55 protein-coding genes and 2 CRISPR repeat arrays (1 of these 57 running past the window's edge) are annotated in these 56,189 nt (G+C 69.5%); of the genes, 24 read left to right on the top strand and 31 right to left on the bottom strand.

The features are described from left to right. Positions 1-462, bottom strand: the 5' end (the start) of a protein-coding gene (locus ACIBH1_RS00275; protein WP_397311356.1) for a hypothetical protein. The gene continues 1,464 nt to the left of window position 1, outside the view; 462 of the gene's 1,926 nt are visible here — the first part of the coding sequence; its start codon is at positions 460-462; the stop codon falls past the left edge of the window. Between the two features lie 127 nt (positions 463-589). Here ACIBH1_RS00275 and ACIBH1_RS00270 point away from each other — a divergent pair, with 127 nt between their 5' ends. Genes ACIBH1_RS00270 through ACIBH1_RS00260 form a run of 3 tightly spaced genes read left to right on the top strand, consistent with a single transcriptional unit; the run spans position 590 to position 2,978 of the window. Next, positions 590-1,297 carry a hypothetical protein gene (locus ACIBH1_RS00270; RefSeq protein ID WP_397311355.1) on the top strand — a complete coding sequence of 236 codons (708 nt, stop codon included), beginning with the start codon at positions 590-592 and terminating at the stop codon, positions 1,295-1,297. After that, positions 1,294-1,953 carry a hypothetical protein gene (locus tag ACIBH1_RS00265; RefSeq protein ID WP_397311354.1) on the top strand — a complete coding sequence of 220 codons (660 nt, stop codon included), beginning with the start codon at positions 1,294-1,296 and terminating at the stop codon, positions 1,951-1,953. Before ACIBH1_RS00270 ends, ACIBH1_RS00265 begins: the two co-directional genes overlap by 4 nt. Then, positions 1,950-2,978 (top strand): hypothetical protein, encoded by a 1,029-nt coding sequence (locus ACIBH1_RS00260; RefSeq protein WP_397311353.1) that lies wholly within the window; start codon positions 1,950-1,952, stop codon positions 2,976-2,978. Before ACIBH1_RS00265 ends, ACIBH1_RS00260 begins: the two co-directional genes overlap by 4 nt. Here ACIBH1_RS00260 and ACIBH1_RS00255 read toward each other — a convergent pair. After that, the gene (locus ACIBH1_RS00255) at positions 2,968-4,263 is read right to left on the bottom strand and encodes a hypothetical protein (RefSeq protein ID WP_397311352.1); all 1,296 of its coding nucleotides are present in this window, start codon (positions 4,261-4,263) and stop codon (positions 2,968-2,970) included. The two genes, ACIBH1_RS00260 and ACIBH1_RS00255, sit on opposite strands and share 11 nt — an antisense overlap. An 82-nt stretch (positions 4,264-4,345) precedes the next feature. On the opposite strand from ACIBH1_RS00255, the gene ACIBH1_RS00250 reads away from it, so the two are divergent. Then, positions 4,346-4,717 (top strand): tetratricopeptide repeat protein, encoded by a 372-nt coding sequence (locus ACIBH1_RS00250; RefSeq protein ID WP_397311350.1) that lies wholly within the window; start codon positions 4,346-4,348, stop codon positions 4,715-4,717. On the opposite strand, the gene ACIBH1_RS00245 is transcribed toward ACIBH1_RS00250, so the two are convergent. Further along, on the bottom strand, positions 4,663-5,814 hold the full coding sequence (locus ACIBH1_RS00245) for a benzoate/H(+) symporter BenE family transporter (protein WP_397311349.1): 1,152 nt from the start codon (positions 5,812-5,814) through the stop codon (positions 4,663-4,665). The genes ACIBH1_RS00250 and ACIBH1_RS00245 overlap by 55 nt on opposite strands. 43 nt (positions 5,815-5,857) lie before the next feature. Between ACIBH1_RS00245 and ACIBH1_RS00240 the strand changes: the two genes are divergently transcribed. Then, on the top strand, positions 5,858-6,412 hold the full coding sequence (locus tag ACIBH1_RS00240) for a helix-turn-helix domain-containing protein (protein ID WP_397311348.1): 555 nt from the start codon (positions 5,858-5,860) through the stop codon (positions 6,410-6,412). Here the strand turns inward: ACIBH1_RS00240 and ACIBH1_RS00235 are convergent. The 11 genes from ACIBH1_RS00235 to ACIBH1_RS00185 form a co-directional block, all read right to left on the bottom strand. Beyond that, complete coding sequence (locus ACIBH1_RS00235; protein WP_397311347.1) at positions 6,395-7,366, bottom strand: aldo/keto reductase; 972 nt, start codon at positions 7,364-7,366, stop codon at positions 6,395-6,397. The genes ACIBH1_RS00240 and ACIBH1_RS00235 overlap by 18 nt on opposite strands. A 34-nt stretch (positions 7,367-7,400) precedes the next feature. After that, on the bottom strand, positions 7,401-9,800 hold the full coding sequence (locus ACIBH1_RS00230; RefSeq protein ID WP_397311346.1) for a polysaccharide lyase family 8 super-sandwich domain-containing protein: 2,400 nt from the start codon (positions 9,798-9,800) through the stop codon (positions 7,401-7,403). A 152-nt stretch (positions 9,801-9,952) separates the two neighbouring features. Then, the gene (locus tag ACIBH1_RS00225; RefSeq protein ID WP_397311345.1) at positions 9,953-10,261 is read right to left on the bottom strand and encodes a DUF1416 domain-containing protein; all 309 of its coding nucleotides are present in this window, start codon (positions 10,259-10,261) and stop codon (positions 9,953-9,955) included. Then, the gene (locus tag ACIBH1_RS00220) at positions 10,261-11,100 is read right to left on the bottom strand and encodes a sulfurtransferase (RefSeq protein WP_397311344.1); all 840 of its coding nucleotides are present in this window, start codon (positions 11,098-11,100) and stop codon (positions 10,261-10,263) included. Before ACIBH1_RS00220 ends, ACIBH1_RS00225 begins: the two co-directional genes overlap by 1 nt. Then, complete coding sequence (locus tag ACIBH1_RS00215; RefSeq protein ID WP_397311343.1) at positions 11,097-11,498, bottom strand: DUF4395 domain-containing protein; 402 nt, start codon at positions 11,496-11,498, stop codon at positions 11,097-11,099. The genes ACIBH1_RS00220 and ACIBH1_RS00215 overlap by 4 nt, the downstream gene beginning before the upstream one ends. 58 nt (positions 11,499-11,556) lie before the next feature. Then, positions 11,557-11,640, bottom strand: a complete 84-nt coding sequence (locus ACIBH1_RS00210) for a putative leader peptide (RefSeq protein WP_376771785.1) — start codon at positions 11,638-11,640, stop codon at positions 11,557-11,559. 33 nt (positions 11,641-11,673) lie between these two features. Continuing rightward, the gene (locus ACIBH1_RS00205; RefSeq protein WP_397311341.1) at positions 11,674-12,111 is read right to left on the bottom strand and encodes a thioredoxin family protein; all 438 of its coding nucleotides are present in this window, start codon (positions 12,109-12,111) and stop codon (positions 11,674-11,676) included. Positions 12,112-12,152: 41 nt separating this feature from the next. Then, positions 12,153-12,944 carry a zf-HC2 domain-containing protein gene (locus ACIBH1_RS00200; protein ID WP_397312169.1) on the bottom strand — a complete coding sequence of 264 codons (792 nt, stop codon included), beginning with the start codon at positions 12,942-12,944 and terminating at the stop codon, positions 12,153-12,155. Continuing rightward, positions 12,944-13,456 carry a sigma-70 family RNA polymerase sigma factor gene (locus tag ACIBH1_RS00195; protein ID WP_397311340.1) on the bottom strand — a complete coding sequence of 171 codons (513 nt, stop codon included), beginning with the start codon at positions 13,454-13,456 and terminating at the stop codon, positions 12,944-12,946. Before ACIBH1_RS00195 ends, ACIBH1_RS00200 begins: the two co-directional genes overlap by 1 nt. Positions 13,457-13,565: 109 nt before the next feature. Beyond that, positions 13,566-14,252: a DUF2993 domain-containing protein gene (locus ACIBH1_RS00190; RefSeq protein ID WP_397311339.1), complete on the bottom strand. Its 687-nt coding sequence runs from the start codon at positions 14,250-14,252 to the stop codon at positions 13,566-13,568. A gap of 22 nt (positions 14,253-14,274) precedes the next feature. Next, a complete protein-coding gene (locus tag ACIBH1_RS00185) occupies positions 14,275-14,526 on the bottom strand; it encodes a MoaD/ThiS family protein (RefSeq protein WP_397311338.1) in 252 nt (83 codons plus the stop codon). Positions 14,527-14,672: 146 nt separating this feature from the next. Here ACIBH1_RS00185 and ACIBH1_RS00180 point away from each other — a divergent pair, with 146 nt between their 5' ends. Further along, positions 14,673-15,383: a winged-helix domain-containing protein gene (locus ACIBH1_RS00180; RefSeq protein ID WP_397311337.1), complete on the top strand. Its 711-nt coding sequence runs from the start codon at positions 14,673-14,675 to the stop codon at positions 15,381-15,383. Here the strand turns inward: ACIBH1_RS00180 and ACIBH1_RS00175 are convergent. Continuing rightward, positions 15,323-17,404: an MMPL family transporter gene (locus ACIBH1_RS00175; protein WP_397311336.1), complete on the bottom strand. Its 2,082-nt coding sequence runs from the start codon at positions 17,402-17,404 to the stop codon at positions 15,323-15,325. The two genes, ACIBH1_RS00180 and ACIBH1_RS00175, sit on opposite strands and share 61 nt — an antisense overlap. A gap of 91 nt (positions 17,405-17,495) precedes the next feature. On the opposite strand from ACIBH1_RS00175, the gene ACIBH1_RS00170 reads away from it, so the two are divergent. Further along, the gene (locus ACIBH1_RS00170; protein ID WP_397311335.1) at positions 17,496-19,064 is read left to right on the top strand and encodes an SDR family oxidoreductase; all 1,569 of its coding nucleotides are present in this window, start codon (positions 17,496-17,498) and stop codon (positions 19,062-19,064) included. Here ACIBH1_RS00170 and ACIBH1_RS00165 read toward each other — a convergent pair. Beyond that, complete coding sequence (locus ACIBH1_RS00165; RefSeq protein ID WP_312895020.1) at positions 19,041-19,493, bottom strand: Lrp/AsnC family transcriptional regulator; 453 nt, start codon at positions 19,491-19,493, stop codon at positions 19,041-19,043. The genes ACIBH1_RS00170 and ACIBH1_RS00165 overlap by 24 nt on opposite strands. A gap of 108 nt (positions 19,494-19,601) precedes the next feature. Between ACIBH1_RS00165 and ACIBH1_RS00160 the strand changes: the two genes are divergently transcribed. The 3 genes from ACIBH1_RS00160 to ACIBH1_RS00150 all read left to right on the top strand — a co-directional run bounded on the left by ACIBH1_RS00160 (position 19,602) and on the right by ACIBH1_RS00150 (position 24,596). Beyond that, on the top strand, positions 19,602-22,937 hold the full coding sequence (locus ACIBH1_RS00160; RefSeq protein WP_397311334.1) for an indolepyruvate ferredoxin oxidoreductase family protein: 3,336 nt from the start codon (positions 19,602-19,604) through the stop codon (positions 22,935-22,937). Beyond that, positions 22,927-24,051, top strand: coding sequence for an acyl-CoA dehydrogenase family protein (locus ACIBH1_RS00155; RefSeq protein WP_397311333.1), 1,125 nt, complete (start codon positions 22,927-22,929; stop codon positions 24,049-24,051). The genes ACIBH1_RS00160 and ACIBH1_RS00155 overlap by 11 nt, the downstream gene beginning before the upstream one ends. Positions 24,052-24,131: 80 nt before the next feature. Further along, positions 24,132-24,596: a hypothetical protein gene (locus tag ACIBH1_RS00150; protein ID WP_397311332.1), complete on the top strand. Its 465-nt coding sequence runs from the start codon at positions 24,132-24,134 to the stop codon at positions 24,594-24,596. A gap of 267 nt (positions 24,597-24,863) precedes the next feature. Then, positions 24,864-27,394: direct repeats of the CRISPR family, unit length 28 nt; unit sequence GGTTCACCCCCACGGGCGTGGGGAGCAC. 193 nt (positions 27,395-27,587) lie between these two features. Here ACIBH1_RS00150 and cas2e read toward each other — a convergent pair. From cas2e to ACIBH1_RS00105, 9 genes are all read right to left on the bottom strand, one after another. Next, positions 27,588-27,899 carry a type I-E CRISPR-associated endoribonuclease Cas2e gene (gene cas2e / locus ACIBH1_RS00145; RefSeq protein ID WP_397312168.1) on the bottom strand — a complete coding sequence of 104 codons (312 nt, stop codon included), beginning with the start codon at positions 27,897-27,899 and terminating at the stop codon, positions 27,588-27,590. Positions 27,900-27,911: 12 nt separating this feature from the next. After that, positions 27,912-28,835 (bottom strand): type I-E CRISPR-associated endonuclease Cas1e, encoded by a 924-nt coding sequence (gene cas1e / locus ACIBH1_RS00140; RefSeq protein WP_397312167.1) that lies wholly within the window; start codon positions 28,833-28,835, stop codon positions 27,912-27,914. 41 nt (positions 28,836-28,876) lie between these two features. After that, entirely contained in the window at positions 28,877-29,485 is a 609-nt protein-coding gene (cas6e, locus tag ACIBH1_RS00135) for a type I-E CRISPR-associated protein Cas6/Cse3/CasE (RefSeq protein ID WP_397311331.1), read from the bottom strand. Further along, positions 29,482-30,207, bottom strand: coding sequence for a type I-E CRISPR-associated protein Cas5/CasD (cas5e, locus tag ACIBH1_RS00130; protein WP_397311330.1), 726 nt, complete (start codon positions 30,205-30,207; stop codon positions 29,482-29,484). The genes cas6e and cas5e overlap by 4 nt, the downstream gene beginning before the upstream one ends. After that, on the bottom strand, positions 30,204-31,322 hold the full coding sequence (cas7e, locus tag ACIBH1_RS00125; RefSeq protein WP_397311329.1) for a type I-E CRISPR-associated protein Cas7/Cse4/CasC: 1,119 nt from the start codon (positions 31,320-31,322) through the stop codon (positions 30,204-30,206). The genes cas5e and cas7e overlap by 4 nt, the downstream gene beginning before the upstream one ends. Then, positions 31,319-31,861, bottom strand: coding sequence for a type I-E CRISPR-associated protein Cse2/CasB (gene casB / locus ACIBH1_RS00120; RefSeq protein WP_397311328.1), 543 nt, complete (start codon positions 31,859-31,861; stop codon positions 31,319-31,321). The genes cas7e and casB overlap by 4 nt, the downstream gene beginning before the upstream one ends. Then, the gene (casA, locus tag ACIBH1_RS00115) at positions 31,861-33,339 is read right to left on the bottom strand and encodes a type I-E CRISPR-associated protein Cse1/CasA (protein ID WP_397311327.1); all 1,479 of its coding nucleotides are present in this window, start codon (positions 33,337-33,339) and stop codon (positions 31,861-31,863) included. The genes casB and casA overlap by 1 nt, the downstream gene beginning before the upstream one ends. A gap of 267 nt (positions 33,340-33,606) precedes the next feature. After that, positions 33,607-36,288 carry a CRISPR-associated helicase Cas3' gene (cas3, locus tag ACIBH1_RS00110; RefSeq protein WP_397311326.1) on the bottom strand — a complete coding sequence of 894 codons (2,682 nt, stop codon included), beginning with the start codon at positions 36,286-36,288 and terminating at the stop codon, positions 33,607-33,609. A gap of 183 nt (positions 36,289-36,471) precedes the next feature. Next, a CRISPR array of direct repeats spans positions 36,472-37,842; the repeat unit is 29 nt; unit sequence GTCCTCCCCACGCCTGTGGGGGTGATCCG. 491 nt (positions 37,843-38,333) lie between these two features. After that, the gene (locus ACIBH1_RS00105) at positions 38,334-39,146 is read right to left on the bottom strand and encodes an NAD(P)H-binding protein (RefSeq protein WP_397311325.1); all 813 of its coding nucleotides are present in this window, start codon (positions 39,144-39,146) and stop codon (positions 38,334-38,336) included. 83 nt (positions 39,147-39,229) lie between these two features. Between ACIBH1_RS00105 and ACIBH1_RS00100 the strand changes: the two genes are divergently transcribed. Together ACIBH1_RS00100 and ACIBH1_RS00095 are read left to right on the top strand one after the other, a co-directional pair. Further along, a complete protein-coding gene (locus tag ACIBH1_RS00100) occupies positions 39,230-39,793 on the top strand; it encodes a TetR/AcrR family transcriptional regulator (RefSeq protein ID WP_397311324.1) in 564 nt (187 codons plus the stop codon). Between the two features lie 191 nt (positions 39,794-39,984). Further along, the gene (locus ACIBH1_RS00095) at positions 39,985-40,446 is read left to right on the top strand and encodes a potassium channel family protein (RefSeq protein ID WP_397311323.1); all 462 of its coding nucleotides are present in this window, start codon (positions 39,985-39,987) and stop codon (positions 40,444-40,446) included. Here the strand turns inward: ACIBH1_RS00095 and ACIBH1_RS00090 are convergent. Continuing rightward, entirely contained in the window at positions 40,443-41,363 is a 921-nt protein-coding gene (locus ACIBH1_RS00090; protein WP_397311322.1) for a DNA polymerase domain-containing protein, read from the bottom strand. The two genes, ACIBH1_RS00095 and ACIBH1_RS00090, sit on opposite strands and share 4 nt — an antisense overlap. Before the next feature lie 153 nt (positions 41,364-41,516). On the opposite strand from ACIBH1_RS00090, the gene ACIBH1_RS00085 reads away from it, so the two are divergent. Then, entirely contained in the window at positions 41,517-42,326 is an 810-nt protein-coding gene (locus tag ACIBH1_RS00085) for a nitroreductase/quinone reductase family protein (RefSeq protein ID WP_397311321.1), read from the top strand. A 29-nt stretch (positions 42,327-42,355) separates the two neighbouring features. On the opposite strand, the gene ACIBH1_RS00080 is transcribed toward ACIBH1_RS00085, so the two are convergent. The 3 genes from ACIBH1_RS00080 to ACIBH1_RS00070 are packed head-to-tail and all read right to left on the bottom strand — an operon-like array spanning position 42,356 to position 44,336. Next, positions 42,356-42,979, bottom strand: coding sequence for a LysE family translocator (locus tag ACIBH1_RS00080; RefSeq protein WP_181615699.1), 624 nt, complete (start codon positions 42,977-42,979; stop codon positions 42,356-42,358). 34 nt (positions 42,980-43,013) lie between these two features. Beyond that, entirely contained in the window at positions 43,014-43,772 is a 759-nt protein-coding gene (locus tag ACIBH1_RS00075; RefSeq protein ID WP_397311320.1) for a class I SAM-dependent methyltransferase, read from the bottom strand. A gap of 3 nt (positions 43,773-43,775) precedes the next feature. Continuing rightward, complete coding sequence (locus ACIBH1_RS00070) at positions 43,776-44,336, bottom strand: hypothetical protein (protein ID WP_397311319.1); 561 nt, start codon at positions 44,334-44,336, stop codon at positions 43,776-43,778. A 38-nt stretch (positions 44,337-44,374) separates the two neighbouring features. On the opposite strand from ACIBH1_RS00070, the gene ACIBH1_RS00065 reads away from it, so the two are divergent. The 11 genes from ACIBH1_RS00065 (at position 44,375) to ACIBH1_RS00015 (ending at position 55,476) form a co-directional block, all read left to right on the top strand. Further along, positions 44,375-45,040: an alpha/beta fold hydrolase gene (locus tag ACIBH1_RS00065; RefSeq protein ID WP_397311318.1), complete on the top strand. Its 666-nt coding sequence runs from the start codon at positions 44,375-44,377 to the stop codon at positions 45,038-45,040. 48 nt (positions 45,041-45,088) lie between these two features. Then, positions 45,089-45,979: a LysR family transcriptional regulator gene (locus ACIBH1_RS00060; protein WP_397311317.1), complete on the top strand. Its 891-nt coding sequence runs from the start codon at positions 45,089-45,091 to the stop codon at positions 45,977-45,979. 14 nt (positions 45,980-45,993) lie between these two features. Beyond that, complete coding sequence (locus ACIBH1_RS00055; RefSeq protein ID WP_397311316.1) at positions 45,994-46,431, top strand: SRPBCC family protein; 438 nt, start codon at positions 45,994-45,996, stop codon at positions 46,429-46,431. A gap of 28 nt (positions 46,432-46,459) precedes the next feature. Continuing rightward, complete coding sequence (locus ACIBH1_RS00050; RefSeq protein ID WP_397311315.1) at positions 46,460-47,254, top strand: SDR family NAD(P)-dependent oxidoreductase; 795 nt, start codon at positions 46,460-46,462, stop codon at positions 47,252-47,254. A 45-nt stretch (positions 47,255-47,299) separates the two neighbouring features. Then, on the top strand, positions 47,300-48,124 hold the full coding sequence (locus tag ACIBH1_RS00045) for a metalloregulator ArsR/SmtB family transcription factor (protein WP_397311314.1): 825 nt from the start codon (positions 47,300-47,302) through the stop codon (positions 48,122-48,124). Beyond that, a complete protein-coding gene (locus tag ACIBH1_RS00040) occupies positions 48,121-48,711 on the top strand; it encodes a dihydrofolate reductase family protein (protein ID WP_397311313.1) in 591 nt (196 codons plus the stop codon). The genes ACIBH1_RS00045 and ACIBH1_RS00040 overlap by 4 nt, the downstream gene beginning before the upstream one ends. Positions 48,712-48,815: 104 nt before the next feature. Next, entirely contained in the window at positions 48,816-52,784 is a 3,969-nt protein-coding gene (locus tag ACIBH1_RS00035; RefSeq protein WP_397311312.1) for a hypothetical protein, read from the top strand. A 47-nt stretch (positions 52,785-52,831) separates the two neighbouring features. Next, positions 52,832-53,269, top strand: coding sequence for an SRPBCC domain-containing protein (locus ACIBH1_RS00030; protein WP_397311311.1), 438 nt, complete (start codon positions 52,832-52,834; stop codon positions 53,267-53,269). Next, positions 53,256-53,585 carry an ArsR/SmtB family transcription factor gene (locus ACIBH1_RS00025; protein ID WP_397311310.1) on the top strand — a complete coding sequence of 110 codons (330 nt, stop codon included), beginning with the start codon at positions 53,256-53,258 and terminating at the stop codon, positions 53,583-53,585. Before ACIBH1_RS00030 ends, ACIBH1_RS00025 begins: the two co-directional genes overlap by 14 nt. Before the next feature lie 4 nt (positions 53,586-53,589). Further along, positions 53,590-54,345 carry a DUF899 domain-containing protein gene (locus tag ACIBH1_RS00020; RefSeq protein WP_397311309.1) on the top strand — a complete coding sequence of 252 codons (756 nt, stop codon included), beginning with the start codon at positions 53,590-53,592 and terminating at the stop codon, positions 54,343-54,345. 42 nt (positions 54,346-54,387) lie between these two features. Next, on the top strand, positions 54,388-55,476 hold the full coding sequence (locus ACIBH1_RS00015; RefSeq protein ID WP_397311308.1) for a serine hydrolase domain-containing protein: 1,089 nt from the start codon (positions 54,388-54,390) through the stop codon (positions 55,474-55,476). On the opposite strand, the gene ACIBH1_RS00010 is transcribed toward ACIBH1_RS00015, so the two are convergent. Beyond that, entirely contained in the window at positions 55,431-55,811 is a 381-nt protein-coding gene (locus ACIBH1_RS00010) for a VOC family protein (protein WP_397311307.1), read from the bottom strand. The two genes, ACIBH1_RS00015 and ACIBH1_RS00010, sit on opposite strands and share 46 nt — an antisense overlap. A 171-nt stretch (positions 55,812-55,982) precedes the next feature. Further along, positions 55,983-56,189 (bottom strand): transposase (locus ACIBH1_RS00005; RefSeq protein ID WP_397311306.1); only part of this gene is annotated, 207 nt, incomplete at its 5' end.

The raw sequence follows: 56,189 nt of genomic DNA, 5'->3' as shown, positions 1-56,189 counted from the left end.
GTATCGGGCGGCGTGCTCCTCCTGCAGCTGGAACAGCTCTTTGTCACGTTCCTGCTGCACCTTGTCGCGCTTGACCTGCTGTTCGAGCACCCGATGGCGCACGGCGCGGTCGCCCTGCAGCAGGGCGTAGGAGCAGATGCCCGCCACGCCGCCGGTGGCGATCAGGCCGATGATCACGAACGACCAGCCGATGTAGCCCATGATCCCCGCGACCAGGAGCAGCACGCCCAGGGCGGCCATGAACCCGCGGAAGATCTTGACCGGGCGGTTGAGCAGGTCTTCCTGGAGGCGTTCGCGGCGGAGTAACTCGGGATCGGGCTCGGTGGGCGCCGGTGTCTCCTCGGCGACCGGCGAGGGGCGCTTCGGCGGCGGGCCCGGATCAGGGTGCAGCAGGACGTATTGCCAGCCCAGGTAGATGCGGTCCGCCTGCAGCTGCGCGTGCTCGGGATGCACGTCCGCCACGTGTACCCTCCGGCCGGCCCTATGTCGTTAGTAGGCCAACAGCCTAAGAGCTGAACCATGGATCGCGCAGCTTTTCCTCAAGCGTCTGGGATGAATGGGGCACATGCGACCATTAGCATGCTTACCCATGACGGAACCCTCCTCCGGCAGCAAGCCCAAACGCCCGGTCGTCGTACCCGCGATCGCGCTGGTGATGGCGACGGCCCTGGGGATCACCGCCCTGATGGACGGTTTCGACGAGGCGCCCAAGGAGGAGCCGAAGATCCTGGCCGAGGGCGGCAAGATCGACCAGACGCTCTACGAGACCGAGTTCCTCGGCGCGAAGGTCACCTTCCAGAAGGCGCCCAACGAGTTCGCCAAGGACCACAGGTACCTGGACATCATGCTCAAGGTCACCAACAAGGGCACCGCGACCACCTGGACCGGCATGCCCTGGGCCGGGTCGGACAAGTCGGGCAGCGGCTACGGCGAATCCCTCATCGTCAAGGAGCCCGTGCTGACCACCTCGCCCACCCTGGAGGTGGCAAGCGAGCAGCGCTCGACGCTCCTGCACCCGGGCGTGCCCACCCAGGTGCTGCTCCGCTACGAGCTCGACCTCAAGGCCAAGGCGCCGGAGCAGGTCGTGATCAGCGTGGCGGGCTTCGAGGAGACGGAAGACGAGTACGACGGCACCACGCGATGGGAGGCGGCGGGCGAGAAGGTCACCAAGCCCGACCCGCTCACCATGGAGGGCCTCACGGCGCCCATGACCGGCGACGATCGCCCGCGGGCCTACAACATGATCAAGGCGATCGCCAAGGTGACTCTCACGGTGAAACCGCAGGAGGCCTCATGACAGCCACCGCCCAGCAACAGCAGCAGGAGGCGGCGGCGCCGGGCGGTCGCCGGTCCGCGCGCTCGCGCAGGAGCAGGAAGGGCCCGGTGATCCTCAACGCCCTGGCCGGGCTGGTCCTGGCCTCGGGGGCGATCTGGATCCAGTCGATGGCCGTTAGCCCCGACGACATGGACCTGCCCCTCACCTACGTGGGCGACAAGGGCGAGGAGGTCGACGCGGGCCGCTTCTCGGTCAAGGTCGAGGGCGTCGACTCGGCGCGGACGATCAGGCTGACCAGGGACGAGCTCGTCCGCACCGACCTGCTCTTCCTGGTGGTCAACCTGTCGGCCACCTCCAAGAGAGAGCCGCTGAGGTTCCAGGAGCCCTACCTGCTGACGCCCGACGGGCTGCGCTTCAAGGCCACCGACAAGGTCGGCAACATCCTGACCCTCAGCAACAAGTACGTGCAGCCGGGCATGCGCTCGGGCGGCAGCTGGGTCTTCGAGGTGCCGGCCTCGGCGCTGCAGGGCTCGAGCATCATCGTCCAGGCCCCGACCAGCGCCCTGTACGCCGAACCGCTGATCCCCGAGGTCGAGATCGACCTGGGCATCGACGAGGCCCTGGCCAAGCAGCTCGGTTCGGCGCCGAAGGACCTCTACTCCCTGGAAGCCAAGTGAACGATCCCGGGCAGAACTGGTTCACCCCGACCGGAGAGCCGCAGCCCCAGCAGCCGCAACAGCCGCAGCCGCAGCCGCCTCCCCAGCAGCAGCCCCAGCGACCGCAACAACAGCCACCGCAGCAGCAGCGGCCTCCCCAGCGGCCGCAGCAGCGTCCGCAGTATCCGCAGCAGCCCCCGCAGCCGCCGCAGAGGCTTCCGCAGTACCCTCAGCGGCCGTCGGTGCGTCCCGACCACCAGGTGTGGCCGCCGTCCGGCTACGAGCCCGTGGGGAGCAGCACGCAGCCCCTGCCCGCGCTTCCCAGCGCAGGCCCGCTCTTCCAGCCGCCGCACGCCGGTCAGCCTGGCCAGCCCGGTCAGCCTGCACAGCATGGTCAGCCCGGCCAACCTGGTCAGCCGCCCCAGCCCCCCGGTCAGCCGCCCACCGCGCCGGCCGAGCCCGCCGAGCCCACCCCGCCCAGGCGCTCGCGCCCGGTGCTGCTGGGCGTCGGCGCCGTGGCGGCGCTCGTGCTGGCCGTGGGCCTGCCGACGGGGGACCGCTACCTGTTCTACAAGAGCGGCCAGCCCAGCGACATCGTGCACTCGCTCAAGGCGGGCGCCAGCATGGACTTCGAGCACGTCAAGTGGTCGGCGACCTTCGGCACGGCCGAGGCGCCGTCGAACCGCACGCCCGATCCGACCCGGCTGTGGATGAAGGCCGTGGTCACCCGCACCGCTCTCGACAAGGACGGCACGGTGCTGACCGCCGTGCCCGAGCTGGCCTTCAAGGACGCCGAGGGCCGCGAGTGGGTGATCCAGATGACCAAGGACAACAGCCCGACCGACGCGCACGAGGTCGGCGCGCCATACACGATCGAGTTCATGGGCGTCGTGCCGCCGCAGCTGGCCAAGAACGTCCAGCTGCACGTGCGGCCCAACACGACCTACAAGTCGGACACGGACGTCAAGGAGCTGTTCCGTCCGGCGACGTCCGCCGAGGAAGTGGAGAAGGCCAAGCACAAGGACGTGCTGGTGTTCAGCCAGTGACCTCTTCGCCGCGCAGTCGTGCCCTGGTCGCCGCGATGTCGTAGGCGGCGGCCAGGACACAGGCGCTCAGGCTGGCCAGCAGCAGGCCCTTGACGAAGCTGACCGGGTACCACTTCACCAGCCACAGGTAGGGCGTCTCCGAGCCCATCAGGGTCATCACGCCGCGCTCGGCGTAGTCGGCGCCCACCCGCAGGCCGACGTAGAGCACGCAGACCATGCCGAACAGCGCGAGCCCTCCGCGGCTGGTCACGCGGAGCGCGTTGAGCACCGGCACCCAGCGGTCCTGGAAGCCGCCGATCACCCGGTTGGCGGACTTCTGGGTCAGCTGGTGGCTGCCTTCGAGGCGCTCCAGACCGGTGTCGATGCGGCTGCCGCGGAAGGCGCGCCTGGCGTCGTCGACCGAGCCGCCGAAGGTCAGGATCGCCAGCGCCAGCCAGGCGAACGGTAGGAACAGCGCGTCGATGACGTAGGGCCAGATGTCGGCGATGAACGAGGTCAGGGCGTCCCAGCCGGGGACGGTCTCCTTGGCCTGCTCCATGGCGCCCTTGGCGTTGCTCACGACCACGCGGTGGTCGGTCCAGCCGCCGCGCAGCTTGGCCAGCGTCAGCACGGCGTTCAGGCCGCAGAACATGAAGGCGAACTCGGCGAAGGCCGCCGCGACGCCGGCGTACTTGTTGCCGCCCTTCTCCACCATCTTGCCGAACAGCAGGCGCAGGCCGAAGGTGACGACCGAGGCGATGAGCGAGACGCGCCAGTCGAGGTCCATGAGACCCCGGCCCATGGTCGCCTGTTCGGCTTCGTTGCCGTTGGCGACGTTGGTCAGGATCTGGTTGTAGAAGTTGTCGTCGATGTTGTGCAGGCGGTCCATGCTGTCGAAGGCGACCACGTCGGTGACGTGGAGGCTCCAGGCCAGGTAGATCACCGCGTAGGTCGGCGCCACCCGGTTGAGCACCGACCAGAACTTCTCGTTTTCGCCCCTGGCCTTCATCTCCCACATCGCGCCGCGAAGGGCGTGGAAGGTGCCCGCGGTGATCACCATGGAGAGCATCACGATCAGCGTGAGCAGCACCACGGTGGCCACCAGCCTGGCCTGCCGGAAGTCGCCGTGGGAGATCTCGGTGGCCAGGTAGAACAGGGCCCACCTGATCAGCTCGCCCGCGGAGAACCACAGGATCAACGGAAGCGCGCACTGGCCCGCAAGACGGAGTGCGTGCAGGGGCAACGAGTACGGCGACGGCATCCGCTGGCTTTCTGGGGGTGCCGCCACTCCTGACGATCCGGACATCTCGTGAATCGTAGCGGGAGGCCCCATATGTCGCAGCCGTACCATCGGGAATGCGCATTTAGTTGTTGATGTTTCAACTAACATGCGCGACGACCTCGACCGTTACCGTTTCGCCGAGCGCCTGCTGGCCCAGCGGGATGCCCTCGGCGCGCTGCGAATCCTGGAGCCGCTCCTTGAGGAGTACGGCGACCACTACGGCGTGCGGATGCTCACCGCCCGCGCCTACTACCACTCGGCCCAGCTCGGCCGCGCCCGCGAGGCGCTGGGCGCGCTGATCGAGACCGATCCGGCCGACCACTACGCCCGGTTCCTGCTGGGCCGTACGCTCGAGCGCTCGGGCCGCCTCGGCGAGGCGCGGACGCACCTGCGCATGGCCGCGGCGATGTCGCCCGAGCCCGACTACGTCGACTCGGTCGCCCGCGTCGAACGCAAGCTGGGCCTCATCAGCAGGTGAACCAGCCCGCCCGCGACCAGTCCCCAGAAGGCTGAGCCGACGCCGAGGTAGGACACCCCGGAGAAGGTGACCACGAAGGTGATCGCCGCCGCGACCTCCCGCACCTGGAGCAGGGCGTTGCTCATCGCGCCCAGCAGCGCCAGGCCGGCGACCGCCTCGATGAGCACCGGCGGGGCGAGCACCACCAGTGCCACCGCCAGGCCCGAGGAAAGGCCGAGCACGATCATCACGGCCCCGGCGGTCACCGAGGCGACCCAGCGACGCTCGGGCGCCTCGGCGGCCTCGGGACTGGCCGCCAGCGCGGCGGTGATGGCGGCCAGGTTGACCGCGTGGCCGCCGAAGAGCGCTCCGGCGCTGCTCGCCGCGCCCGTGGTCAGCAGCACCTCGCGCAGGCGCGGGCGGTAGCCGTACCCGGCCAGCACGGCCATGCCCGGCACGTTCTGGGAGGCCATGGTGACCAGGAAGAGCGGCAGGGCGATGCCCGCGATGGCGCTGAGGTCCCACACCGGGGCGGTGAATTCCACCGGAGGCGCCAGGTCGATCCCGCCGAGCCCGGGGCTCGACAGGGCGATGGCCACGATCGCGGCGACCAGGGCGCCCGGCACCGCCCACAGGCGGGCGAAGCGGTAGAGCAGCACCCAGATCAGGATGACCGGGGCGGCCATGAGCGGGATCTGCGTCATCGCCACGACGGGGGCCAGGCAGAGCTTGAGCAGCACGCCCGCGAGCATCGCGCTGGCGATGGGCTGCGGGATGGCCTCGATGGCTCTGGCCAGGGGCGGGAAGAGCCCGGCCACCATGATCAGCCCGCCGCAGACCACGAAGGCGCCGACGGCCGTGCCGAAGTCTGCGTGGGGCGTGGTCAGGAGCAGGGCGGCGCCGGGAGTCGACCAGGCCACGCTGATCGGCATGCGTTGCCGTACGCCCAGGAAGATCGCGGTCACGCCGACCGCGACGCACAGGGCGAGCAGGCCGGAGGCGGCCTGGCGCTCGTCGGCCCCCGCCGCGCGCAGGCCCGCCAGGACCACGGTGAAGGAGCTGGCGAAGCCGACGAGGGCGGTCACCAGGCCGGCGATGATCGGGCGGAGGCGTTCCATAAACGGAACGGTAGCGGCATCGTCCATCCGCCACAATGGCCGCATGGACCCACGACCGGCTCTGAACACCGACCCGCACGAGGTCGGCGCCCGGTTGCGCCGCATGCGCGAAGCCCGCGGCATCTCGCTGTCGGAGCTGGCGCGGCGGGCCGGCGTCGGCAAGGCGACCCTGTCCGGCGTCGAGAACGGCAGCCGCAACCCCACCCTGGAGACGCTCTGGGCGATCACCGCCCAGCTCGGAGTCCCCCTCGCCGCCGTGCTCGACCCGCCCGCCGACCCCCTCCAGGTGTACGGCGAGGCCGCCGAGGCCACCCTGCTGCAGGTCTTCGACGAGGGCCCGGTCACCTTCGAGCTCTACCGGCTGCGGGTGCGGCCCGGCATCACCCAGCGCTCACCCGGTCACCACGCCGGCGTCACCGAGCACATCACCGTCTTCAGCGGCACGCTCTGCGCGGGGCCGGCCCAGCGCCCCCTGACGGCCGGGCCCGGCGAGTTCATCAAGTGGACGGCCGACTCCGAGCACATCTACACGACCATGGGCGAGGAGGAGGTCCACGCCACCCTGCTGATGCGCTACCCGCTAGTTGACGGCGTCTAGCCGGGCCCGCTGGTCCTCGGTCAGCTCCAGGTCGAGCGCGCCGAGCGTCTCGTCCAGCTGCGCCACCGACGAGGCGCCGACCAGGGGGACGATCGCCAGCTCATGCCCGAGCTGCCATGACAGGACGACCTGGTTGGCGGTGGCGCCGGTCTCCTCGGCGATCTCCTTGAGCACGGCCAGGCGCTTGGGCGTGCCCGGGTGCTCGTAGTCGTAGGGGATCTTCTTGTCGGCGCGCGTGTAGACGCCGCCCATGAGCGGCGAGTAGGCCACCAGCGTCATCGCGGGGTCCAGCCGCAGGTAGCTCAGCAGCTCGGCGCCCGCGTGACCGAGGCTGCCGTCACGGAAGATCGACTCGGGCACGTCGAACCGGGGACGCAGGTAGCTGTGCTGGTACTGCAGCACCTCGTAACCGGCCAGGCCCAGGCCCTGGGCGATCTGGCGGGCGCGCTCGACCCGCCAGATCGGGTGGTTGCTCACGCCCAGCATGCCGACCACGCCGTCCTGGACCAGCTCGCCGAAGGCCCGCACGGTCTCCTCGAGCTCGACCGACCGGTCCTCGATGTGGGAGTAGTACAGGTCGATCCGCTCCACGCCGAGCCGCTCGCGGCTGATCTCGGCCTGCTCCCTGATGACCTTGGCGGACAGGCCCTCCGCGTCGTCCACGTAGCTCAGCCCCGGCGCCGTCGGCCGCGCCCCCACCTTCGTGGAGATCACGATCTCGTCGCCCACGCCCCGGCTGCGCCGCCAGCGGCCGAGCAGCTCCTCGCTCTGGCCACCCGTGCCGCCGTCCACCCAGAACGCGTAGTTGTTCGAGGTGTCGATGAAGGTGCCGCCCGCCTCGACGAAGCGGTCCAGGATCGCGAACGAGGTGCTCTCGTCGGTCACGCTGCCCATGAGCATCGCGCCCAGCGCGATCACACTGACGTCCTTGTTGCCAACCTTGCGATATCTCATGACGGGAAGTCTGGTTGCTGGAGTGCGCTCCAGGTCAAGCGAGGGTCGCGGCGAAACTCCTGCCGTGCGCGTGATGGGTGTTCACCTGGATCAACGTGCCTCCCGGCACCCTGCGCACGCTCACGCCGTCGTCCGCCTCGACCAGCCGCCGCGCCCTGCCGAGCAGGACCACCGAGACCTTGTCCTGCTTCATCGTGGGGTCCGACAGGGCGATGCGGGTGCGCTCCCCCGTCTTCATGAGCACCGACGCGGGCCCGTCGATGAGGAGGCGCTCGGCGTGCCGGGGACCGTGGGTGAAGACGTTGGCGGCGACGATGCCCAGGCCCGCGTGCTTGATCGCCTGGATGTGGCGGTTGTTGGCCAGCACGGTCAGCGGCCCGCCCGCGTAAGCCCTGAGCGCGCCCTCGGAGGCGTTCGGCACCAGGGCGTAGGCAAGCGACTCGGCGCCGCTGGAGACGGTGAAGACGGCCTTGGTCACGCTGGTGTCGGGATTGCCCGTCCGCACGACCCGGCGGCTGCGGGTGACCGTCTCCACCCCGGCCGTCACGGTGCTTCGCGCCAGGAAGACGTAGCCGACAGCCGTACGGCGGGCGCCGTTGGCATAGCGCAGCCACCTCGGCTCGCTGTCGTCGCCGTCCCATGACCCCCTCGTGAGCGTGACCGGGTCGGAGGGCGCGGCGATCCTGCTGTCGATCGTGGTCACCGCCTGGCGCCCGTCCTGGCCGTCGACCCCGGCCGCCAGCACCACGATCTCGTCGTCGAGCATGAACCACGACTTGGTGGCGGCGGCGTTCCGATAGGTGACGAAGTCGTCCGGCAGGATACCCCTGGCCAGGTAGGCCGCGTCGTCGGACTGGACCATGCCGGCCACGCCGTACGCGTCGAGCGTGGCGCCGCCTGAGAAGGCGTGGCCACCGCGCGGGAAGTAGACGTAGGCGTTCTGGGACTCCGACGACGAGGTGAAGTTCAGCGGGTGCCCGGGGTTCTCGTACCAGAGCCTGCCGTACAGCTCGGGCACCGTGCGCCGCTCCTCAACCGGCGCGGTGACGCCGGCCAGCCGGTACGGCGAGACGGTGGTGTAGTAGTCGACGCCGAAGACCTCGCGCTGGTCCTCTCCGGCGAGGTAGAGGTAGTAGGCGCCCTCGCCCTGGAACCAGGGCATGAGGTTCTCGCCGCTCATGTACTCGTACTTACTGATGCGCTCAGAGTTGCGCGCCAGGGCGAAGGCGTAGCCGGGCCGGCGGTGAACGGTGCGGTCCATGGCGTTGAAGGCCACCGTGCGGGCCGCGGGGTTGAGGTCGCGGGCGGGGATGGCGGCGTCGGCCATGATGGCCGCGTAGCGCGCGATGCTGCCCGGGGAGACGAAGGCCGTGGGGTCGACGGCGGGCAGGTGCTTGACGTAGCTCTTCAGCTCCGGCCGGTGCTCGGCCAGGTCGGCCGCCGCCTCGGCGATGACGGTGACGTCGGTGTAGCCGGTGGTGGTGCGCGAGGCGGCCCGGCCCTTGACGATCTCCATCATCCAGCCCTCGAAGATCAGCGGGGCGAAGCCGTCGGCGATCCAGCGGTACACCAGGTCGGTGTCGATCTCCGTGACGCCCGCCAGCATCTTGATCGTCTGGACCACGCGGGTCAGCAGGATGCGGCCGTAGGAACCGGTGTAGGCCACCGAGTGGTGCTGGATGAAGGAGCCGTCGGCGTAGTAGCCGTCGGTGACGCCGTGGCGCAGGTTGTACGGGTCGATCGTGGCGAAGACGGTCGCCTGGTCGGCGATGGCCTTGGCGATCCTGGCGTCGTCGCCGGCGAGGGCTCCCTGCAGGATGCGGTTGGCGGTGATGTCGGCGAGGTTGGCCCCGGTGTGGAAGCGGGAGTCGAGGTCGACGTCGCCGTTCCTGCCGTTGCGTAAGTAGGCGTCCATCGAGGTGAGGTAGGCGCTCTTCAGCTCGGGCGGCACCGCGTCGCCCAACAGGGCGAAGGTCCTGCTGACATGCGTGGAGATGGCGATCTCCCAGTTGTGCCAGTTGCCGTAGTAGCCCTTGCTCTGGTCGCCGTAGTAGCCCTCGTGCAGCCGCCGCAGCCCGTCGACGACCCGCTGTCCCAGCGCCAGGCCGTTGCGGGCGCCCAGGGCCATCTCGTACAGGTACTGGAAGGACAGGCGCAGGTTGACGTCGTCGGCGCCGAGCTTGAGTCCCTGGAACAGCTCGCCCTCACCGGCCCTGTCGAGCAGGGTCACGCGCTGGCGGGCGGTGTTCAGCATCGCGGCGAGCTTGGCGGCGAGTTCGGGTCTGGCGTTGATCTCGGGGGTTCCCGCGAGCATCTCCACGGTGTTGGCCAGGAGGCGGGCGTGGTCGAAGCCGGCCGCCCTGGCCGGGGCGGCGCTGAGGAGGATCGTGGCGGGGAGGAGGGCGAGCACCTGGCGACGGGAGAACTGCGGCATCGGCGAGCTCCAGGCCGTTGGGGGACATGCCGCGTTCACCCTATCTGGCTGTTTCCTTCAGATTGAAGGGCTGCGATGACGAAACTCTTCATCACGCGAACACGAAAAGGGGTGGACCCCGTGGGGTCCACCCCCTTTCCTTGCTGCGATCGTCACACGGCGACGGACAACTGGGCGATCTCGCCCTGCTTGGCCTGCACCGCGATGTCGCGGGTCACGCCGCCGCCCGCGATGATGCGGACGGTCCAGTCGCCGGGAGCGGCGAAGAAGCGGAACACGCCCTCGTCGGAGACGACGACCTCGCCGGTGAACTCACCGGAGTGGTCGAGCAGGCGGGCGTAGGCGGTGCCACCGGTGCCGGTGACGATGCCCTGGATGACGGACTGCGTGGTCAGGTCGATCCCTGCGGGCAGTTCGATGGTCTGCTCGGGCGCTGCGCACCCCGGGGCGACTACGGACATCAGCGGGCCTCTCCCAACTCGATCGGCACGCCCACGAGCGAGCCGTACTCGGTCCAAGAACCGTCGTAGTTCTTCACGTTCGCCTGGTCGAGGATCTCGTGCAGGACGAACCAGGTGTGAGCGGAGCGCTCACCGATGCGGCAGTAGGCGATGGTGTCCTTGCCGAAGTCGACACCGGCCTCGGAGTAGAGGGTGGTCAGTTCGTCGTCGGACTTGAAGGTGCCGTCGTCGTTGGCAGCCTTGGACCAGGGGATGTTGCGGGCGGTCGGCACATGGCCGGCGCGCTGGGCCTGCTCCTGCGGGAGGTGGGCCGGGGCCAGGAGCTTGCCGGTGAACTCGTCGGGCGAGCGCACGTCGACCAGGTTGAGCTTGCCGATCGCGGTGACGACGTCGTCGCGGAAGGCGCGGATCGCGGTGTCCTGCTCCTGGGCCGCGTACGTGGTGGCCTCGCGGGGCTTGACGTCGGTGGTCAGCTCGCGGGAGTCGAGCTCCCACTTCTTGCGGCCGCCGTCGAGGAGCTTGACGTTGGTGTGGCCGTAGAGCTTGAAGTACCAGTAGGCGTAGGCGGCGAACCAGTTGTTGTTGCCGCCGTACAGGACCACCTGGTCGTCGTTGGAGATGCCGCGCTCGGACAGCAGGGCCTCGAATCCGGCCTTGTCGACGAAGTCGCGGCGGACGGGGTCCTGCAGGTCCGTCTTCCAGTCGATGCGGACGGCGCCAGGGATGTGGCCCTTGGCGTAAGCGCTGGTGTCTTCGTCGACCTCGACGAGGACGACACCAGGGGTGTCGAGGTTGGCCTCGACCCAGTCGGCGTCCACCAGGCTGGCGGAACGGCTCATGAGACTCTCCCAGGGTTTAGTCGGCGAATCATCAAGTACATCTCGCAGCCGAGGCAGAACCCGAAGGCTGCGTTGAGGAAGGCGGCCAGAAGCGCCGCCGCCGTCGCCGTGAAGGCGAGCGGGGTGATCCCGGCGAGGAATCCGACCAGCCCGACGACCGCGAAGACCAGCCCGACCGCTTGGGCGAACCTGGGCGGGCGAGGATCTTCGGTTTCCTTGGGAGAGCTCGTGACGAGCGCCTTGAAGAGCAGACCGTACGGCTGCCGCCAGAACGCGCCCAGGGCGAAGGCCAGGGTCTGCAGGGCGAGCAACCAGACGCTCCCGAGAATCAGGACGAGAGCGAGGACTACGGTGGTGACGGCCGCGCCGAAGCGCAGCGCTCTAGGATCGGCACGCATCGAAGATGCTCCTGAAGGGGTCGGATGGGGCGGATCGGCAATCCGCGCGGGACCGTCCTCAGGCAGCGCGACAGAGCGCGGTGGCTACGCGGCAGAAATCAACCGCGCGCCGCTTCGTCAGCAGCTCTGTCGTGGGGTACATACCTGAGACACTACCTGAGCGTCTCGGCATCTGTCACATCTCGTCCGCGTTGTGAGACGGTTCGTGAGACACGGCCATCCCGAGCGCGGCGATCACGTCGGCCTTGCGTGGCTGGCCAGAGGCCCTTTTGACGATGGCGCCGCGACTGTCGAGCACGAGCACCGTGGGCGTGCGCATGACGTCGAGCTCCTTGACGAGATCGAGCCGCGACTCCGCGTCGATCTCGACGTGGGCGACGCCCGGCACCATCGCGGCGACCTCGTCGAGGATGCGGCGCGTGGCCCGGCACGGCTGGCAGAAGGCGGTGGAGAACTGCACCAGCGTGGCGCGCTCCCCCAGCGGCGCTCCGAGCGCGTCGGCCGTCACCATCGATCCGCCCTTCACCCGCAGCCTGCCGTCGAGGAGCAGCCGTCCCAGCCCGACGACCACTCCCAGGGTCACCGTGGCCACAGCCACCCACACACCTGTCACCTTGGGTGCAACCGCGCGGGGCCGCGAGTTCTTCCGCGTGGTCAGGCCGGCTTCAGCTCGGCCAGCACCTTGCGGTCGGCGTCGACGAGCTTGAGCGTGGCGATCTGGCCGAGCGGCGTGGAGGTCACGCGGTCGAAGCTGGCCTTGGCGGGATATTCGGGATCGAGGACCCAGACGGCGGTGAAGTCCTCGTGGCCTTCGTGGTCGACGACGATGAGCTGGCAACTGGTCGAGCGGGGCACGCCGCTGACGGTGACGGTGAGCTTGGTGCCGCCGTCCTCCTCGACCGCGGTCGCCTCGGCGCGCACGTCGCCGGAGGAGCCCTCGAAGCGCATCGGCGCCATCATGACGCCGACCTCGGGTGAGGCGGCCTCCTTGGCGGAGCGCTCCGTGGCCTTCGCGGAATCCTCGTTCGACTCGGCCGCGCCGTACCCCAGCGTGCTGGGCGCCGCGGTCGCGGCGGCGGGAGCGGCCTGCTCGCGCGCGGCGCTGGTGCCGCCACCGCCACCGGTGGCGAGCGAGCCCCAGACCGTGCCGCCGACCGCGAGCACGGCGACCGAGGCGGCCAGGCCCAGCAGCAGGCGTCCGCGCTGCTTCCTGCGCGCCGTCGTGGTCAGCAGCCGCTCCAGCACCTGCCTGGGCGGCTCGGCGACGAGGGCTATGTCCTTCTCCGACACCTTGGCCAGCATCGGCGGGAGTATCGCCAGCCCGGTGAACTCCTCCAGGCAGGCGTCGCACTCGGCGAGGTGGTTGTCGACCTCGACGGCTTCGTCCGGCTCCAGGGCGCCCAGGGCGTGGGCTCCGAGCGAGAGCCGTACCTCCTCACACGTCATCACGGCGCCAGCCCCCGCTCCTCGAGCGCGAGCTTCAGCGCGCGCAGCGCGTAGTAGGTGCGTGATTTGACCGTGCCCGGTGGTATGCCAAGCGTCGCCGACGCCTCCTTCACCGATCTCCCCCGGTAGTAGACCTCTGTGAGCACCTCTCGGTGTTCGGGCCGCAGCGCGGCCAGCGCCTCGGCCACCGCCCACGACTCCACCGCGCGCTCCAGCTCGTCGTCGGCCGGAACCACGGCGAGCGCCTCGTCGGTGGTCTCCGGCGGGCGGGCCTTCCTGGCCCGGTGCTGGTCGACGACGAGGTTGCGGGCGACGGTGAACAGCCACGCGCGGATGGGGCGGCCGGAGAGCGCGTCTGGATGCCGCCAGGCCCGCAGCAGCGTCTCCTGCACGACATCCTCCGCTCGCCCGGTATCACCGGTCAGTCGCAACACGTAACCGTAGAGCGGCCCAGCGTGTTCCTCGAAGAGTGTCCGGACGAGATCCTCGTCGGCAGTGGACGCCGGACTCACGGCCGCTCCTTCGGAGCAGCCGTCAGCCGGTGGCCGCTGGTCATCGTGACCCGGTCGCTGCGCTCCCTCACGTCTCCCATGACGTACGGCGGAGCCATCCGGTTCAACGTCATCCACGGAGCGGCACGTTACTCGCTTCCGCCGACAGCTCCAGCCCGCCGGGAACGGGCTTGAGCTTGGTCACCTTGACGTCGAAGGGCAGTTTGCCCTTGAAGGAGATGGTGTAGGTGACCATCGAGGCCAGCGCGTCGGGCACCTTCGGAAGGTTCTCGACGTCGAGCTTCTCGGCGATGACGCGGATGCCGGTGCCGCCCTCGACCAGCTCCAGGCGCATCTGGGCGTTGAACTTGAAGCGCTGGGCCCCGATCGGCAGCTCGCCCGAGGCGGTGAGCCGGTCGCCGTCGGCGGCGACCTTGATGCCCTGGGGGGCGAACCTGTCGATCGTCTGGTTGGTGATCGTGCCGGTGATCGCGATCGTGCCGGCGACGATGTTCGCCCGGTTCTGGATGACGTCCATGAGGGGCGCGGTGACGTTGTAGGCGGCGCCGCGCAGGTCCTTGATCGGCACCCCGGCGTAGGTGAGGGTGCCGAGGTCGAAGCGGACCTCCTCGTACTTGCCGGAGACGGCCTGGGTCAGGAAGGGGATGCCCTCGATGGACACGCTCGGCGACTGCTTGAGGTTGTTGGCCGCGGCGATGCGGTTGGCCAGGTCGCGTTCGACGCCGGCGACCGCCACCCGGTCCACGATCACGAGGAGGCCGGCCAGGACAATCAGGAAGAAGAGGAGCTTCCGCACAGTGACCGAGCCTCCCAGAAAATCAACCTCCCGCGAAAGGCGGGAGGACTTCGACGGTCACCCCGTCCCCCAGGAAGACCTCTTCATGCGCACGTTTGCCGACCGGGTGCCCGTCGACGAGGAACGACGAGCGTTTGACGATCTGTCCAAGGCTCTCGCGATCTTGTGTGATTTGTGTCATAAGCTCCGCGAGCGTTACCGCGTCGAAAGATTCCTCGGGGACGCCCGCGGCCTCCTTGGCAGCGGCCCAATAGCGGATGACGCCGGTGGCCATGGTTTTCCTCACAATCGCCGCAGGTCGGATGTGCGGTTCTCATAACGTGAACGGAGTTGGGAGAGCGTTAACCTCCTGGGCTATCCTCACCTATGAGGACCTGGGCGACGTAGCCCCCGGGTCCTTCTGCGTTTAAAGGAGGCCTGATGAGCAACCTGTTGCTGCTGACGAACGCCCTCGAACCGTCGTCCGAGGTGCTGCCGGCGCTGGGATTGCTCCTGCACTCCGTCCGCGTCGCCCCGGCCGAGGCCTCCGCCCTGATCGACGCGCCGCCCGCCGACGCCGTGATCGTCGACGCCCGGCGCGAGCTCGTGCAGGCCAAGAGCCTGTGCCGGCTGATCAGGACCACCGGCATCGACTGCCCGCTCCTGGTGATCGTCACCGAGGGCGGCCTGGCCGCCATGAGCGCCGAGTGGGGCGTCGACGACGTGCTGCTCGACAGCGCCGGACCGGCCGAGGTCGAGGCTCGGCTGCGGATGGCCGGCGGCAAGCTGGCGATGTCGGCCGCCGACGATGTGCCCGACGAGATCCGCAGCGGCGACCTGTCGATCGACGAGGCCACCTACACCGCCCGGCTGCGCGGCAGGGCGCTCGACCTCACCTTCAAGGAGTTCGAGCTGCTGAAATACCTGGCCCAGCACCCGGGCCGGGTGTTCACCCGGGCCCAGCTGCTGCAGGAGGTCTGGGGCTACGACTACTTCGGCGGCACCAGGACCGTCGACGTGCACGTGCGGCGGCTGCGCGCCAAGCTGGGCCCCGAGTACGAAGCCCTGATCGGCACCGTGCGCAACGTCGGCTACCGCTTCGTGCCCGACCGCGGCAACTCCGAGCACAAGGACGCGCTCTCGCTGACCTGAGGCTCGCCCTCCCCGATGGCGTGGTTCGGCCACCACGCCTTCGCTCCCAGGTCGCGCACCAGCGCGGGCACCAGGAGCGAGCGCACGACCAGCGTGTCGAGCAGCACCCCGAAGGCCACGATGATGGCGATCTGCACCAGGAACGCCAGCGGGATCACCACCAGCGCCGCGAACGTGGCGGCCAGCACCACGCCCGCCGAGGTGATCACGCCGCCCGTGGTGACCAGGCCGCGCAGCACCCCCTGGCGTGCCCCGTGCCGCAGGCTCTCCTCGCGCACCCTCGACATGAGGAAGATGTTGTAGTCGACGCCCAGCGCGACCAGGAAGACGAAGCCGTACAACGGCACCGAGGCGTCGCTGCCGGTGAAGCCGAGCACGTGGGTGAAGACCAGCGCCGAGACGCCGAGCGTGGCCAGGAAGTTCAGCGCCACCGTGACGACCAGCAGCACCGGCGCCACCAGCGAGCGCAGCAGGACGATCAGGATCAGCAGGATGATCGCCAGCACGACGGGCACGATCAGCAGCGTGTCGCGCTCGGCCGTCACCGTGGTGTCGTACCTCTGGGCGCTGAACCCGCCGACCAGCACCTCGGCGGGCAGGGCGGCACGCAGGTCGCGGACGGCGCCCTGGGCCGCGTCGCTGTCGGGCGCGGCGTCCAGGGTGGCCTCCACCAGGACCCGCCCGTCCACGATCTTGGGTGAGTCGCCGTTCTTGACCACGGTCGCGTCCGAGACGCCCTCGACGTCGAGCGCCGCGGTCCGCACCTGCTCCGCCTGCCAGGCCGGGGCGACGATCACCGCGGGCTGGCCGGAGCCGCCCGGGAAGTGCTCAGCCAGCGTGGCCTGGGCGGCGACCGAGGGCGCGTCGTTGACGAACGTCTCGTCGAGCGGCACGCCCTTGGGGTTCACCTGCGGGGCGAACAGGGCCAGGGCCAGGAGCGGGAGGGCGGTGGCGATCCAGATCCGCCGGGGGTGGCGGTCGATGAGCCTGGCCGCCCTGCCCCAGATGCCGCGCCCGGCGTCGCGGTTCGTCTTGGCCGGCCACAGGGCCGCCTTGCCTAGCAGGATGAGTGAAGCGGGCAGGAAGGTGAGCGCGCTGAGCGCGGCGCAGGCGATGCCGATGGCCCCCACCGGGCCCAGCGCGCGGTTGTTGGTCAGGTTGCTCAGCAGCAGGGCGAGCAGCCCGAGCGCCACGGTGGCGGCGCTGGCCACGATCGGCTCCACCGAGCGCCGCAGCGCGATCCGGCCGGCGGCGAACCGGTCGCCCGAGACGGCCAGCTCCTCGCGGAAGCGCGCCGTCAGCAACAGCGCGTAGTCGGTGGCCGCCCCGATGACCAGGATGAACAGGATGCCCTGCACCTGCCCGTCGACGCGCACGATGTCGTGGTCGGCCAGGAAGTAAACCACCGCGCACGCCAGCCCGAGCGCGAAGACCGCGCCCAGGATGATCACGAACGGCAGCAGCACGCTGCGGTAGACCGCCAGCAGGATCACCAGGACCGTGACCAGCGCCACCACCAGCAGCAGGCCGTCGATGCCGGCGAACGCGTCGGACAGGTCGGCCTTGGTGGCGGCCGGTCCGGCGAGCTGGGCGCGCAGCCCGTCGACGGTCACGGCCGCGCCTATACCGTCGAGCGGGCCCTCGAAGCCCGGATCGAGCTGGACCAGGCCGCGTAGAGCCAGTCCGTCGTCGGAGGGGAAGGCGGGCGTCGGCGTGCCGTACACGCCGGGGGTCCCGCGCAGCGAGGCGAGCGCGCCGGCGGCCTCGGCCGTCTGCGCCTGCGTGACCTTCTGCCCTCCCCCGGCGGTCCACACGACGATCAGCGGCTGCGTCTCCCCCTCGCGGAAACGTTCCTGCATCTCCAGGACCCGGGTCGACTCCGCGCTCTCGGGGAGGAACGCGGCCTGGTCGTTCGTCGACACCTCGCCGAGCTTGCCGGCGAACGGCCCGAAGGCCCCGCCGATCCCGAACCACACCAGTACCAGCACGGCCGGGATCAGCCAGCGGAGGGAACTTCGCACCTTGCATGCCTTTCTCATCAGATGTCCTGTATTTCGCAGCGACGGCGCGGCCGGTTGCATCCGGCGCTACCCGGCTCGCGAAGATGAAGACATGGGGAAAGTGCTGGTGACGGGGGCGACCGGCTACGTCGGCGGGCGCCTGGTGCCGGAACTGCTCGACGCCGGGCACGAGGTCACCTGCGTGGCACGGCGGCCCGAGCGGCTGCGCGACCTGCCGTGGGCGGGGCGGATCACGGCCCTGGCCGGGGACGTGGGCGACGCGGAGTCGATGCGCCGCGCGCTCGACGGGGCCGAGGTCGCCTACTACCTGGTGCACTCGATGGCCGCCGGGGCCTCGTTCGCCGAACGCGACCGCCGGGCGGCCGAGACCTTCGCGCGGGCGGCGCACGAGGCCGGGGTGCGGCGCATCGTGTACCTGGGCGGGCTCACGCACGCCTCCGGGGAGCTGTCGGCCCACATGCGATCACGGGCGGAGGTCGGCGAGATCTTCCTGGCGGCGCCGGTGCCGGCGGTGGTGATGCGGGCGGCGGTGATCATCGGGTCGGGCTCGGCGTCGTTCGAGATGCTGAGGTATTTGACCGAGCGGCTGCCGGTGATGACGACGCCCCGGTGGGTGAGCACGCCGACGCAGCCGATCGCGATCCGCGACATGCTCCGCTACCTCGTCGCCTGGGCGGAGCTCCCCGCCGGGGCTGACGGGGCGTCCGACGTCAACCGGGCTTCCGACGTCAACCGATCTTCCGACCTCAACCGATCTTCCGACCTCAACCGGGCTTCCGACCTCAACCGGGCGTTCGACGTCGGCGGGCCCGACGTGCTCAGCTACGCCGACATGATGCGCCGCTACGCCGACGTGGCCGGCCTGCCGCGCCGGATGATCATCCCGGTCCCGTTCCTGTCACCCGGCCTGTCCAGCCACTGGGTCGGCCTGGTCACCCCGGTGCCCGCGAGCATCGCCCGCCCGCTGGTCGAGTCGCTGCGTCACGAGGCGGTCTGCCGCGAGCACGACATCGCCGGATACGTCCCCGACCCCGCCGGCGGTCTGATCGGTTTCGACGAGGCCGTACGGCTGGCCCTGCGCCGCGTGAAGGACGCCGACGTGGCCACCCGATGGTCGTCGGCCTCCACCCCGGGGGCGCCCAGCGACCCGCTTCCCTCCGACCCCGACTGGGCGGGCGGCAGCCTGTACGCCGACGAGCGCGAAGCGGACATCGCCGCCCCGCCCGCCGAGGTGTGGCGGGTGATCGAGGGCATCGGCGGCGCCAACGGCTGGTATTCCCTGCCCGTCGCCTGGCGCCTGCGCGGCCTGGCCGACGGGCTGCTCGGCGGCGTGGGCCTGCGCCGCGGGAGGCGCGACCCGCGCCGGCTGCGCGTGGGCGACGCCCTGGACTTCTGGCGGGTCGAGGAGATCGAGCCGGGGCGGCTCCTGAGGTTGCGCGCCGAGATGCGCCTGCCCGGCCTGGCCTGGCTGGAGCTGTCGGCCGAACCCGGCGCGCATCCCGGCCGCACCCACTACCGGCAGCGGGCGCTGTTCCACCCGCACGGCCTGCTCGGGCACCTGTACTGGCGGGGCATCTCGCCCTTCCACCACCTCATCTTCGGGCGCATGCCGCGCAACATCGCCCGCGCCGCCCGCTCAGGCGCGGCGGATCTGGCGTGAGTCCTTGCTCCACGAGCCGAGCACCATGAGCGTCTTGGTGCCGGTGACGTTGCCGCCGCGGCGCAGGTTGTCGATGACCTGCTGCAGATGTTCCAGGTCGCGGGCGCGCAGGTGGATCAGCGCGTCGGGGTCGCCGGCGATCGTGAAGACCTCCTCCACCTCGGGGAAGCCCGTGGTGGTGCGCACGATCTCGCCCACCGGGGTGCTGCCGGAGTAGCGCATCTCGGTGAAGGCCTGGATGCCCCAGCCGAGCTTGGCGTAGTCGACCTTGGCGGTGAAGCCGGTGATCACACCGAGCTCCCTGAGCCGGTCGACCCGCCGCTTGACGGCGGCGACGGAGAGCCCGACCTGCTCCGCCATTTCCGAAAATGTCCGGCGGCCGTCCTCCACCAGGAGGCGGATCACCCTGTGATCTATGTCATCCAGCACGCAAGTAAATCTACGCGTCAGGACCTGTTCCGCAAAGAGTTTGCGTCTGTTGCGGAATTTGTCATGCGATACTTGCGCATCCCGGACCAGGGTTGTTGTGCTTCTCCCGTGGACGTCCATCTCGACGACAAGTACACCGCGGCCGACGGCCGGGTGCTGATCTCCGGCATCCAGGCCCTGGTCAGGCTGACGCTCGAACAGCGCCGCCTTGACACCGCCCGCGGCCTGAACACCCGCGTGTTCGTCTCCGGCTACCAGGGCTCGCCCCTGGGCGGGGTCGACCTGGAGATGGGACGCGCAAAGCGCTTCCTGGAGCCGGCCGGCGTGGTCTTCCAGGCCGGGCTCAACGAAGAGCTGGCCGCCACCGCCGTGGCCGGCACCCAGCTCCTGCGCGCCACCCCTGGCAAGCGCCACGACGGGGTGACCGGCTTCTGGTACGGCAAGAACCCCGGCCTGGACCGGGCCGCCGACGCCATCCGGCACGCCAACATGGCGGGTACGGCGGCGCAGGGCGGCGCGGTCGCCTGGATCGGTGACGACCCGGGATGCAAGTCGTCCACGGTGCCCAGCTCGTGCGAGCCGATGTGCCAGAGCCTGTTCATGCCGCTCCTGGCTCCCGGCTCGGTCGCCGAGATCATCGAGTTCGGCCTGCACGCGGTCGCCATGTCCCGGGCCAGCGGGCTCTGGGTGGGGCTGAAGATCGTGGCGGACATCGCCGACGCCTCCGCCACCGTCGACCTCGCCCTGCCCGAGCTGCCGATGCCCGGGCGCACCGACACGCCGGTGCCCACCCTCGTCGGTCCCTCCGCCGTCGAGGCCGAGCACGACCTGCTCACCAGGCGGCTCGCGCTGGCCAGGCAGTATGCCCGCCAGGCCGGGCTCAACCGTGTCGTCGCCGACCCCGCCGGGGCCACGATCGGCGTCCTCGCCTCGGGGACGAGCTTCGCCGTGGTCGAGCGCGCCCTGGCCGACGCGGGCATCGAGGGCGAGTTCAGGCTCATCAAGCTCGGCATGCCGTACCCCCTCGACGCCGACGCGCTGGCGGAGATGACCGCGGGCCTGCGGACCGTGCTCGTCGTCGAGGACAAGACGGCCTTCCTAGAAGACCACCTCAAGGCCGCGCTCTACGGGCGCGAGAACACGCCGCGCGTGGCCGGACGCGACCTGCTGACCGCCCGGGGCACGCTGTCGGCCGCCGACGTGACCGGGGCGCTGGCCACGCTCGCGCCCGGCGCCTTCCGCCACGAGCCGGTGCCCGCCACGACATCATCGACGTCGGCGGCCCTGTCGACGTCGTCACGCCCGAAGCCGTCCCGCTCGCTGCCGCTGCTCGCCTCGCGCACGCCGTACTTCTGCTCCGGCTGCCCGCACAACATCTCCACCCGCACCGCCGACGAGACCCTCGTCGGCGTCGGCATCGGATGCCACGCCATGATCGCCCTGTCCGGCGAGGGCCGCGGCACCCAGGTGGGCCTGACCCAGATGGGCGGCGAGGGCGCGCAGTGGATCGGCCTGGCGCCCTTCACCGACGACCGCCACTTCGTGCAGAACCTCGGCGACGGCACCTTCCACCACTCCGGCTCGCTGGCCGTACGCGCCGCCGTCGCCGCCGGGGTGACCATGACCTACAAGCTGCTCTACAACGACGCGGTCGCCATGACCGGCGGCCAGCGCGCCGAGGGCAAGCTCGACATCCCCACCCTCACGCACTGGCTGGCCCTGGAGGGCGTGCGCCGCATCGTGATCACCACGCCGACGCCCGAGGACTACCGGGGCATCCGGCTGGCCCCTATCACCTCGGTACGGCACCGCGACGACTTCGCCGCCTCCGAGAAGGAGCTGTCGGACGTCGACGGGGTGACCGTGCTCATCCACGACGACCGCTGCGCCGCCGAGGAGCGCCGCCTGCGCAAGCGCGGCAAGCTGCCCGCTCCCGCCGAGAAGGTCGTCGTCAACGAGCGGGTCTGCGAAGGATGCGGCGACTGCGGCGACGTGTCGACGTGCCTGTCGGTGCAGCCGGTCGAGACCGAGTTCGGCCGCAAGACGCGCATCCACCAGCCCTCGTGCAACTCCGACTTCAGCTGCCTGAAGGGCGACTGCCCGTCGTTCCTGCTGGTGACGCCGGGCACCAGGCGCAAGCCGGTCCTGCCGGACCTGCCCGACCTGCCCGATCCCGAGCTACGCTTCCACGGCGACGTGGTGCTGCGCATGCCCGGCATCGGCGGCACCGGCGTGGTCACCGTGTCGCAGATCCTGCAGATGGCCGCCCACCTCGACGGCCTGCACGCCGCCGGGCTCGAGCAGACCGGCCTCGCGCAGAAGGGCGGCCCCGTCGTCAGCGACGTGCGCCTGTCCAAGTCGCCCATCGTCGGCACGCCCAAGGCCACCCGCGCCGACGTGATCATCGGCTTCGACCTGCTGGGCGCGGCCACCGAGGCCAACCTGGCCACCGCCGACGAGCGCCACACCATCGCGGTGGTCAACAGCGCCGTGGTGCCGACCGCCGCCATGGTCACCGGCCACGCTCCCCTGGGCACGGGCGACCCGGCCCTGGCCCGCATCGAGAGCGCCACCCGCCAGGTCCTCGCGCTCGACGCCCAGAGCCTGTCCGAGCGCCTGTTCGCCGACCACATGCCAGCCAACATGCTGCTCATCGGCGCCGCCTACCAGCACGGATGCCTGCCGATCGCCGCCTCCGCCATCGAGCGCGCCATCGAGCTCAACGGCGCGGCCGTCGACAAGAACCTCGCCGCGTTCCGCCACGGCAGGGCGGCGGCGCTCGGCTCCCGTCCCCAGGCTGTGGAGGAGACCATCGACGCGGTGCTCGAACGCCGCGCCGCCGACCTCACCGGCTACCAGAACGCCTCCTACGCCCACTCCTACGCCGCCGAGGTCCGCCGGGTCGCCGCGCTGACCGAGGAGTACGGCCCGCGCATCGCCACCGGCTACGCGCGCGGGCTGCACAAGCTCATGGCCTACAAGGACGAGTACGAGGTCGCCCGCCTCCACCTCGATCCGGAGGAGATCGCCAGGCGCGAGGCCGAGTTCGGCGCCGACGCCTCCGTCGCCGTCCTGCTGCACCCGCCCGTCTTCCGCGCCATGGGCATGAAGCGCAAGATCAAGCTCCGCCGTACGGCAGGGCCCGTCTTCCGGGTCCTGCGCTCGATGAAGGGCCTGCGCGGCACCCGCCTCGACGTGTTCGGCTACGCGGGCGTGCGCCGCGTCGAGCGCGCCCTGATCGGCGAATACCGCGAGCTCGTACGGCAGGCGCTGGAGCACCTGTCGCCCGCCACCGCCGACGCCGTGACCGAAATCGTCGAGTTGCCCGACATGATCCGCGGGTACGAGGACATCAAGCTCGCCCGAGTCGACGAGTTCCGCTCACGCGCCGGCGCGGCCCTGTCCGCCCTGGCCTCAGCTCAGGAGGTTGGTCTTGGCCGTTGACCGGTTGCTCCCCACCGAAGAGGCCCGCGACCTGCTCGACCTGGTGCGCGACGTGGCCGACAAGGAGCTCGCCTCACGCGTCGACGAGCACGAGCGCAACGAGACCTACCCGGAAGGCCTGTTCCGCACCCTCGGAGCCGCCGGACTGCTCAGCCTGCCCCAGCCGGAGGAGTACGGCGGAGGCGGCCAGCCGTACGAGGTCTACCTGCAGATGCTGGAAGAGCTCGCCCAGCGCTGGGCCGCCGTCGCGGTCGCGGTCTCCGTGCACACGCTGTCGTGCTTCCCGCTGCTGGAGTTCGGCACCCCCGAGCAGCGCGAACGCTGGCTGCCCGACATGCTCGGCGGCGGCCTCGTCGGCGGCTACAGCCTGTCGGAACCGCAGGCCGGCTCCGACGCCGCCGCCCTGACCTGCAAGGCCACCCCCGCCGAGGGCGGCTACCGCATCAGCGGCAGCAAGGCCTGGATCACCCACGGCGGGAGGGCCGACTTCTACACCCTCTTCGCGCGCACGCCCACGGGCGTGTCGTGCTTCCACGCGCCCGGCGCCGTCGAAGGGCTCACCTTCGGCCGGCCCGAGGAGAAGATGGGCCTGCACGGCGTCCCCACCACGGCCGCGCACTGGGACGACGCCTTCCTCGAGACCGACCGCCTCGTCGGCGCCGACGGCCAGGGCCTGCGCATCGCCTTCGCCGCCCTGGACTCGGGCCGTCTCGGCATCGCCGCCTGCGCCACCGGCCTCGCCCAGGCGGCCTTGGACGCCGCCGTGGACTACGCCAAGGAGCGCACGGCGTTCGGGCGCAAGATCATCCTGCACCAGGGGCTCGGCTTCCTGCTCGCCGACATGGCGGCGGCCGTGGAATCAGCACGCGCCACCTACCTGGACGCCGCCCGGCGACGGGACGCGGGGGTGGAGTATTCGCGGCAGGCGAGCATCGCCAAGCTCGTGGCGACGGACGCGGCTATGAAGGTGACTACGGATGCTGTGCAGGTTTTCGGGGGGTATGGGTATACGCGGGAGTTTCCCGTGGAGAGGTTCATGCGGGAGGCGAAGGTCATGCAGATCTTCGAGGGGACCAATCAGATCCAGCGGTTGGTGATCGCGCGGCATCTGTAGAGCTGGGGCGGAGCGGTTTGCCGCACCCCGCAGATCCTGGCTGTTCCGTCGCTGTTCCGTGAGAGCCGTACGATCATGATGTGCAGCGACTCGCGCTCTTCGATCTCGACAACACGCTGATCGATCTGGAAGCCGCGTTCCTTCGCTGGGCCGAGGAGTTCGTCTCCGGTCATGGGCTGGGACCAGACGCCACGTCGAAGATCGTACGGAGTCAGCCAGCGCCGTCAGGCCATCCGAATCATCCGCTCGAAATGATCATGAAACTGCGATCACTGAATGAGAACTTTCTCTACGGGTTCAAGGCCGCCCGCCCATGGCGGTCGGCGCACGTCGGGGCGGTCGCTGGCCGCGCTGCGGCTCTTCGGCCGGTCGCGGCCAGCGCCGCCCACGCGCCAACCATCTGGCTGGAGCAGCTACGACCGGAAGCCACCCGTCGAGCGGCCAGCCAAGGGACTTCGACGGTGCCCGCGCTCCCACAGCTTGTGGTGCGAAGCGAGTGGCGGGTCTTGACACCCCGTAGGCATTTAGGAGGTCCACATCACTAGTGCGGATCCCCTGCGGATCGTTCGTAGTGTCGCTGAGAGATCCGGTGAGCTGTTGTTGGGATCCTGACGAGGTCCATGCGCATGGTCACAAGCTGCGACGCCGATGCCTCGCACAACCCGAGCGTGCACCAGGCCGGTGTACTCGCCCGGTGATCCCCACGGGGCGTGGAAGCACGGAAGCCTCCGCGGACCGCTGACGCCGCTGACCCGTTCACGCCCCCGGCATAGAGAGCACCCGCTGATCTCGACGCCTGCGAGCGTCCGGATCGATTCGCCCCCACGGGCGTGGGGCGCACCAGCTGGCGCTCGGGCGCGGCCAGCAGTACGGCGGTTCACCCCCACAGGCGTGGGGAGCACTTGGCCAAGGTGATCGTCGCCCGGTGCAGGCGCGGATCACCCCCACAGGTGTGGGGAGCACTTCACCAGCGAGGACATCAGGTCGATGCCCTGCGGTTCACCCCCACGGGCGTGGGGGAGCACCCGGCGAGTTCGCCGGCGTAGGAGACCGTGTTCGGTTCACCCCCACGGGCGCGGGGAGCACGTCGGAGCCCGGAGAGGCCCCGCAGGATAGCCCGGTTCACCCCCACGGGCGTGGGGAGCACGACGTGATGACCTCGAGCGTCCCTTCGGGCTGCGGTTCACCCCCACGGGCGTGGGGAGCACATCAACTCCGACGCCGCCGCCCTCCGTGAAAGCGGTTCACCCCCACGGGCGTGGGGAGCACGCCACTCCCGCCTACGGATGATCTTCATGCGACGGTTCACCCCCACGGGCGTGGGGAGCACCCCGTCCTCGAACAGCATCGAGGGTCGCGGATCGGTTCACCCCCACGGGCATGGGGAGCACGGCTGGTGGTCGGTGAGCTGCTTGTGGAGTCGCGGTTCACCCCCACGGGCGTGGGGAGCACGAAGGTCATGGAGCCGGACCGGTCGAGGAGGACGGTTCACCCCCACGGGCGTGGGGAGCACGCCGCCGCCATGGCGGGCAAGGACCTGTCCCGCGGTTCACCCCCACGGGCGTGGGGAGCACGCCTCGATGGTCATGTTGAGGTTCATGAACTGCGGTTCACCCCCACGGGCGTGGGGAGCACGTGCGTCGCAGCTGGCGGACCTGCTGGCGGGTCGGTTCACCCCCACGGGCGTGGGGAGCACCGCCGACCTGAAGCGAGGAGCGCGACACGGCGCGGTTCACCCCCACGGGCGTGGGGAGCACAGGTCCGTTCGCAGCAGCGCGCCGCGGTTGAACGGTTCACCCCCACGGGCGTGGGGAGCACCTGGCTGAGGGTCACCCAAACGCGCCGTGCTGCGGTTCACCCCCACGGGCGTGGGGAGCACGCCCCGCTCGGTCCCGTCTACCAGGCCGGTACCGGTTCACCCCCACGGGCGTGGGGAGCACGACCCGTGCTACCTCGAGCACACTCAAGTGGACGGTTCACCCCCACGGGCGTGGGGAGCACCTGAACTGGTCGCGCGCCTCGATGACGGCTCGCGGTTCACCCCCACGGGCGTGGGGAGCACCACGCGGCGCCATCCAGGCGGGACAGCATCGCCGGTTCACCCCCACGGGCGTGGGGAGCACGCCGGATTCGTCGAGGACGCGGCCCTGCCGGCCGGTTCACCCCCACGGGCGTGGGGAGCACCACCACCGTGGCGGCCGCCGTGTCCGCGGGCGCGGTTCACCCCCACGGGCGTGGGGAGCACGCCAGGTCGTTCATGCGGGTGTCGGCGATCGACGGTTCACCCCCACGGGCGTGGGGAGCACATCTCGACGCAGTTGTCTCCCTGCGCAGTCGACGGTTCACCCCCACGGGCGTGGGGAGCACGAGCCGACGTTCGAGGATGTTGTGAAGACGCTCGGTTCACCCCCACGGGCGTGGGGAGCACGTCCGCCTGCTTTAAGGCGGCCCGATACTTCTCAGGTTCACCCCCACGGGCGTGGGGAGCACGTCAGCGCCGGCGTTCTCTCGTTCCTTCTCGGCGGTTCACCCCCACGGGCGTGGGGAGCACGGCGGGACGGCGTTGCCGATCTGCTCGAACGCCGGTTCACCCCCACGGGCGTGGGGAGCACACGAGCCCCTCAGCGCGCAGGCTGTGAAGCGCCGGTTCACCCCCACGGGCGTGGGGAGCACGAGGGCGACGCACGCGGTGACGATGCGGTCGTCGGTTCACCCCCACGGGCGTGGGGAGCACGCCTCATAGGTGCGCTCAGGATGGCTGAGGACGGTTCACCCCCACGGGCGTGGGGAGCACGCACACCCTACGCCTACGGATACAGTGTGACACGGTTCACCCCCACGGGCGTGGGGAGCACAACGCGATCGCCGGGCACGCCGCCCGGCAAGACGGTTCACCCCCACGGGCGTGGGGAGCACGACATCGAGGGGGCTCCGGATACGCGCACGAGCGGTTCACCCCCACGGGCGTGGGGAGCACGACGCCGCCTTAGCCGCGAGGCGTCCACGCTGCGGTTCACCCCCACGGGCGTGGGGAGCACGCCAACGCGGGCGCCTCCGCCGCCAAGCTCGCCGGTTCACCCCCACGGGCGTGGGGAGCACGAGGCGTTCGATCAGGCGAAGATCCCCAGAGACGGTTCACCCCCACGGGCGTGGGGAGCACGGCCGGCGCGGTGGCCGGCGGCGCGGCCGCGGCGGTTCACCCCCACGGGCGTGGGGAGCACGGTTCTGCGGGCACCTCCGGCACCGACGTGATCGGTTCACCCCCACGGGCGTGGGGAGCACGCCCAACTCTGGGAGCCGTGCACCATCCACTCCGGTTCACCCCCACGGGCGTGGGGAGCACACTTTCTGACCAGCCAGAATACGCGTGACCTGCAACGATGCACATGTCGGTGATTGTCGCCCTTTCCCGTGACCTCGTCGAGGCTCCCCTATCAGGGCTGGGAACCCACCGGGCCATGAAGGCCTGGATCGCCAGGAGGATCGCTCGTCCACCTCGCGCCAACGGGCTTGCGCGGATTTCACGACCCGCCGCTCTACCAGTCCATCGGCGGTTTGTCATCGCCTGCCTGCGGAGCAGCGAACATGATGAGTTGCAGCCCGTCGAAGTCGGTCACGTGGCGGCGTCGTTGACCTGCGGTTCGGATCCGGAAGCCTTGTTCGTTGGTGGCCGGGTGGATGAGGACAGCCATCCCGTCTCCCACACTGGCGCTGACGGCTGCCCACAGCTCGTCCCGGACGCGCGCAGATACCGTTCCCACGTAGAGCCCAGGCGTCGGTTCGATCAACCAGCGCGACAGGGCTCCGCCGACGTGATCGGGTATCGCGGTAGTGGAGATGACGACCATGGAAGCCACGCGCTACTCCGAATCCGCGGGGGCGTCAAAGCCGTAGTTCACTCCGGAGGGCAGCGGACCAGCTTCCGGGTCCCACAGGTGCACCAGGTCGCTGGTACGGTCACCGACGGACGCACCCTCATCCGGAGCGATGACCTGCTGGATGTCGGCGACAATCTGCGGCATGAGCTTGTAGGCACGGAAGTCATCCCGCAGCTGCCGCCGGGCTTGACGCTCAGGATCGGGCGAGGCATGCAGTGAGAAGGCCAGCGGGATCGTAATCTTGGCCTTGTACAGGTCGGCGATGTCGTAGACGAACGCCAACTGCGTCCCACTGTGGATGAACCCAAGCGCGGGCGAGCACCCCAGCGCCAGAATGGCGGCATGGACCACTCCGTACATACATGCGTTGGCCGCGGATAGGGCTTTGTTGACCGGATCCTGCTCGTCCCACGCATCCGGATCATAGTTCCGCCGGAATCTCTTGACCTGATACTTGGTAGCCAGCAGCCGATACAGCGCTTTGATCCGTTGCCCCTCGAAACCACGCAGCTGCGCCAACGTCGCGCCAGTCGGTGCCTCGCCGAATCGCCTCTCGTACATCCGTACGGCCACGCCCAGCCGGGCCTCGTCGGATGACCAGGCACGGACCTGTTTCTCCAGCCACACCGTGGACAGAGAGGCAGGCATGATCCCGGCGTAGCTGCGCACGCCACCTGCCCCGACACACACCAGCGTCGTCCCGTGCCGAGCGAAGGTCGCCATCGCCGGCTGCGTGATCGAAGTCCCAGGCCCGAGCAGCACGCACGAAAGCGCCGCCGTTGGGATGTAGATCCGGTCAGCGCCCCGCGCGGACTCGACCCGCGCACACACCCCGGTGTCGTCTTGGACGATCTTGACGGCTCCGGCGTACAAGAACGAGAGTGAATCCGCCACCCGCGGCAACATCGCAAGTGTGGGTGCGGCCAACTTGCGCCGAGCGTTGTCACTCATCGAGCGGCCCGCGCCAGGCTGAGCATGCCACAGCCGTACGACTTGGCCCGACCAATCCCACCCACAACAGCTTCAACGACCAGTTTGGGATCGGTGACGGACGCCAATCCATCGAAGCGGACTACCGCGTGACGTCCGCCCTTGGCGCGGATGTCCTGCTGCTGCTGCGATGTGCTGGTGAGTACGGCAAGCCCGTGACCCGCGGCTCGCCCTGCCCACCATGTATCGGCGGCTCCCCCACGGAGCCCTTCGATCCTGCGGGACTGGTTGTTGCGCTTGGTGGGATTGGCGTCAATGCGGTAGCGGACGAGATCGCCGGCGTTCAGCCCGGCGAGGAGCCCGGTCAGGTCCCGGACGGCGGCCTCGCCGTACCCGTCGGGAAGCCGGTCCAGCCGTGGCGGCACGCCCGTCTGGACCAGCAACTGGAGTCCGGCCCGCCCGTCCTCGACGCGGAACAGAATCCCGGCGCGGTGACGTGCTTGTTCGCCAAGCTCGTCAGGGGCGAGCAGCATCATCCGCTTGTGCAGAAGGTCTGCGTCCGCTAAATCCTTCTGCACGTCGCGCCTGCGTGTATTGGGGAGGATGCGGATCAGCCAGGCCGTCATGAGGCAACTCCCATGTATGCGGCCAACGCCTCCCAGTAGTCGACGCCGGTGACGTGCAGCTCCTGCGGGATGTCGCGGGTGATCATGCTGACGCTACGCGTGCGATAGCGCCGGTCGTACCGGCTGAACGTCTCGGGCACGTCGGCGAGCTCGGTCACGGCCGCAGCGCCTTTGGCTACTCCCTCGACGACGAAGTCGACCCCGCGATTGCGCGGAGGTCGCGCGATCGGTACGCGCTGTTCCAGATCCGCCACTGGGTCGACCGCATCGGCGCAGAGCAGCATCGGCTGGTCCGGCGGGCAAGAGCGGCGGCCCAAGAACGGGTGCCAGCGCGGGTTACGCAACGCCTGGGCGAGCTCGGCGGTGCGAGGACCTTCGATGGCCACGGTGAACACGGCGTCGGACAAGTAATGACGTCGGGTAACCATCGTGGCCGTTTCGCGGGAGCGTTGCCCGCCCTCAGCGGTGGGGACACTACGCTCCAAGCCACCGCCAATGGTGTGGAAGTCGACCAAGGGAACGCCCGGCCGGTCGATCCTGACGGTGAAACGCAGATCGTCGTAGGCCGACAGGGGCCGGCCGCGCTGCACCCCTTCGGCTGCGGCGAGCAGCCCGATCAGACCCGAGCGGGTGGGATGGCGAAGCGTGTCGCGGTTGGCGAAGGCAGAGTGTTCCCCCCAGGACTGCAATGGCGCGGCCAGGCGGAGCACCAGACCGCTCACGCCGACGTTCCCGGATACGCGCTCGCCGCCGAGTCCGAGATCAGCTCTCCGAAGGAGACCCGTTCCTCCCCCAGACCGTCGAGCCGCTTCTCCTCGACGCTGGCATAGCCGGATCGAACCAGGCCTGAGGCTCCCCACAGCTTGCCCAGCCGTACAGCGTAGTCGGCAAGCCGTTGGCGCGACGGCTCGGCCAGGCCGTTCTCGGGACGCACCGGAGCCTCGAAGGCCCCGGCGTACGACAGTGGCCGGTCGGTGCGGACGGCGATGTGCACCAGGTCGGGCAGGGTGTTGGCAGCCGATGAGGTCTGCTTGCCGGTGGGCAGGGAGGCGACGAACGCGCGGACGAACTCGGCGGTCAGCTCGTGTGCCATGGACGCGTCGCCGCCGAGGTTGTCCAGCAGGTCCGCCAGGTTGATGCTGGCGTAGCGGTAGAAGACTCCCGCGCTGAACTCGGCACTGTTCATGTGTCCACTACCGACCGCGTCGGCGGGCAGGCAGTCGTCGACCGCGGTGAAGAAGTCGATCTCAGGCGCGACCTCGTGCGTGGTGAAAGCGTGCGCGACCTGGACGGCGCCGTCCACCCCCGCGCCAGGCAGCTCCGCGAGCATACGTCCGAACAGGTTGATCACGCCGTTGCGGTCCGACAGCAGTCTGGCGATCTCCTGATTGGGCAGGCTGGCCTTGGCCCCCTTTTTCCCGACGGTGGCCTCGATGGCCTCCCGATGCTCTTCTGCCAGGTCGGCCAGCGCGTCCAGAGCAGTCCTGGGCAGGTAGAGCAGAACGGACGTTCCGCCCTTGTCTTCAAGCTTCAGGCCGCTCTTCCCCGCCGAGAGGACGAGCTGAGCCCCTGCAGCCTGCGCAGCCTCCTCCGACCAGTCGCGCTTGATGAGCCGGGCCGCTACCTCGGCAGGGACTCTGCGGGTGCGAACCGCGGGATCGGAGAGCACGGTCTCCACGTCGAGACGTACGGCGCGCTTCCAGCACTGGCTGGAGACGCGGGTGCGTGTGGCACCGCCGTACACCACGCTCTTGGGCGAGCCGAGATCGTCGCGATTGAGGTTCGCGAAGGGCACGGTCTGCAGGATGTGCACGTCAAGGTATCGGGGGGTGGTCACTGGTTCTCGCTTTCCTGAACGTCGTTGACGGGATTAGCGGCGCGGTAGAACGCCTGCAGCCACCGCTTGGTGATCTGGTCGCGGCGGCGATCCCAGCCGCCGAGATCGAGCAGGAGCCCGGCCCAGTCGGGTTGCAGGCCAGCGCCGGTGAGCTGTCTGATCAGGGCTGGCAGTTGTCGGTGGACGCCGCGGACGTCCTGACGGCACAGCAGGTGCAATCGCTTCTCGATTCCGTCCGGGTTCAACCCCTTGTCTCGTACGGCGAGGCCGAGGGTGTGCCCGAGATTGCCGGGTCCGGGCGAGCCTTCTTCGCTGCCCTTGGGTTGGGTGGCGATGAGTGCGGCCACCGTGTAGTACGCGGCCTCCGTGGCGGTGGATCGGTTCTCCGGAAGCCAGCGTGCAACGACTGCGTCAGCCCGTCGGGTCATGGGATCGTTGACGGGACGTCCCAGACTCCGTCGCGCCGCGGCGCGGCGGCCCGGATCACGGCCGAAGACCTCGGCCAGGTGGGTGACGTACCGCTCGGCCGTGGCCGTCATCAGTTCTCCTTCAGCGCTGCGTAGATGTAGCGGCGGTTGCGTTCGATGGCGCGCTTGGCCCGCGGCAGCACACCTGCGCTGTCGGTCACATCGTCGAAAGCGTCGAGCGCCAGTTGCAGGAACTCATGGCGCGCCTTGTCGAAGTCGCGGGACCGGACCTGATTCCAGAAGATCCGCTCGGCCCCGCCCCAGTATCGGAAGGCGCCACGGGCCGGCCACGGCCCCTTCGAGACGTCCTTGCGCTGCGGGGGTGCATCACCGTTGGACGGGTCGTTGATCGCTACCCACGCGTTGCGCAAGGCTCGCTCCAGATGGAGTTCGAGCCGCTCGGCCACCTGCCGCATGGCACTCACGGCAATGGCGAGTTCGTGGTCGGTCATGAGGTCGCCGACCGGCGGGGTGAGGGCGACGGTCCATTCCTTGTCGCGGGTCTGCCCATCCTGGTCGAACCCGAAGGCGCGCACCCGCAGGTGGGGAAGGAGCCAGTCGCGCAGTTCCTCCGCGTTCCTGAGTACGGCAGGCCGGTTGGCGTGCTGGTCGCCGACGTCTTCCAGCAGCAGGGCGTCGAAGTCGCGCCACAAGGCACGACTGGCGTTGGCCTGACGCGCGTATTCCTGCTCTTGCTTGTTCCGCTGGTAGATCAGGTAGGGGTCGTGGCCGGGAAACTCGCGGTTACGCCACGCCCAGGTGAGCCAGGCGTCATCCACCGATTTACCATCTTCCGATGGCTGGAGCAGGATGGCGTGCTGGAATCGGCCGGTCAGGATATCGGTGTTCTGTGGGACGCCGAGGGGGTCCGGGAGCTCGTCTGCCTCCCAAGGGGCGATACCGAACGCGTCCGGTGTAGGGATCCCGGCGACGAGGGATTCGAAGACGTTCCGGCCAACCGGATGGAAGGAAATGCTGCTGCGCAGCGGGCCTGCCTTGCTGTTGGCTTCCGCGCGTCCGTTGACGGTCCTGGACGTGCACCGTCCAGATGGTCCGTAGTAGAGCTGCGCGAGCAGGTGCCAGACCGCCTCAGCGGCCGACACGGGACGGGTGTCGAGATCGCTGATGTGCGCGAACCAGACCTGGTTGTTGCCCGAGGGCCTGGTGAGTAGCAGGCGATTGACTCCTGAACTCTTGGCGCATTGCTCGCGCAGACGCGGATCCTGCAGCCACGGCCGGACAGGATCGAAGAGATCGAACCGGTCAGCATGCTTCTCGAAGTACCTTCGCACTGCGTCGGCGTCGAACCTCCCAGCCTCCAGGACGCGTTCCCGACGGTCGAACCAGGTAGTCGGATCGGTATCCAGCCCGCTCACACGCGCAGCGATCACCGTCAGTACGCGCCATAATCCGGCGGCGGCCGGAGGCATGGGCACCTGGATGTCGTCGAGTTCGTGTGCTCTGAGAAAGAGCTCTAGGAGCCCAGTTCTGGATCGTGTGTTGCCGACGGCGGCCCATAGCCATGAGCGAGTTGCAAGATCAAAAGTCATCGCCGCTCTTCTCCTGATAGCCCTGAACCCCCACGGGACGTGAGGAAGAACCAGCCAAGGGGCGGTTGGGTGGTCGACTGGCGCACCCTCGCACACGCGAGGGAGGAGATACGCGCAAGAGGCAGCAAGCAGATACATACCCAGCCGCGAAAGAGGCGGCATTGATTGCGATGCACTTCGCGGTGATTACGATCGTCCACAGCTGGGTCGGATTGAGCCTTGTAGGTGACCACGCTCTACGGGCCTCGGGAACCAGTGGGTCCGTCGTCATGGGGTTGGTTCCATCCTGTAGAGCCCGAGATCCTCGGCGAGGCGCACAGCCCGCGAACCAAGTTCACCGACCTCGTCAGCAAGCTCAAGCACGACCAACTCGCGCAGGTGTGGGCTCTGGCTCCACTCGTCCTGCCGGGCGACGCCGCGCAGCCAGGCCCCCGGAACGGGGATGGTCTCACGCATGATGCTCTTGACCTGAGACTTGGAGAATTGGCCGTATTTGGTAGGCGTGAGCGGAAGTAGTGCTCCGCTACCGGGGAGCCGGAGCACGCCGCCAGAGTCGCGGAAGCAGCAGACCACTCGGCCCGAGTCGGCGCCGAGACGGGTCGAATACTCGTCGACAATCTCACCCTTACTGAGGTCGACCAGGTCATGCAGAGCGGAAGGCTCGGGGATGGTGGCCATCGCCGCGTACATGTCGCGAGTCTGTTCCTCGGCGATCCTGTCCAGGTCTTCGTCGGTGAAGACCTTGCTTTGATCAGTGAACTCCTCGTCGTAGACCTCGTCGACGAGCTGCTGGATCTCACCGGGGATGTCGATGCGATGAACTCCAACCAATGCCTGGTGAGTACGGCACAGCAGCGATCGGTGATAGACGAACGGCCAGGCCTTCGGGATCGTGAACTTCCCCGTCCCATCGACCGGGCTAAGCACGACCAGCCGCATATCACGAGCCCATGCGGGACGCCTCGCGTCGTTGACCGGGTGCCGATGACAGCGACCTGCCCGCTGCAGGAGCAGCGCCACTGGCGCCAGATCACTGATCATGATGTCGAAGTCCAGGTCGAGGGACTGCTCGATGACCTGCGTCGCCACCAGAATGGCCCGACCCGGCCGGCCTCTCCCAGCCTCCTTGCCAAACCAGCTGACTACCTCGCGAGTGATCTCCTCCCGGCGATAAGCGGGGAACCGGGAGTGCAGCAGCGCCAGCCGTACGCTTCCATCTCTCGCGAAGCGGTCGGCGAGATCCAGATAGGTCTGCTGCGCTTCTGCGACGGTGTTACACACGATCGCGGCGCATCCACCCTCCACAGGCAGAGCGGACAGCACCTCGCCGATAGCCTCCCTCCTGTCGGGACGGCCATCGGCCCTGATGGGAACGTTCCCGGACGCAAGCGCGAGACTCCGTTCCCGGACCTGGACCGGGGTTGAGATAGCGGCGGTCGGGCTCACATAGATCCAGCCCGGATACCGCACCTCGGGCACAGGGGTCCCCACCCCCGCCCCGTTCAGATATGCCTCGGCTAACCTGCGGCCAACCGCGACGGGAAGCGTCGCCGACAGCAGGACGACCGGCACCTTCATCGCGCCCAGCCAGCTCACCAATCGCTTCAGCAACCCCTGCATGTAGGCGTCGTAGGCGTGGACCTCATCGACGACCAGCACCTTGCCGACCAAGCCCAGCATTCGCAGCACGTTGTGCCTGCCACGCAGCACCGCCAGCAACGCCTGGTCGATGGTGGCCACCGACAACCCTGCCAGCAGCCCACGTTTGGCACCCCGCAGCCACTGGGTGGCGAATGGATCATCGGTCAACACCTCTACCGCGTTCCCGGCGGGAGAGTACGCCCAGTCGTCCAGCCACGCCATGCCATGCAGCAACGTGATCGTCCCCCGCGCCCGGCGCAGCCTGAACTCATTCACCCGCCGGAACATCTGATCCGTCGTAGCCATCGTTGGAAGCCCGAAGTTGAATCCCGGCGTGCCTGCTGCCTCCCCCATCAGTTTCGCGGCATGCAACGCGATCTCGGTCTTCCCTTCCCCCATCGGCGCCATGACCATCAACAGCCCAGCGCCTCCTTCCAGGAGACCGGGCAGGTGCTCGCTGATCGAGCGCTGAAGTCCGTTGGGCTCCTCGATCTGGGGGAAGTCGTCTCGGAACCCGCCTGCTGCGAAGGCAGGGCGGATGAGGCCGGCTTCTCGCAGTACGGCGGGCATGGCCGCGCGGGTGTCAGCCAGGTGGCGCGCCAGCGAATCGCGATCTCCCTGTCTCGGGAGCCCATGGGTCAACTGGGCGCGCAGAAAGTGATCCTGGCTGACCAGCCAGTCGGCGAGGATGACCAGACCGCATGCCAGGGCAGCCACTGGCGCCGGGACGGTCTCGGGCGGCTCAGGACGTCCTGCGAGTTCGTGGACTGCCGCGGCAACGGCGCGGCGTTGTTCATCCCACCGACCTAGGCCCAGTTCAGGCAAGTATGCGAGCGGGTTTCGCATTTGACGAGAATCGTAGGAATGGAACGTTCCGTGGTGCCCCCCGAGTAGTTGCGCTACCCGAAAAGCCGATGCCCTTGAATTACGGGCTGGATAGCCCGCCTCAGCAAGAATGTGACCTAGCCAGACGTGTATCGCATAAGCATGCGGCTTGAATTCGCCTATCGGGGCCGGATAATTCCAGAGTTTCTGGAAAGCCGGATCATATCTAGACTGAAAGCAAGGCATGATCTTGCAGATGTCGTGGAGCCCTGCCCAGTAGGCCAGCACACTCCGAGCCTGCTTCTCCGACACGCCTAGACCTGATGCGAGCGCGTTACGAGTGCCCGCAGCCAGGTAGGTGTCCCAAAGTTCCTCGACGCCTGCTACAGCGTCTAGGAGATGGCAGACCACCGGATATGGCGAGGGCAGGCCCTTCTGCTTTCCCCACAACCATAAATCTAGTTCTGGCCAACCCTTCAACACCGCCCCCTTCTCACCTCTATTCACTCTCGCCTCCCTCAGGCAGGCCTACTATAAGGTCCTCGACCGACAAAACACCCGAGATCGAGAACAACCACAACATGAGTCGCCAACCGACCCGCGCCGCGGAGCCGCACGCTCCTGCAAAACATGCAGTGGGCGCCGCAAACTAGCAGGTCGCGAAGTGTCCTCCCCACGCCTGTGGGGGTGATCCGCCGCGACTGTGGCAGGCGCCCTCCCTCGAACCGTCCTCCCCACGCCTGTGGGGGTGATCCGAGAGCGGAGACGCGATGACGCTCGAAGAGGCCGTCCTCCCCACGCCTGTGGGGGTGATCCGGGCGTCATCTCCCAGGCTCGTGGCGCGCTCGGGTCCTCCCCACGCCTGTGGGGGTGATCCGGAGGGAATCGCCTCATGCCTGTAATCAACGCGGTCCTCCCCACGCCTGTGGGGGTGATCCGACTCTGCCGAGCGCCTTGCCAGTGGGGCGTACGTCCTCCCCACGCCTGTGGGGGTGATCCGGCGATCCCGTCCCGCGGACGGTCAGGGACGCCGTCCTCCCCACACCTGTGGGGGTGATCCGTCCAAGACTGCGGGGCCCGACAGGACCCCTGCGTCCTCCCACGCCTGTGGGGGTGATCCGGCCCCCAGCGTCTCGGGCTCGACGGACTTGGCGTCCTCCCCACGCCTGTGGGGGTGATCCGGCGGTCTCGCCGCACACCTGGCAGAGGCGCTGGTCCTCCCCACGCCTGTGGGGGTGATCCGCCCCGCGCGACGACATCGAGGCGGCGGTCGAGGTCCTCCCCACGCCTGTGGGGATGATCCGGAGGGATGGGGACCGGCACCTATCCAACCACCGTCCTCCCCACGCCTGTGGGGGTGATCCGGACGCCCAGAAGGCCCTCGGAGGGGCGTTCTGGTCCTCCCCACGCCTGTGGGGGTGATCCGGAGGGACGGGGACCGGCACCTATCCAACCACCGTCCTCCCCACGCCTGTGGGGGTGATCCGGGCATTCGCATGCCTACGCTGCACTACACGCGGTCCTCCCCACGCCTGTGGGGGTGATCCGCCGACGCTGGAGGTCGTCCTGTCGGCGGGCCTGGTCCTCCCCACGCCTGTGGGGGTGATCCGCCCGTCGACGGGCCCGCGCTGCAGATGGCGTGGTCCTCCCCACGCCTGTGGGGGTGATCCTGAACGGCACCAGCAGGCCCAGGCTGGGGGCTCCGTCCTCCCCACGCCTGTGGGGGGGATCCGGCGTGGCCGGGGTGACACCCGCGCGGGTTCGAGTCCTCCCCACGCCTGTGGGGGTGATCCGTTGCCGAGATTCGGCTTCGTGTAGACCAGGCGTCCTCCCCACGCCTGTGGGGGTGATCCGCCGAGGATGCGGTCTCGGAACCAGCCGAAGGCGTCCTCCCCACGCCTGTGGGGGTGATCCGGCCATGAGTTCGGGGTGTTCGGTGCCGCGCCCGTCCTCCCCACGCCTGTGGGGGTGATCCGGTGGCCGTCACCGGCGGGCAGGCGCTGGGCCAGTCCTCCCCACGCCTGTGGGGGTATCCGTGGCAGACCTCGGGCAAGGTCCCTACACCGCAGTGCTAGGCCGTACTGTGCTGGCGCCGTGACGATCGCGGACTTCGCAACTCGCCGTACGTGGTCAGGGCGATCGTCGCCAAGGACCTCCTTCGTCGGCCCTCGGCACTGGGCACGACGCGATCGTCCGTCTCCTCGCTTACTCCTCCCACCAACTCAGCTCACAGAGCTCATCCAGTTCCGTGCTCGTTCCGTGAAGCGCCGAAAAGCCGTGAGAGACCACGCGCAGCACCGCAACGTTTCGCCCCAGCTCAGAGGCACTCGAAGTAGCGGCACCGCTGATGATCCACACGCACATCGGAGATCATGCAGATCTTCGAGAGGACCAATCAGATCCAGCGGTTGGTGATTGCGCGGCATCTGTAGGCCTGAGGGCGAACCGATGCGGCTGTGATCGTCGTGGGCCGGGTCATTGCCCCATGGTGACGACCCATGGCAGCGACCCGGCCCCGACTGCGATGGTCAGGCCCCTGTTCCCCTGAAGGCCTCGATGTTGCGGGCGGCCCAGTCGGCGAACGGGCGTGGGGCGCGGCCGAGCAGGCTCTCGACGTCTCCGCTCACGCGCTGCTCCTGTGCCGACGGGGTGCCGAGGATCTGAAGCGTGCTGGTGACGACCGGCTCGGGCATGTATTGCAGCATCGCCGCCCGTGCCTCCTCCGGGGTCTGCTCGACGAAGCGCACCGGGCTGGCCAGCAGGTCCCCGATCGTCGCCGCTCGTTGCCTCGGGGTGGTGAGTTCAGGGCCGGTGAGCTCGTAGATGGCGCCCGTGTGGCCGCCCTGGGTGAGGGTTACGGCGGCGACCTCGGCGATGTCGCGGGGGTCGATCGTGGGCAGGCCGACGTCGCCGAAGGGGGCGTGGGCGGTGCGGCTCTCGCCGATGGTCCCTGCCCAGGCGAAGGCGTTGGAGTTGAAGCCGCCGGGACGCAGGATCGTCCAGTCGCCGTCCCACGCGCGGAGGGCCTCCTCGAAGACGACAGCGTGGCGGTACGGCCCCGGCCTGGTGCCTGCCCCCTGCGAGGACAGCAGGACGATCTTGTCGACGCCCTTGGCGTGCCTGAGCACCGCTTCCGGATCGCCCTCCATCAGGAGGAACAGCGTGTCGACCCCCTCAAGCGGGAGGGTTTCCGGTCGGGTCAGGTCGGCGGCCACATGGGTGACGCCTTCGGGGAAGGTGGCGGGCGTGCGAGAGATCGCCAGCACCTCCTCGCCTGCCGAGTGCAAGGCGTTGACCAGCTCACGGCCCGTGTTTCCAGTGGCACCGGTGACGGCGATCATGATGGCTCCTTGGAGTGCTGAAGTTAGTTAGTTGACTGACTTAAAACGACCGTAGCATGGATTCGGCGGCTATAGTTAGTCAGGTGACTAACTCATCGAGATCGGGCAAGCGGGAACGGCTCGCCATCGCGGCGGCGCAGGTGCTGCACGAGCAGGGGGTGGAGAAGACCACCCTCGCCGACATCGCGCACGCGGCCGATGTCCCGGTGGGGAACGTGTACTACTACTTCAAGACCAAGGACCAGCTCATCGAGGCGGCCATCGGAGCGCATGACGAGGAGCTGACCAGGCTGATCACGGCTCTCGACGAGTTGACTGACCCCCGTGACCGGGTGAAGGGGCTGGTGCGGGGGTGGGTCAGCCAGAGTGAGGTGACGGCCCGGTTCGGGTGTCCCACGGGGACGCTGGCGGCCGAGCTGGACAAGCGGGAGGACGGGCTCGATCGGGCCATCGCTCTGGTGATGGGGCGGTTGCTGGGGTGGGTGGAGCGGCAGTTCGCCGAGCTGGGGCGGGAGGATGCCGCCGAGCTGGCGATCGCGCTGGTGGCTTCGTATCAGGGGGTCGCGCTGCTGACCAACACGTTCCGGGCGCCACACATGATGCGGAACGAGGGGCGGCGGTTGGAGGAGTGGCTCGACTCGCTCTGAGCCGAGGTGAAGGCGAGTGTGGCCGTTGCACCGCGCCACAAGCCACCACAAGCCGTGAGCCGCCGTGAGCCGCCACAAGCCGCCGTGAGCTGCCGTGAGCCGCCGTGAGCCGCCGTGAGCCGCCGCATCCCGCCACGCGCACGTGGGCGACATCGTTGGCCCAGGCATCCCCACCTGCGACGATAACCCTCGTGCTGCTGCGAAGTCCTGGTCTGAAGGCGTGGGCGCGGACCATCGGCGCCGTGGCGCTCCTGGCAGCCCTCTACTTCCTCTCCCCCGACTCCGGTTTCCACATCCTCGGCATGGTCCTGGGCCTGGCCCTGCTGACGTGGCTGGTGACGCGCCAGGTGCAGCGCGCCCTCCGCCCGGGCAGGATCATGTCCGAGCAGATCTCCGTGCTCCTCACCCTGGTCAGCCTGGTGACCATCTTCTTCGCCAACGTCTACTTCACCCTCTCCGGCGAGTTCGACGGCCTGGAGACGAAGCTCGACGCGCTGTACTTCTCCACCACCACCCTGTGCACGGTCGGGTTCGGCGACATCACCGCCGTGGGTCAGGCCGCGAGGGCGATCGTCGTGATCCAGATGGTGTTCGACCTGATCATCGTCACCTCGGCGATCTCGATCGTCGTGAGCGCGACGCGGCGGGGCTAGCCGCCCTGGGCCCGCTTGCGGCGTTTGCCCTCGTGCATGGCCTGCACCCGGGCGATGGGGATCGTGTGTCCCTCGTCGATGAGGTCCTGCGGCAGTTCTTGCACGGCGGGCATCTGCTCCTGCCAGGGGTCGCCGGTGAGGTCCTTGACGGTGTGGATGGTGAAGTCCCGCGGGCTGACCTGGTCGAGGTCCTCCCATGCGACGGGGAAGGAGACCGGGGCGCCGGGCCGGATGCGGGGGCTGTAGGCGGCGACGATGGTGGCGCCGCCGGCGCGGGTGGAGTCGAGGAAGACCTTGCCGTGGCGGTCCTCCTTGATGAAGGCGGTGGTGCCGAGGGCCGGGTCGATGCGTTCGGCGCGGGCGGCCACGGCGCGGGTGGCCGCGGCCAGGTCCTCCCATGACACGTCGTCGCCGACGGGCACGAAGATGTGGACGCCCTTGGCGCCGCTCGTCTTGACCGCGCCGGTGAGGCCGCTGTCCGCGAGCGCCTGCCGTACGAGATGGGCCGCCTGTACGGCGAGCGTGAAGCCGCCGTCGGCGGGCGGGTCGAGGTCGAGGATGAGGTGGGTCTTCAGCAGCGCGGGGTGGTATTCGACGGCGCGCTGGTTGGCGAACCACAGCAGGGTGCGGCGGTCGTCGCAGACGGCGTAGGTCACCTGGCGGTGGGACGATTCGGCCCACATCTCCACGGACCTGATCCAGCTGGGCGCGTATTTGGGCAGGTTCTTCTGCATGAACGGTTCTTGGCCGGGCCGTACCCTGATGACCGACAGCGGCCGGTCGCGCAGCGCCGGGAGGATCCTGGACGACGCGGAGTCGAGGTAATCGACCAGGTCACGCTTGGTCGCCTCCGCGCCGTCGAAGAGCGGCCCGTCGAGATTGGTCAGCTTGACGCCCTCGCGCGATTCGTCTCCCATTCAGCTATTGTGAGTGATGTGACTGCCGGGTCGGCCATGGGCCATACACGAGCAGGGTTCCCGGCCGCCGCTTGAGCGCGCGGCGGGCCCGTAGCCCGCCTTCTCTCTTCTCCATCTCGCCTTGTCATATGACGACATCACTTGAGGAGAAGAGTGTTCAACCAACAGATCATTGATGAGTTCCGCGCGAACGGCGGCCAGGTCGCCATGTTCCCGGATGCGCGCCTGCTGCTGATGACCAGCACGGGTGCGCGAAGCGGCGAGTCGCACACGACCCCGCTCGGTTATCTGCCGGACGGCGGCGAGCGCCTGATCGTCATCGCCTCGGCGGGCGGTTCGCCCAAGCACCCCGACTGGTATCACAACGTCGTGGCCCATCCCCTGGTCACGGTGGAGGCCGGCCGGTTCACCTTCCAGGCGAAGGCGACGGTCCTGACCGGGCAGGAGCGTGACGCGGCCTTCGCCCGCGCGGTGGAGAGCGATCAGGGGTGGGCGGAGTACGAGCGCAAGAGCGGCCGGCAGCTGCCTGTCGTGGTGCTCGAGACCGTGTCGAGCGGGCCGCCGCAGGCCTCCTCGTTCGGCGAGGTGCTGCGCATCGTGCACGACTCCATCCGCCGCGAGCTGGCCCTGGTCCGCAAGGAGCTGGCCGCCTCCGGGCCGAGGCTGGGCGCGCAGCTGCGTATCAACTGCCTGACGGCCTGCCAGGGGTTGCACTTCCATCACACGATGGAGGACAACGGCATGTTCCCCGGCCTGCTGGCGCAGCATCCCGAGCTGGAGCAGGTCGTGGCCAGGTTGAGCGAGGAGCACGAGAAGATCTCGGTGATCCTGGCCAGGTTGCAGGAGCTGCTGTCGGCCGAGGGCGCCGGTGACGTCCTGGCCGAGGTGGACCGGCTCATCGAGGAGCTGGAGGCCCACCTCGACTACGAGGAGGAGCAGCTGATCCCCATCCTGGACGCCTGACCGCGCACGTGGAGTGGGGCCCGCGGGCCTCACTCCACCGCGAGCTTGACCCCGAGGCCGACGAAGATCCCGCCGGTGGCGACGTCGATGCGGCGGCGTACGGCCTGGCGGCGGCGCAGCCACGCCCCGATGCGCCCGGCCAGCACGCCGACCGTGCCGTCGACCAGGAACTCGATCACGATGAGGATCACGCCGAGAATCGCGAACTGCAGCCACACCTGGCCCAGGGCGGGGTTGATGAACTGCGGCAGGAACGCGATCGTGAAGGTCACCATCTTGGGGTTGAGCAGGTTCGTCATCAGGCCGCTCAGGAAGGCCTTGCGTCCGGACATCCCGGTCACGGCCACCTCGGCGGGCACCGCGTTCCTGTTGCGGATCATCTGCACGCCGAGGTAGATCAGGTAGGCCGCGCCCACGACACGGACCACGGTGAAGGCGAGGGGCACGGCCTCGAACAGCGCCGCGAGCCCGACGGCGGCGACCGCGACGTGGATCGCCTCGCTGGTCGCCACGCCCGCGGTGGCCAGCAACCCGGCCCTGGCCCCGCCGCGCATCCCGCAGCCGAGCACGAACAACATGTCAGGACCGGGAGTGATCATCGCGATGATCGTGGTGACGGTGAAAAGTGTCAGCAAATGGGGGTCGATAGGCATGCCACCATTGTCCCAGGGCGGCCAAATCCGCCCCTTACTCCACCCTCCCGGTGACGGCCCAGGCGCGCGCGGTCAGCTCGATCACCCCGCCGGGCAGCATCTCACGCAACCTTTCGCGCAGCCGCTCCCGGCGGTCCTCGGGCAGCGAGGCCACGTAGGCGGGCGCCACCCCGACCCCGCCCAGGAACGGCTGCCAGAACGCCTCGAAGTCGGGGAAGACCGTCGGCGTCTCGATCGGGGCGACCTCGACGTCCTTCAGCTGTGCCCTACCGAAGAGTGCCCGCAGCGGTCCCGGGCGGCAGATCGGGAAGTCCTCGCCCGGCGCCGCGGGATCCAGCGCGGCCGCGGCCTCCCAGAACAGGCGCATGAACTCCATGCCGTCGGTGTAGTCCCACACGTAGGCGCCGATCACCGCGCCCGGCCTGCACACCCGCCGCATCTCGCGCAGCGCCTGCTCGGGGTCGGGCACGAAGTTGAGCGCCAGCGCCGAGACCACCCGGTCGAACCGGCCCGAGGCGGCCGGGATCGCGCCCGCCGTCCCGACGACGACGGCGAACCTCCGGTCGTCACGCAGCGCGGCGCCCCGCAGGAAGCCGGGCGACGGGTCGACGCCCAGCACCAGCGCGGGCTCGCGGCGGTCGATGATCGTGTGCGCGAGCGCGCCCGACCCGCAGCCGACGTCGCACCAGGCGGCGCCGGCCGTCTCCGGCAGCCGGTCGAGGAAGATCGGGGCCAGCCGCCTGCTCCACCGGCCGACATACGTTTCGTACGGCTCGTGCCTGGTCCAGGTCATGGCTCAGAGCCAGCCCACCCGGGCGTCCTTCAGCGGCATGTCCGTGGGCGCCACGCCGAGCTCCCCGGCGCGGACCCGCTCGAGCAGGCGTCCCGCGGCCTCGACGATCTCGGGGGCGGCGGCGCGCAACGCCTTCTTGTCGCCCTCGGGCAGCTCCTCCAGGGGGCCGTCGAGGACGTCGAGCCGCTCGGCCAGCCACTTCAGCGGCTCGGCGGACAGCTCGCGTTCGAACTTGCGCGCGCTCGGGTCCCAGCCGGCGGTGAACTCGGGATGGTGGTGGGTGCGGTCGAAGCTGCCCGGCCTGCCGTCCACCGATTCGAGCAGGTCGACCCGCCAGATCGGCCGGCCGGCGGCGATCGGCTGGGCGGAGTAGATGGATCCCTTGAGCTCGCCGCGTTCAAGCTCGCGCACCTCCAGGCGCACCCCGTGTTCGGGGCCCTCCTGGCCTTTGGCGGGGTTGGGGTCGACGAAGTACAGATCGCTCAGAAGCACACCGGTCTGGTCGAAGCCGAAGACGTAGAGCATGGACGCGCCCTCTCCACTGGTCGATTCCGCTTCCATCATGACCCGTTTCTGTCGGTGGCGGCCTGTACCTATGGACCATGGCGACTTTCGTGCTGATCCACGGTGGCGGCGACAGCGGCTGGGCCTGGCATCTCCTCGAGGAGGAGCTGCGGGCGCGCGGGCACGACACGGTCGCCCCCGACCTGCCCTCCGACGACCCCGATGCCGATCTCGGCGTCTACACCGACTCGGTCGTCAGGGCCGTCGGCGACCGCGCGGGCGAGATCGTGGTCGTCGGCCACTCCTACGGCGCCTTCACCGCGCCGCTCGTGGCCGACCGCCTGTCCTCGCGTCTGCTGGTGCTGCTCGCCGGGATGATCCCTTCGCCGGGCGAGCGCCCCGACGACTGGTGGGAGAGCACCGGGTGCGTGCGGGCCAGGCAGGAGGCGGGCCTGTCGGGCATCGACGACCCGTTCGAGGCCTACTACCACGACGTCCCGCGCGAGCTGGCCGAGGCGGGTCTGGCGCACGGGCGTCCCGAGGTGTCGCGCGCCGGCGAGCAGCCCTGGCCGCTGCCGGCCTGGCCGTCGGTCGAGACCCGCTTCATCCTGTGCCGCGACGACCGGTTCTTCCCCGCCGCCTTCTTCAGGAAGCTCGCCCACGACCGGCTCGGGCTGGTGGCCGACGAGATCCCCGGCAGCCACTGCGTGGCGCTCAGCCGCCCGAAGGAGCTGGCGGACATGCTGACCGGCTACCTGGAGTAATTCGGTACCATCTGCCGAAACAGTGCGTTTTCGGGTCATGGAGCCAGCGTGGAAATCCGCGATATCGAGATCTTCCTGACCCTCTGCGAGGAGCTCCACTTCGGGCGTACGGCAGAGCGCCTGCACGTGACCAGCGCCCGCATCAGCCAGGCGATCAAGAAGCAGGAGCGCGCGGTAGGCGCCGAGCTCTTCCACAGGACCAGCCGTTCCGTCCGGCTGACGCCCCTGGGCGAGCAGCTGCGACGCGACCTCACGCAGGCCTACCAGGCGCTCAAGGACAGCATCGACCGGGCGGCGCTCGCCGCCCGCGACAAGCGCGAGTCCCTGCGGCTGGGCATGATCGGCGGCGGCATCGCCCGCGATCTGCGCCCCGTCCTCGACCTGTTCGCCGGCCGCCACCCCCAGGCTGACCTCCAGATCCGCAGCATGGCCTTCGGCGACCCGTTCGGTCCGCTGCGCAGGGGCGAGGTCGACCTCGCGGTGTTGTGGCTACCCGTCCAGGAGGGCGATCTGGTGGTCGGGCCGGTCATGTTCACCGAGCCGATCGTGCTGATCGTGCCCGCCGGCCATCGGCTCGCCGCCGAGGAGTCGGTGTCGCTGGAGGTGCTCGCCGACGAGATCGTCGTCGACGCCTCGATGCCGCGCTACTGGCGCGAGGCCCTGCTGCCGGTCCACACTCCCAGCGGCAGGCTCATCCGCACCGGGCCGCAGGTCCACGATCTGCTCGAGGTGTTCGCGGTGATCACGTCGGGCGAGGGGGTGTGCCTCGTGCACGCCCAGACCGCTCGATACTTCGCCCGGCCCGACATCGTCTACGTGCCGGTTCACGACGCTCCCCTGGCTCACTGGGCCCTGGTCTGGCGGGCCGACGCCGATCCGGGGGGCCTGGTGCACGGGTTCGCCGATGCCGTACGAGAGCATGGGCCGCTGACTCTTTGAGAAGGATTGATCACGTGCGTCACATCAGTACATCCATCGACATCCAGGCGACGCCTGAGCAGGTCTGGGCCGTTCTCGTCGATTTCGCCGGCTATCAGGCGTGGAACCCGTTCATCCAGCAGGGCGCGGGCGAGGCCAGGGTGGGGAGCACGCTGACGTTGCGCATGCACCCCGAGAACGGCAAGCCGATGACGTTCCGGCCGAAGGTCCTGCAGGCCGAACCCGGCAGCAGGTTGCGCTGGCTCGGCCACCTGATCGTGCCCGGCGTCTTCGACGGGGCGCACGAGTTCGTGCTGACGCCGGTCGACGGGGGCACACGGGTCGTGCAGAGCGAGACGTTCAAGGGGCTGCTGGTGCCGTTCCTCGGCAAGATGATCGAGGGCACGGAGCGCAACTTCGAGCGGCTCAACGCCGCGCTCAAGCAGCGCGTGGAGGCGCAGCCGTCGGTGTAGCACCTGTTCAGCGGGTATGTACCCGCTCATGCTCATCGATCTCAAGGACAGGACCGCGCTGGTCACCGGCTCCACCCAGGGCATCGGCGCCGCGATCGCCGCGGGCCTGGCCCGCGCCGGCGCCCGGGTCGGGCTCAACGGCCGCCGCGAGGACTCCACCGCGGCGGCCGCGGCCCGGCTGACCAGCGAGGTGCCGGGTGCCCGGATCATCCCGGTGGCCGCGGACCTGTCCACCGAGGAGGGCGCGGCGGCCGCCGTGTCGGCGCTGCCGGACGTCGACATCCTCGTCAACAATCTGGGCATCTTCGGCTCGCGTCCCGCCCTGGAGATCGACGACGCGGAGTGGCGGCGCTACTTCGAGGTCAACGTCCTGGCCGGGATCAGGCTCACCCGCGCGTACCTGCCGGGCATGATGGCGCGCGGGTTCGGGCGGGTGCAGTTCATCGCGAGCGACTCGGCCGTGGCGATCCCGGCCGAGATGATCCATTACGGCATGACCAAGACCTCGCTGCTGGCCGTCTCGCGCGGTTTCGCCAAGGAGGCGGCGGGGACCGGGGTCACGGTCAACTCCGTGCTGGCCGGGCCGACCCACACGGGCGGGGTCGAGGATTTCGTCTACGAGCTCGTCGACCGCGACCTTCCGTGGGAGGAGGCGCAGCGGGCGTTCATGAGGGAGCACCGGCCGCAGTCGTTGTTGCAGCGGCTGATCGAGCCCGAGGAGATCGCCAACATGGTCGTGTATCTCAGCTCCCCGCAGGCGTCGGCGACCACGGGCGGCGCTCTGCGCGTCGACGGGGGCTACGTGGACTCGATCCTGCCCTAAGTTATTCCTTGACACGAATATTCTCCATCATGAATACTTAAGCGCATGGAGGAGATCCTCGCCGCCCTGGCCGACCCGGCACGATGGCGGCTCGTCACCCTGCTGGCCGAGCGCCCCCGCCCGGTCGGCGTCCTGGCCCAGCTCGCCGAGGCACGCCAGCCGCAGACCACCAAGCACCTGCAGACCCTCGAACGCGCCGGCATCGTCATCTCGCAGCGCACCGGCCAGCGACGCATCTACGCGCTGCGCACCGAACCGCTCCGCGCCCTGGCCGCCGCCCTTGTCACCCTCGCCGACCAGGGCGGAGCACCCCGCGAGACCTTCGACCGCTACGGCCTCACCATGGAGGCCGAACGCCTGGCCGCCGAGGAGAGCGGCTGGGCCGACGGGCGCACCTTCCACTTCGCCAGATCCCTGAACGCCTCCCCCGACGTGGTCTGGCGTCACCTCACCGAGACGCCCCTGCTCGCCCGCTGGTGGGCCCCCGACGACCTGCGCATCTCGAAGCTCACCTTCCAGGCGCACCCAGGCGGCCGGATCGTCCACGAGTACCGCGACCGCGAAGACGTCGACGGCACCGACCAGATCGCCGGCCTGGCCGAGGGCACGGTCGACGAGGCCGATCCAGGCCGCCGCCTGGCCTATCGCCTGTCCCCGCTGCTCCCCGACGGCAGCGTGGCCTTCACCTCGCACCTGACCTTCACCCTGCACCCCTCCGGGGCCGGCACGGAGCTCGAGGTCCGCTACCGGATCACCGACAGCACCGTCGACTCCGCCGACTTCGTCGCCGGCATCGAGATCGGCTTCGGGCAGAGCCTCGACAAGCTCACCACCCAGCTCGCCACCTCTGACACAAGGAGCACGCCATGACCAGCCGTACGGTGACCGCCAACCTCAACCTCAGCCTCGACGGCCACTACAACGGGCCGGGCGGCCCCGGCGACTTCTCGGCCTTCATGCCGTACGTCACCTCCGACGTCGCCCGCGACCACATGACCCGCCTGCACGAGCAGGCCACCACCGCCGTCCTGGGCCGCCTCAACGCGGAAGGCTTCATGGGCTACTGGTCGCAGGTCGCCGTCGACCCCGGCGCCGACGCGCGCGACCGCGGCTACGCGCAGTGGCTCGTCGGCTCCGAGAAGGTGGTCCTGTCGACGACCCTGAGCGAGGCGCCCTGGGAGCGCACCCGCGTCGTCAACGCCCCCGCCGCCGACGTGGTCACCGAGCTGAAGGCCGCGGGCGAGGGCGACATCCTCGTCAACAGCAGCGCGAGCGTCATCAAGCCGCTGCTGGCGGCGGACCTGATCGACCGGCTCTACCTGATGATCTTCCCCGAGATCACCGGCGGGGGTCAGCGCCTGTTCGAGGACGGCCTGCCGTCCACCTCGTGGACCCTCGCCCACCAGGAGGTCGGCAAGCTCGGCGAGATCGCCCTGGTCTACGACCGCCGTCGCTGATCGGCAAATATTCGGTCTATGCCCCGCATGGTGCTCTCTCCGGAGTTGGTCCGCATTGTTACGGTGCTCCGAGCATTTACGATCTTGCTCGGCTCTGGAGACATATGCGCCCGTCCAGATGGATCGCCATCTTCACCGCATGCGCCCTCTCGATCGCGGTTCACACCCCAATGGCCGACGCGGCCCTCGGCGGGCTGACCGACTTCGAGATCGACGGCAATATGACCGTCGACGGCACCCGGCCGGGCGCGGGCGTCGACTGGGACAACGCCGCGACCGCCATCAAGGGCTCCACACGCAACGACAACGAGCCGTGCACGGGCAGGGACGACGACACGCTGGGCGACAGCAGCCTGAATGACCTGAACGTGCTGCGCCCCGTCGTCACGCAGGACGACAACCTGCCGGGCAAGACCGACCTCTGCAACGCCTACGCCGCCTGGGAGGCGGTCCAGGTGGGCGATGAGCTGCACTACGTCCTGTACGGCGCGTGGCGCAGGAACCCCGGTGAGACCGGGCAGGTGAGCTTCTACATCCCGATCGTTCCGGCGAGCGCCACGAGCAACGCGGACGTGCGCCTGATCCGCTTCGACTACCAGTCGAACACCGGCGCGACCACCGCCTACGTCCGTTCCTACACGGGAAGCGGATGGAACCAGGTGCCGCAGGCGGCCGGGTTCCAGGCGGCGGTCTCGTCGCCGTCGCCCGCCGCGTTCGGTGAGTTCGCCCTCGACCTCACCGCGGCGGGGATCATCATGGAGGAGACGCCCTGCCAGCGTTTCACCGCCAGTTACGCCTTCACGCAGACGGGCAACAGCGACAGCGCGAAGCTGCAGGACTACGTCGGCTTCCGCCCCAGCCTGGCCATCAACACCTGCTCGATGGTGCGGATCACCAAGCAGACCTCGCCGGAGTCGCCCGACCCGAGCGCCGCCTTCGACGTGACGCTGGCGGAATCGTCGGGAGCGGCGTCGTACAACGCGACGCTGACGGTCCCCGGCAGTCCCTCCACCACCATCAACCAGGTGCTGGCCGCTCCCGATTACTCGCTGACCGAGTCGGGCCCGCCCGCGCCGTGGACGCTGCAGTCGATCGTCTGCCAGGCCTACGGGCTGACCTCGGCGACCCCGGTCACCGTCACCCTCGTGAGCGACGGGGTGCCGACGGGCGACAGGCTGCCCGTCGTGCCCCCGGCGTACGTGCCCGCCTCGGAGCCCTCGGCCACCTGCACGATCACGAACCGCGCGCCGTCGCTGACGCTGATCAAGGAGGTCGACGACACCGCCAGGCCCAACCCGCCCGCCACCCCCGACATGTGGCTCCTGCGCGCGAGCGGCCCGCAGAACGTGCAGGTCAAAGGCTCGACGACGGGCGTCACCACCGTGGTGGGACCGGGCGCCTACACGCTCTCGGAGCAGCAGGATCCCGCCAACCCGCCGCCCGTCTCCTACCTCGACGGCACCACCTGGGACTGCGGGAGCGGCCCCACCACGACCGTGGTGATCACCGCGACGAGCCGCGCCGTCTGCCGCATCGTCAACAGGGCCTCGCCCGCCGAGCTCACCCTGGTCAAGGTCGTGGACAGCACGGGAGACCCCGACACCCCTCCGGCCGCCTCCGACTTCGAGCTGACCGCCACGTTCCAGTCGGGCGAGGCGGGCGACCCGGGCGTGATGGACGGCGGCGGCGCCGTGTCGGGCACGACCGGCACACCCGCCGTGACCGACCGGCAGGTGAAACGGGGCGTGTACGGCCTGGCCGAGACCACGGTGCCCGGCTACCGCGCCACCTGGCGGTGCGTGGACGGCAACGGCACGGTGCTGTCGACCGCTCCCCAGGTGTCCATCCCCACGGTCGACGAGGGCGACAGGGCCAACACGCTCAGGACGATCGACGTGACCTGCACGGTCACCAACACCTTCACCCAGGCCAGGATCGACATCAGCGGTCCAGCGGTCAACGCCGTGGGCGAGCCGCACGACTTCGTCGTCACCGTGACCCAGGTGGGCGCGGGCGGGGCGGAGGAGCCGGTCGTGGGCATCGTCCCCGACCTGGCGATCGTCCCGCAGGGCGACCTCGACGACTACACCGTGGTCAACGGCTGCCTGGCCGGCACCAACGCCGACGGGCAGTGCACCGTGACCGTCACGGCCATGGAAGCCGGCGTGATCGCGATCGAGGGCCGCGGCCTGCCCGACCCGTTCGACGTCACCTTCACGCCGCCGACCACCTCGCAGAAACGGTTCCGCGCCTACCGGGTCGACGGCGCGGCCTCCGGCGTCAACCTCGCCGGCCAGGACCACACGTTCACGCTGTCCGGCATCCAGTTCGCCGCGACCGACGCCGCCGGCAACCCGTCCGGCCAGGGCCCGCTGCAGGCCGGGTCGATCATCCGCTTCACCTGGGACGGTCCGGGCCAGGCGACGGGGCCGAACGTCACCTCGCTCGGCGGGCAGGCCTACCAGTGCGTGGTCGGCGACCCAGGGACCTGCCAGGTGACGGTCACCTCCCCGGCCGCCGACGAGGGCACGCTCACGGTCACCGGGATCTCCGTCTTCCTCGACAGGGGCGAGGGCGTCACCACCGAATCCCGCATCGAGTACGGCCAGCCGGCCCTCATAGGGTCCGCCCCCGTCCTGACCAAGACCTGGGTCTCCTTCGACGTCTCGGTCGACCGTCCCGAGGCGGTCAACCTGATCCGCCGCGAGCACACCTTCACCTTCACCGTGACGCAGAAGGTCGGCTCGGCGGCGGCACAGCCGGTCAGGGGCGGCACGCTGACCTACGACTGGGTGCCCACCTCCGACGACCTGACCATCGACCCGGCCGGCTCCTGCTCGCTCAGCTCGGCGGGCACCTGCGAGGTCGTGGTCAGATCCGACACGCTCGGCACCGGACGGATCACGGTCACCGGCCTGCGCGACGTCCCGGTGTCCGACGGCGTCACGTTGTCGGTCTCCACGACGGACGCCTGGGCCTCCGCGTCGCTGGCCGTACCTCCCTCGCCGCCCACCAAGACGTGGGTCGGCTTCACGGTCGCCCTGCTGCCGCAGAGCGCGAACAACCTGGTCGGCGAACGGCACGTCATCACCGTCCGCGTCACCGGGTTCGGCGGCCCGGCGGGCCCGGCGCCCGGCCCCGCGCCGGTGAGCGGCGCCAGGGTCGAGGCCAGGGTGGTCTCCGGCTCCGCGACCTTCGACGAGGCCGCCAGCACCTGCTCGACAGGCACGGGCGCGCTCGGCGACTGCACGCTCGTCTACGTGCGCCAGTCGCCCGGCACGCTCACCATCGAGCTCGAGCGGCTTCACGACCTGCGCATCGCGGGCACGAACTTCGGGACCGTCCCGATCTTCGATCCCGACCACCCCGACGGCGCGCCCGGCATGGTCTTCAACCTGCGGCCCGCCGACGTGCAGGCGGCCAAGACCTGGTGGGACGTCCGCGTACGGCTCAGCCCCGACGCCGTCAACGACGTCGGCGAACCGCACGTCTTCACGGCCACCGTCGAGCGCACGGCCGACGGGAGCACCTGGGAGCCCGTGCCCGACGACGCCACCCTGACCACGACCTGGGCGCCTTCGCCCGCGGGCTCCAGCAGCGTCGTCAGCGACACCTGCGCCTCCCCCGGCACGCGGGACGGCGTCTGCCGGATCACGGTGACGTCCGCGGTGGCCTCGACCGGCGTGCTCACCGTGACCGGGGTGACCCTCTTCGTCGACCGCGACGACGACGGGATCATCGGGAACGACGTCAACGGCGACGGCGTCATCACCTCCGACGAGTACGGCAACGAGCTGGCCACCGTGTCCGACCTGGCTCCCGTGTCGGCCACCAAGCGCTGGCAGCCGGGCCCGGAGCCCACACCCACGCCGACCCCGACGCCCACCCCGCCCGCACCACGGCCGCAGCCGCCCGCCGTGATCATCCCGGCGGGCGACGACGAGGTGCTGCTGCCGTACACGGGCGCGCCGCCGTGGCCGGCCTGGCTGGCGGTGGCTCTGATGCTGCTCGGCGGCCTTGCCGTACGGCTCAGCCGGCCGAAGCGCCGCCGGGCCTTTGACGCAACCATCTGATTGCTATACATTGGGTAGCAACCAGATGGTTGCAACAGGAGGCGGACATGGCATTCCCCGACCGGATCGAGCGCACCATCCAGCTGCCCCACCCGCCCGAGCGGGTCTGGGCGGCACTGACCACCGCCGAGGGCCTGGGCACCTGGTTCGGCAACCGCGCCGAGATCGACCTGCGCGTCGGCGGCCAGGCCACACTCGCCTGGGACAGCGGCGACACCGCCACGCTCACCATCGAGCGCGTCGAGCCGCCCCGCGTCTTCGCCTACACCTGGCCGATCTACGGCCTGCCCGAAGGCGACCCGCGACGCACCTACGTCGAGTTCACCCTGGAGGCCACGACCGGCGGCACCACGCTGACCATGGTCGAGACCGGATTCGCCCAGGTGCCCGACGCCGACGTGCACCAGACAGCCTTCTCCGGCAACACCAAGGGCTGGACCAGCGAGCTGGGCGAGCTGGTGGCATACCTCGATGCACGAGCCTGACCCAGAGGCCGTGGCGCAAGAGGTCTTCGCCACACTGGCCGATCCGACCCGCCGTGCCATCCTCGCCGCGCTCTCCGCCGGCGGCCCGGCCACGGCGACGGATCTGGCCGCGCAACTGCCGATCACCCGGCAGGCCGTCACCAAACACCTCGCCCTGCTGGCAGAGGCGGGGCTGGTGGTGGCCGAGCCGGGCGAACGACGCCGGATCCGCTACCGGCTGGACTCCGGACCCATGAAGGTGGCCCAGCAGTTCCTCGCCGCGCTCGCCCGCGACTGGGACGGCCCGCTGGCCGCCCTCCAAGACCGATTGGGGTGAGATCATGAACACCAACCTGCCCGACGTGGTGACACGTGAAGAATGGCTCGCCGCCCGCAGGGAACTGCTGGCCAAGGAGAAGGAACTGACCCGGGCCCGCGACGCGCTCAACGCCGAACGCCGCCGGCTGCCCATGGTCCGCGTGGCCGAGCCGTACAGCTTCGAAGGACCCGACGGGACCGTGAGCCTGCTCGACCTGTTCGAAGGCCGCACCCAGCTCGTGGTGCACCACTTCATGTTCGCCCCCGACTGGGACGTGGCCTGCTCCAGCTGCTCCTCCGCCGCCGACGGGATCAGCGGGCTGCGGCAGCTGCACCCCCGCAACACCACGCTCGCCGCCGTGTCGCGGGCGCCGTACCCGAAGCTCGCCGCGTTCAAGGAGCGCATGGGGTGGAGCTTCCCGTGGTACTCGTCGTACGGCGGAGCCTTCAACTACGACTTCCACGCCACCCTCGACGACCGCGTCGAGCCGGTCCTCCTGCACCTTCGCACCAAGGACGAACTGGGCGACGAGTGGACGGAGGACATGCGGGGATCGGAGTGGCCGGGCATCAGCGCCTTCGTCCGCGACGGCGACGAGGTGTTCCACACCTACTCCACCTACGGGCGCGGCATCGAGGAGTTCCACAACGGCTACCGCTACCTCGACCTGACCGTGCTCGGCCGCCAGGAGGAGTGGGAGGAGCCCCGCGGACGGGCGGTCCCGCTGGGGATGCAGGTCGGCGGTCCAGGCATGCGGCTACCCGACGAGTACGAATAATTCGTTGGCTTCGCCGGGAGCGGCGTGGTTACCGTGCGCCCCATGGCAGAGATTCACGGCACGTACGACCCCCGCTTCTCCAAGGTGGCCGAAACGCTGGCCGACTCGCTCGACGGCGACGACGTGGGCGCCTGCGCGGCGGTCCACGTCGGCGACGAGCCGGTGGTCGACATCTGGGGCGGACACCTCGACGAGGCCCGCTCCTTACCCTGGCAGCGCGACACGATCACCAGCGTCTGGTCGACCACCAAGACCATGACCGCCCTGTGCGCGCTGATCCTGGCCGACCGCGGCGACCTCGACCTCGACGCGCCCGTCGCCCGCTACTGGCCCGAGTTCGCCGCCGCGGGCAAGCACGACGTCCTGGTCCGTCACCTCCTCGGCCACACCGCCGGCCTTCCTGACTGGGACGAACCCACCACCCTCGCCGACATGTACGCCTGGTCGCCGGCCACCTCACGCCTGGCCGCCCAGACCCCCCGATGGGAGCCGGGCACCGCGGCGGGCTACCACTCGCTCACCTACGGCTTCCTCATCGGCGAGGTCGTCCGCCGCCTCACCGGCCGCAGCCTCGGCACGTTCTTCGCCGAAGAGGTCGCAGGACCCCTGGGCGCCGACTTCCACATCGGGGTGCCCGCGGAACACGACCACCGCGTCGCACCCCTGCTCGCCGCTCCCGACGGCGACAAGCCGGAAGGCTTCGCCGTGGGCGTGTCCGACGCCAACACCGCCGCCTGGCGCCGCGACGGCAACCCCGCCGTCGGCGGCTTCGGCAACGCCCGCTCCGTCGGCGTCGTCCAGTCCGTCCTGGCCTCCGGCGGCACCTACCGCGGCGTACGACTCCTGTCGGCGGCCGGCTGCGAGCGGGCCCTCGAAGAGCAGTTCCACGGCGAGGACCGCCTCCTGGGCACCCCGATCCGGTGGGGCCTCGGCTACCGGGTGGAGGGCCGCACCTGCTCATGGGGCGGCTGGGGAGGATCGCTGGTCCTGGTCGACCTCGACCTTCGCATGACGGTGTCGTACGTCATGAACCAGATCCTGTGGGAGGACGGCTACTCGCGAGGCCTCGCGATCGTCATGGCCGCCTACGACGGCGTGGCGGCCGGCAGCCAGCACAGGCAGAACGGGTGACCGGCCGGGTCGGCGTACACCTGCACCCCGTAGACCGCCTCGCGGTCCTCGGCCGCCTTGAGCAGGCGACCGCCCAGCGCGATCACCTGCTCATGCGCCTCGTCGAAGTCGTCGACGTAGAAGTCGAGGTGGATCTGCTGGGGGGCGCCGTCGGGCCAGACGGGCGGCACATGGCCGGGCGCGAGCTGCACGCCCAACTGCCAGGTGCCGTCGACCCAGATGTTGTGCCACCGCTCACCCGGCTCGACGGTGCCGCCCAGCAGGGCGGCCCAGAAGGCGCTCACGGCGTCGATGTCGGCCGCATCCAGGACGATCATTCGGTGTCTGATCTTCATGGGGGTCCATCCGTCGAGTTTCGGTCGAGCCGGGCGCGGAGGCACGTTCGCGATCAAAGGGCCGACCACCGGTCATGATCGTACTTCGGAGATGGAGATCGTGTTGGAGCATCGATTCAGAGTGACCGAGTACGACCCTCGCCTCAGGCTGCAGGACGGGGCTTAGAGCTCCTAACGCAATGAGGTCAGGCGTCGCCAGCAGATGAGGGCGCACGCAAGCTTGAGGAAGGCCTCGTGGATGTCGTCGCGGACCTCCCAGCGGATTCGCAAACGTCGGAAGGCGTGCAGGAGGGCGAAGGTCTGCTCGACGACGTAGCGGTGTTTGCCAAGGCCGGAGCCATGTGCGGTGCCGCGGCGGGCGATCAGTGGCCGGATCTG

It is taken from the genome of Nonomuraea sp. NPDC050663 (assembly GCF_044456985.1).
GTDB lineage: Bacteria > Actinomycetota > Actinomycetes > Streptosporangiales > Streptosporangiaceae > Nonomuraea.
The sequence above is the reverse complement of the archived record's forward strand: the minus strand, read 5'-3'. Positions and strand labels throughout refer to the sequence as shown.

Bases quoted from the DNA above. Each gene is read 5' to 3' on its own strand.
- ACIBH1_RS00010 (WP_397311307.1), bottom strand. From the start codon at position 55,811: ATGAAGATCAGACACCGAATGATCGTCCTGGATGCGGCCGACATCGAC.
- ACIBH1_RS00245 (WP_397311349.1), bottom strand. From the start codon at position 5,814: ATGGAACGCCTCCGCCCGATCATCGCCGGCCTGGTGACCGCCCTCGTC.
- ACIBH1_RS00030 (WP_397311311.1), top strand. From the start codon at position 52,832: ATGGCATTCCCCGACCGGATCGAGCGCACCATCCAGCTGCCCCACCCG.
- ACIBH1_RS00020 (WP_397311309.1), top strand. From the start codon at position 53,590: ATGAACACCAACCTGCCCGACGTGGTGACACGTGAAGAATGGCTCGCC.
- ACIBH1_RS00215 (WP_397311343.1), bottom strand. From the start codon at position 11,498: ATGCGTGCCGATCCTAGAGCGCTGCGCTTCGGCGCGGCCGTCACCACC.
- ACIBH1_RS00225 (WP_397311345.1), bottom strand. From the start codon at position 10,261: ATGTCCGTAGTCGCCCCGGGGTGCGCAGCGCCCGAGCAGACCATCGAA.
- ACIBH1_RS00230 (WP_397311346.1), bottom strand. From the start codon at position 9,800: ATGCCGCAGTTCTCCCGTCGCCAGGTGCTCGCCCTCCTCCCCGCCACG.
- ACIBH1_RS00040 (WP_397311313.1), top strand. From the start codon at position 48,121: ATGACCAGCCGTACGGTGACCGCCAACCTCAACCTCAGCCTCGACGGC.
- ACIBH1_RS00090 (WP_397311322.1), bottom strand. From the start codon at position 41,363: ATGGGAGACGAATCGCGCGAGGGCGTCAAGCTGACCAATCTCGACGGG.
- ACIBH1_RS00035 (WP_397311312.1), top strand. From the start codon at position 48,816: ATGCGCCCGTCCAGATGGATCGCCATCTTCACCGCATGCGCCCTCTCG.
- ACIBH1_RS00200 (WP_397312169.1), bottom strand. From the start codon at position 12,944: ATGACGTGTGAGGAGGTACGGCTCTCGCTCGGAGCCCACGCCCTGGGC.
- ACIBH1_RS00255 (WP_397311352.1), bottom strand. From the start codon at position 4,263: ATGTCCGGATCGTCAGGAGTGGCGGCACCCCCAGAAAGCCAGCGGATG.
- ACIBH1_RS00170 (WP_397311335.1), top strand. From the start codon at position 17,496: ATGGGGAAAGTGCTGGTGACGGGGGCGACCGGCTACGTCGGCGGGCGC.
- casA (WP_397311327.1), bottom strand. From the start codon at position 33,339: ATGACTTTTGATCTTGCAACTCGCTCATGGCTATGGGCCGCCGTCGGC.
- ACIBH1_RS00050 (WP_397311315.1), top strand. From the start codon at position 46,460: ATGCTCATCGATCTCAAGGACAGGACCGCGCTGGTCACCGGCTCCACC.
- ACIBH1_RS00250 (WP_397311350.1), top strand. From the start codon at position 4,346: ATGCGCGACGACCTCGACCGTTACCGTTTCGCCGAGCGCCTGCTGGCC.
- ACIBH1_RS00180 (WP_397311337.1), top strand. From the start codon at position 14,673: ATGAGCAACCTGTTGCTGCTGACGAACGCCCTCGAACCGTCGTCCGAG.
- ACIBH1_RS00015 (WP_397311308.1), top strand. From the start codon at position 54,388: ATGGCAGAGATTCACGGCACGTACGACCCCCGCTTCTCCAAGGTGGCC.
- ACIBH1_RS00210 (WP_376771785.1), bottom strand. From the start codon at position 11,640: ATGTACCCCACGACAGAGCTGCTGACGAAGCGGCGCGCGGTTGATTTC.
- ACIBH1_RS00265 (WP_397311354.1), top strand. From the start codon at position 1,294: ATGACAGCCACCGCCCAGCAACAGCAGCAGGAGGCGGCGGCGCCGGGC.
- ACIBH1_RS00045 (WP_397311314.1), top strand. From the start codon at position 47,300: ATGGAGGAGATCCTCGCCGCCCTGGCCGACCCGGCACGATGGCGGCTC.
- cas2e (WP_397312168.1), bottom strand. From the start codon at position 27,899: ATGGTCGTCATCTCCACTACCGCGATACCCGATCACGTCGGCGGAGCC.
- ACIBH1_RS00185 (WP_397311338.1), bottom strand. From the start codon at position 14,526: ATGGCCACCGGCGTCATCCGCTATTGGGCCGCTGCCAAGGAGGCCGCG.
- ACIBH1_RS00080 (WP_181615699.1), bottom strand. From the start codon at position 42,979: ATGCCTATCGACCCCCATTTGCTGACACTTTTCACCGTCACCACGATC.
- casB (WP_397311328.1), bottom strand. From the start codon at position 31,861: ATGACGGCCACGGCCGAGCGGTACGTCACCCACCTGGCCGAGGTCTTC.
- ACIBH1_RS00240 (WP_397311348.1), top strand. From the start codon at position 5,858: ATGGACCCACGACCGGCTCTGAACACCGACCCGCACGAGGTCGGCGCC.
- cas1e (WP_397312167.1), bottom strand. From the start codon at position 28,835: ATGTTGCCGCGGGTGGCGGATTCACTCTCGTTCTTGTACGCCGGAGCC.
- ACIBH1_RS00065 (WP_397311318.1), top strand. From the start codon at position 44,375: ATGGCGACTTTCGTGCTGATCCACGGTGGCGGCGACAGCGGCTGGGCC.
- ACIBH1_RS00270 (WP_397311355.1), top strand. From the start codon at position 590: ATGACGGAACCCTCCTCCGGCAGCAAGCCCAAACGCCCGGTCGTCGTA.
- ACIBH1_RS00105 (WP_397311325.1), bottom strand. From the start codon at position 39,146: ATGATCGCCGTCACCGGTGCCACTGGAAACACGGGCCGTGAGCTGGTC.
- ACIBH1_RS00025 (WP_397311310.1), top strand. From the start codon at position 53,256: ATGCACGAGCCTGACCCAGAGGCCGTGGCGCAAGAGGTCTTCGCCACA.
- ACIBH1_RS00220 (WP_397311344.1), bottom strand. From the start codon at position 11,100: ATGAGCCGTTCCGCCAGCCTGGTGGACGCCGACTGGGTCGAGGCCAAC.
- cas6e (WP_397311331.1), bottom strand. From the start codon at position 29,485: ATGACGGCCTGGCTGATCCGCATCCTCCCCAATACACGCAGGCGCGAC.
- ACIBH1_RS00235 (WP_397311347.1), bottom strand. From the start codon at position 7,366: ATGAGATATCGCAAGGTTGGCAACAAGGACGTCAGTGTGATCGCGCTG.
- ACIBH1_RS00070 (WP_397311319.1), bottom strand. From the start codon at position 44,336: ATGATGGAAGCGGAATCGACCAGTGGAGAGGGCGCGTCCATGCTCTAC.
- ACIBH1_RS00075 (WP_397311320.1), bottom strand. From the start codon at position 43,772: ATGACCTGGACCAGGCACGAGCCGTACGAAACGTATGTCGGCCGGTGG.